Here is a 57,671-nt window from a genome sequence, read left to right on the forward strand (position 1 = left end):
TAGCCGCGCTGGGCCATGGATGGCCCTTCGCGGCGGCCCACGGAGCAATGCCTGCGTTCGGGCATGCCGAGCCCTAGCGAGGCACCGAGTGGTGGGGCAGAGCGTTTTTGGTTACTTTTGGCGCTCTTCCAAAAGTGACCCGCTGTAAGAGCGGAACCGTCAGTGGCCGTCACCGCAGCAACGGATATACACCCAAAACCCGAAAATCCCGCCCATAAAAAAACGGCGCCTTCCCACCCTGGAAGAAGCGCCGTTTTCTTAAATGATCAACATGACCAACAAGCTGCGTCTCACAAAGCCCGCAACCGAACCACCCCTTAGTCGATGTATTCAAACAACTTGACGATCTTCTGCACCCCAGACACACCCTGCACCAGGTTGGTCGCCTGGGCGGCCTCTTTCTTGGTCAGCAAACCCAGCAGATAAACGATGCCATTCTCGGTCACAACCTTGATGCGTGAGCCAGGAATGCTGGCGTCGGTGAGCATCTGGGTCTTGATCTTGGTGGTCAGCCACGCATCGTTCTGGCGCGCCAGCAGCGAGGAAGGCTGCAAGACCTGCAATTCGTTATGCACGGTCTTGACCCGCTGCACAGCGCTGGCTTCCTGTTCGGCCTTGGCCTTGAGGTCGGCGCGCGGGGTTTGGCCGGCGAGTAGCACGACACCGTTGAAGCTGGTGACGACGATGTGCGAGTTGTTGTCCAGGTCCGGGTCGGCCTTGGCGATGTTCACTCCCACTTTGGTTTCGATCAGGGAGTCGTCGATCTTGCTGCCGAAGGTGCGGGTGCCGCGGTCATCTTCAATCGGCTTTTCCCGGCTGGCGTTAACCACCGATGTGCAGCCGCTGATGCCGAGGCACAGGGTCAGGGCCAGAAGGCCTAGGCGATTAGGGGTCATTCTTCACTCCCGAACAGTTGGCTGTCGATCAAGTCGCAAAGGCAGTGGATCGCCAGCAGGTGGACTTCCTGGATACGTGCGGTGACATTGGCCGGTACGCGGATCTCGACGTCTTCTGGCAATAGCAGGGACGCCATGCCGCCGCCGTCACGACCGGTCAATGCTACGACAATCATTTCGCGATCATGTGCGGCCTGGATCGCTTGAATAATATTGGCCGAGTTGCCGCTGGTGGAAATCGCCAGCAGCACATCGCCGGGTTGGCCCAGGGCGCGGATCTGTTTGGAGAATACCTCGTTGTAGCTGTAGTCGTTGGCGATCGAGGTGATCGTCGAGCTGTCGGTGGTCAGGGCGATCGCCGGCAGGCTCGGGCGTTCGCGTTCGAAGCGGTTGAGCAGTTCCGAAGAGAAGTGCTGGGCGTCGCCGGCCGAGCCGCCATTGCCGCACGAAAGCATCTTGCCCTCGTTGAGCAGGGCGTTGACCATCACTTGGCTGGCTTGCTCGATGTGCGGTGCAAGTACGTCCATCGCCTGTTGCTTGGTGTCGATACTGGCCTGAAAAAGCTGGCGAATTCGCGATTGCATGTCCATCTGTGTGACCTTAAGTAGCGCGGCTTATCGGCACAAACATGTGCGGCGCGCAAAGCAAAGAGCAAAAAAGTTAGGTGAAGGTGTCCGGCTCGGCATGGGCGCTCAACTGTCGAAGGCGTTCTGCAGCCAGTTCAACTGGGCGGCGTTGCTGTCGATGGCAACCACGTCGAAGCGGCAGGGATGATCGGCCCAGCGAGGCTCGCTTTGCAGAAAATACTGTGCGGCCAAAACCAGCTTCTGGCGCTTGCGCTCGTCAATGCTGTCGAGCGCGCCACCCCATTGAGTATTTTTTCTGTAGCGGACTTCGACGAATACTACTGTATCGCCGTCAAGCATGACCAGATCAAGCTCGCCGCGTTTACACAACCAGTTCTGCGCCACCAGCCGCAGGCCTTGTTGCTGGAGATGCGCGAGGGCTTGGCCCTCGGCATCCCGTCCGCTTTGCTGGCGTGATCGGTCGGGCATCAGCGCTGGGTGTCCGGCAGGCGCTGCACCTGGCCGTTGACGAACTCGGCCCATGGCAGTTGACGCTGTACGCGCTGGGTAGCAGACACGGCCAGGCTGCCCGACAAGCCTTCGATGCGGCTGTCCGGCAACGTCTTGAGCTGGCCTAGGCGCGGTGCCAGGCGATAGGCGTCTACACCCATCGCGTACAGCCGGCCCAGGCTGCCGCCTGCCTGGGGCCACTGGGCGGTGACCTGCTTGCGCAGCGGGTCATTGGCGTCGAGCAGCCACGGGGTTTCGCAGAAGCGGATGCCGCTCATGTCGTTGTACTGGTTCTGGTCGCCGCTGGCGCTGAACACTGAAGAAGTGGCGTAGACCGGCACATCACCTGCGTACTGGAAGTTCAGGGTGGGCTTGATCTGCTGGGCCTGTTGCGGCGTCGAGGCCAGGAAGATGAACTCGATGTCCTGGCGACGGGACGGCTGGGCTGCGACCGTGGTGCCAACGGTGCTTTGCAGGCTCTTGGCGCGACCTTCGCTCTGGCGCAGCTGGAACATGTCGGCGATCTGCTGGGCCAGTTGGACTGGCTGGTCGACCCGTTCGATTGCGATGATGGTGCCGCCATTGGCCTGCCAGTCCTGGCTGAAGGCTCTCAGGACGCGATCGCCCCATTCACCCTTCGGTACCATGGCGGCGGCACGATGCAGGCCGTCGGCGCGGGCGCGACGGGAGACTTCGCGGGCTTCATCCTCGGGTGCCAGGCCGAACTGGAACAGTTGCGGCGGCCCTTGTTCACCTTCGCTGTAGTTCAGCGCCAGGGTGGTGATCGGCAGTTGCGGGCGGGTGCTGATCTGCTTGACCAGTGGTTTTTCCAGCGGTCCGACTACCAGTTGCACGCCGTCGGCCTGGGCCTTGCGATAGAACTCGTCCATGGAGGTCAGGCTGGAACTGTCATAGAACTGGATGCTTGGCGGCTTCTGGCCGGCCTGTTGGGCCTGGTAGTGCGCGGCCATGAAGCCCTCACGCAAGGCCTTGGCAACCGCAGCCAGCGGGCCATTTTGTGGCAGCAGCAGGGCAATCTTGCTCAACGGCTGGCTCGCCAGTTCCTTGAGCTTGACCAGTGGTGTCGGCAGTTGCAGGGCGGCGGGGTGTTTCGGGTTCTGTTCGCGCCAGTGGTCGATCGCCGCCTGCTGTTGTTCCAGGGTGCCGGCGGTCTTGACGGCCTGGGCCAGGCTCAGCCAGCCGCCAAGGTCGTCGTTGGAGCTTGGCTGCAACTGGTCGGTGGGCAGCGAGGCGATCAACGACCAGATGGATTCGTGGTTTTTTGCCGCAGCGTCGTTTTCCAGCAGGGGCGCGATGAAAATGCGCTCCTTGGCGGCGGCCAGGGTCTGGCCATCGGCCTCCAGGGCGCGGGCGCGGACGGTACCGGTACGGACCTGCTGCTCCACCGGCATTTCGCTCAGGTGTTGCAGGCTTGGGTGGGCCAGGGCGGTCAGTGCCGCCTTGGGCTGGTTGCGGGTCATCGCCAGTTCAGCCGACAGCGTGCTGGCGAAAATCTGCTGGCCGGGCTTGAGTTGTTCCATCGGCACTTGTTGCAGGATCTGTGCGGACTGGCCGGCATTGCCCTGGCGGTAGGCCAGGTCGGCAGCGCTCAGGCGCAGCAGGGCGGCTTTTTCCGGATTTTTGCTTTGGGTGGCCTGTTCGAGCAACTGCTCGATACTGGCATCCGGGGTGCGTGGAAGTTCGCCAAGGCTGGACGAGGGCGAGCTGGCGCAGGCCGCCAGGAGGGCAGCGAGGCAGAGGGCGGAGAGCAGCCGCAGGCAAGCGATCATGTAAGTGTTCCTGATACGAGATCAAATTAGCGTCGAATTGTACCCAAGCGCTGGCCGGGGCGCGATGTTAGTGGTGTGAATCGATCAATTTAGGTATTGCAGAGAGTGCGGCACAGCACAAAGGCACTGCCCTCCGTGGCGAGGGAGCTTGCTCCCGCTGGGCTGCGCAGCAGCCCCAAACCCATTCAACACGGTATATCCGGGGGGGCGGCTGGCAGATTTTACGGCTGCTGCGCAGCCGAGCGGGAGCAAGCTCCCTCGCCACAATGGCTGATGTGAACAGCCGAGACGGCCTGCACACGCTACAATGGCGGTTTTTACCGATCATGAGGTGTGTGTCTTGACTGCTCCAGGTGCTTTGAATTCCGCTGCCGGCGCGCTTTATGTGGTGGCGACGCCCATCGGCAACCTGGACGATATCAGTGCCCGTGCGCTGAAAATCCTGCAAGAGGTTGCCCTTATCGCAGCCGAAGACACCCGTCATTCCCAGCGCCTGCTGCAGCATTTCGGCATTTCCACGCCGTTGGCGGCCTGTCATGAACACAATGAGCGGGATGAGGGCAGTCGTTTCATTACCCGGCTGTTGGCGGGCGATAACGTCGCGCTGATTTCCGATGCCGGTACGCCGCTGATTTCCGACCCGGGCTATCATCTGGTGCGTCAGGCTCGGGCGGCGGGCATCAGCGTGGTGCCGGTGCCGGGCGCTTGTGCATTGATCGCGGCGCTGTCGGCGGCGGGCCTGCCCTCGGACCGTTTCATCTTCGAAGGTTTCCTGCCGGCCAAGGCGGTGGGGCGTCGGGCGCGCCTGGAGGCTATAAAGGAAGAACCGCGCACGCTGATCTTTTATGAGGCGCCGCACCGCATTCTGGAATGCCTGCAAGACATGGAACTGGTGTTCGGCGCCGAGCGCCCGGCACTGCTGGCTCGCGAGTTGACCAAGACCTTCGAAACCCTCAAGGGGTTGCCGTTGGCGCAGTTGCGAGCCTTCGTCGAAAGCGACAGCAACCAGCAGCGCGGCGAGTGTGTCGTGCTGGTGGCCGGGTGGACAGCCCCGGAAAGTGAAGACGCTGTCAGCAGCGAAGCGATGCGCGTCCTGAACCTGCTACTCGAGGAAATGCCGCTCAAGCGTGCCGCGGCCCTTGCGGCGCAAATCACTGGCGAGCGCAAGAATGTGCTGTACCAGGTCGCACTGGAAAAACAGAAAGGCCAGTGAAACCAAGGCGTGGGTCTGGCCCAAGGCTTTTAGCGCTTGTTCTTCAAGCGCTCTACCGTTAACCTTCGCGGCGGAGAGTCGATCGGACAGTCGCTGCCCTCTATGAGAATTAGGGGGGGGAGGAAAGTCCGGGCTCCATAGGGCGAAGTGCCAGGTAATGCCTGGGAGGCGTGAGCCTACGGAAAGTGCCACAGAAAATAACCGCCTAAGCGCTTCGGCGCCGGTAAGGGTGAAAAGGTGCGGTAAGAGCGCACCGCACGGCTGGCAACAGTTCGTGGCTAGGTAAACCCCACTTGGAGCAAGACCAAATAGGGTCCCAAGGCGTGGCCCGCGCTGGGACCGGGTAGGTTGCTAAAGATGTCCAGTGATGGCCATCGTAGACGAATGACTGTTCAAGACAGAACCCGGCTTACAGATCGACTCTCCACCTTTTCCCTTCCTGCTGGAATCACTGGCAGACGCAGTTCCTAATACCAAAAAAATCTTACTCTTAACAAATCACTTTAACTTGTGCGCGCAGCCTCCTGTGCTTCCTCGGGTTGAGGTGAAATTTCCTACGTCAGATTCTTGTTACCCCTCCTGAAACGCTCCTAAATCTCCGATCTATAAGGCTTTTCCTTCAATCCGCGCCTTGACGGTGCGGTGGGCGCATTCCTATAGTGTGCGCAAGTGGCGGAAAGTGGCATGAAGTGGGTTTTTTTGAAGGTAAAACGCCAAAAAGTGGAGAAACGCAGACGTGTTTCGCGGAGCTAACGCTATCAGTCTCGATGCAAAAGGCCGTCTCGCCATGCCGAGCCGGTATCGTGACGAGCTCGTTTCGCGAAGTTCGGGGCAGTTAATCGTCACGATCGACGCCGTTGATCCATGTTTGTGTGTTTACCCTCTTGATGAGTGGGAAATCATCGAAACCAAACTGCGCGCACTGCCTTCGTTGCGTGAAGAAAACCGCCGTTTGCAACGTTTGCTGATCGGCAATGCCGTCGACCTCGAACTCGATGGCAGCGGTCGTTTCCTGGTTCCGCCGCGCCTGCGCGAATACGCCAAGCTGGACAAGCGCGCGATGCTGGTAGGCCAACTGAACAAGTTCCAGCTGTGGGACGAAGATGCCTGGAATGCGGTTTCTGCCGCCGACCTCGCTGCTATTCAACAACCGGGCGCCATGCCTGATGAACTGCGTGATTTGATCCTGTGACTATTGATAGCGGCTTTAACCACATCACCGTACTGCTTGACGAAGCCGTCGAGGCTCTCGCCGTACGTCCTGATGGCTGCTATCTGGACGGCACATTCGGGCGTGGCGGACACAGCCGGTTGATTCTCAGCAAGCTCGGTCCGGGTGGCCGGTTGCTGGGGTTCGACAAGGATCCTCAAGCGATTGCCACCGGGCAAGCGCTGGCGGCCGAAGACGGCCGCTTTGTCATTGTGCAACGCAGTTTTGCCGAGCTGGCTTCGGAAGTCGCCGAGCGTGGCCTGGCCGGCAAGGTCAGTGGCGTGCTGCTCGACCTGGGCGTGTCTTCGCCCCAACTGGACGACCCGGAGCGCGGTTTCAGTTTCCTCAATGACGGCCCGCTGGACATGCGCATGGATCCGTCCCGTGGCATCAGTGCCGCCGAATTCGTCAATACCGCCCCGGTGGAAGAAATCGCCCGTGTCTTCAAGGAATACGGCGAAGAGCGTTTCTCCGGCCGCATGGCCCGCGCCGTGGTCGAACGCCGCGACATCAAGCCATTCGAGCGCACCGGCGACCTGGCCGAAGTGCTGAAAGTTGCCAATCCGGCCTGGGAAAAGGGCAAGAACCCGGCGACCCGTGCGTTCCAGGGCTTGCGCATCCACGTCAATAACGAGTTGGGCGATCTGGAAGTCGGTCTCGAAGCGGCGCTTGAAGCGCTGGAGATCGGCGGTCGGCTGGTGGTGATCAGCTTCCATTCCCTGGAAGACCGTATCGTCAAGCTGTTCATGCGCAAACTCACCAAGGGTGAAGCCGATAACCTGCCGCGCAACCTGCCGGTGCGTTTCGAAGCCTTCGTGCCAAAAATCAAGATCCATGGCAAAGCGCAGTTCGCCTCCGAGGCTGAACTCAAGGCCAACCCACGTGCCCGTAGCGCCGTCATGCGCGTCGCGGAGAAGTTGCGGTGAGCAAGCTCTTCGCCAAGCCCCTGCCCGGCGGCAGCTTTTTCATGCTGCTGCTGTTTATCGGCGTGCTCGTGTCGGCCATCGCCGTGTCCTATAGTGCGCACTGGAACCGCCAGCTTCTCAATTCCCTTTACAACGAGCTGAGCGTGCGTGACAAGGCGCAGGCCGAGTGGGGCCGGTTGATCCTGGAGCAGAGCACCTGGACTGCCCATAGCCGTATCGAAGTGTTGGCCACCGAACAGCTGAAAATGCGCATTCCCGGCGCTGCCGAAGTGCAGATGGTGGCGCCATGATGAAACTCGAAGGGGCGCTGTTCCCGTGGCGGTTTCGTCTGGTCCTGGGCTTGCTCGGGATCATGGTGGCGGCGATTTCGTGGCGCATCATCGACCTGCAAGTCGTCGACCGTGATTTCCTCAAGGGGCAGGGCGATGCGCGCAGCGTGCGGCATATTCCGATCCCGGCTCACCGTGGCTTGATCACCGACCGCAATGGCGAACCCCTGGCCGTGAGCACCCCGGTGACCACCTTGTGGGCCAACGCCAAGGAAATGCAGCTGGCCAAGGAAAAATGGCCGGCACTGGCCGCTGCCCTCGGGCAGGATCCCAAGGCCCTGGCCGAGCGCCTCGAAGCCCAGGCCAACAAGGAATTCATTTATCTGGTGCGCGGCTTGACCCCCGAACAGGGCCAGAGCGTGCTCGATCTGAAAGTACCTGGTGTCTACGGCATCGAAGAGTTCCGGCGTTTCTATCCGGCCGGTGAAGTCACGGCCCATATGGTCGGGTTTACCGACATTGATGACCGAGGGCGCGAAGGTGTCGAACTGGCCTATGACGAATGGCTCGCCGGGGTCGCCGGCAAGCGCCAAGTCATCAAGGATCGGCGCGGCAGGCTGATCAAGGATGTCCAAGTCACCAAAAACGCCAAGGCCGGCAAGCCCTTGGCGTTGTCCATTGACCTGCGCCTGCAATACCTGGCCAACCGTGAACTGCGCAATGCCATCGTCGAGAACGGTGCCAAGGCCGGCAGCCTGGTGATCATGGACGTGAAGACCGGCGAGATCCTGGCGATGGTCAACCAGCCGACCTACAACCCGAACAACCGTCGCAACCTGCAACCGGCGATGATGCGCAACCGCGCGATGATCGACGTGTTCGAGCCCGGTTCGACCATGAAAGCCGTGTCCATGGCCGCCGCCCTGGAAACCGGGCGCTGGAAACCAAGCGACACCGTCGAGGTGTACCCGGGCACCCTGCAGATCGGCAAGTACACCATTCGTGACGTGTCCAAGACCGAAGGCCCGGTGCTCGACCTGACCGGCATCCTGATCAACTCCAGTAACGTGGGTATGAGCAAGATCGCCTTCGATATCGGCGGCGAGACGATTTATCGCCTGGCCCAGAAAATCGGCCTCGGCCAGGACACCGGCCTGGGCTTCCCGGGCGAGCGTGTCGGCAACCTGCCGAACTACCGGGACTGGCGCAAGGCTGAAACCGCTACGTTGTCCTACGGCTACGGTGTTTCCGTGACCGCGATCCAACTGGTCCACGCGTTCTCCGCGTTGGCGAACAACGGGCGTATCGCCCCGCTGACCCTGATCAAGACCGACAAGGCGCCGCAGACCACCCAGGTGATCCCGGAGAACGTCGCCAAGACTATGCAGGGCATGCTGCAACAGGTGATCGAGGCCCCGCGCGGTGTCTATCGCGCCCAGGTGCCGGCCTATCACGTGGCAGGTAAGTCGGGTACCGCCCGTAAAACCTCCGTGGGCACTAAAGGCTACGCCGAGAATTCCTACCGTTCGCTGTTTGCCGGCTTCGGCCCGATGAGCGACCCGCGCTACGCCATCGTTGTGGTCATCGATGAGCCGAGCAAGGCGGGCTACTTCGGTGGCCTGGTCTCGGCACCGGTGTTCAGCAAAGTGATGTCCGGCACCCTGCGCCTGATGAACATTACCCCGGATAACCTGCCGCCGACCCAGCAAGCGAATACCGCACCGGTCGTGCCCTTGAAAGCCGAAGGAGGGCGTGGCTGATGTCCCTGAGCCTGAACAAGATTTTCGCCCACGCCGGTCACGATCTGCTGATTCGCGAACTGGCCCTGGACAGCCGCAATGTCCGCGCCGGGGACTTGTTCCTGGCGGTGCCGGGTGCCCGTTTCGATGGCCGTGCCCACATCGCCGATGCCTTGAAGCGTGGCGCGGCTGCCGTGGCGTATGAAGTGGCCGGGGCGACCGTGCTGCCGATCACCGACGTTCCGCTGATTCCGGTCAAGGGCCTGGCGGCCCAGCTGTCGGACATCGCTGGGCGTTTCTATGGCGACCCGAGCCGTCACCTGAACCTGGTGGGCGTGACCGGTACCAACGGCAAGACCAGCGTGACCCAACTGGTGGCCCAGGCCCTGGACCTGCTAGGCCAGCATTGCGGCATCGTCGGGACCCTGGGCAACGGCTTCCATGGCGCGCTGGAAAGTGGCCTGCACACCACGCCGAACCCGATTGCCGTGCAGGCGACCCTGGCGGACCTGAAGAAGGCCGGTGCCAAGGCCGTTGCGATGGAAGTCTCTTCCCATGGCTTGGACCAGGGCCGTGTGACCGCGCTGGCGTTCGATGTCGCGGTGTTGACCAACCTGTCCCGGGATCACCTGGATTACCACGGCACCATGCAGGCCTACGGTGAGGCCAAGGCCAAGCTGTTTGCCTGGAATGACCTGAAGTGCCGGGTCATCAACCTCGATGACGAATTCGGTCGGCAACTGGCTGCCGAAAAGCGCGAGTCGCGGTTGATCACCTACAGCCTGGAAGATGCCAGCGCCTACCTTTATGTACGCCAGGCGCAATTCAATGACGAAGGCGTGCGCGCCACGCTGGTCACGCCCCAGGGCGAGCACCACTTGCGCAGCACTTTGCTTGGCCGCTTCAACCTGAGCAACGTATTGGCGGCCATCGGCGCCTTGCTCGGCCTGGACTACGCGCTGGACGAAATTCTCAAGGTCTTGCCGAAGCTCGAGGGCCCGGCCGGTCGCATGCAGCGTTTGGGCGGTGGGACTCAACCACTGGTCGTGGTCGATTACGCCCATACCCCTGACGCGTTGGAAAAAGTTCTCACGGCCCTGCGTCCTCACGCCAAGGGCAGGTTGCTGTGCCTGTTCGGCTGCGGTGGCGATCGTGACCGCGGCAAACGCCCACTGATGGCTGAAGTCGTGGAGCGGTTGGCAGACGGCGTGCTGGTCACCGACGACAACCCTCGTACCGAAGATCCGCAGCGGATTTTCGACGACATCCGCGCCGGTTTTACGGCTGTGGATAACGTCACCTTCGTCGCCGGCCGCGGTCAGGCCATTGCCCAGTTGATCGCCAGCGCCTCGGCGGACGATGTCATCGTCCTGGCCGGCAAGGGCCATGAGGATTATCAGGAAATCAACGGCGAACGGCATGCGTTCTCCGACCTGGTGGAAGCCGATCATGCCCTGACCGCGTGGGAGGTGGCTCATGCTTAAGGCCCTGAAGCTCAGCGAACTGACCAACGCCCTGAACGGGCGCCTCATCGCGGCGGACGCCAGCTTCGACGGCGTCAGCATCGACAGCCGGGCCATTGCTCCGGGGCAGCTGTTCGTCGCCCTGGCCGGACCGCGTTTCGACGGCCACGATTACTTGAACGAAGTCGCCGCCAAAGGGGCGGTCGCGGCACTGGTCGAACGGGAAGTGACCAACAGTACGCTGCCGCAGTTGCTGGTCGCTGACACCCGTCAGGCCCTGGGCCAACTGGGCGCGTTGAACCGCGCCGGGTTTGACAAGCCGGTGGTGGCCATCACCGGCTCCAGCGGCAAGACCACCGTCAAGGAAATGCTCGCCAGCATCCTGCGCACGCGCGGTCTGGTGCTGGCGACCCGTGGCAACCTGAACAATGACCTCGGCGTGCCACTGACCTTGCTGGAGCTGGCGCCGGAACACAGCGCCGCTGTCATCGAGCTGGGGGCTTCGCGGCTCGGCGAGATTGCCTACACCGTGGCCATGACCAAGCCTCATGTGGCGGTGCTCAACAACGCCGGGACTGCTCACGTCGGCGAGTTCGGCGGCCCGGAAAAAATCGTCGAGGCCAAGGGCGAGATCATCGAAGGGCTGGATGCCGATGGCGTCGCTGTGCTGAATCTCGACGACAAGGCCTTCGAAATCTGGAAGACCCGGGCGGGCGAGCGCAAGGTGCTGACTTTTGCCCTGAGCAACCTCGCCGCGAATTTCTACGCCAGCGACCTGGACCGCGATGCCCGCGGTTGCCCGGCCTTCAACCTGCACAGTCCGGATGGCGCCGAGCGGGTGCAATTGAACCTGCTCGGCACGCATAACGTTGCCAACGCCCTGGCCGCGGCGGCTGCCGCCCATGCGCTGGGCGTATCGCTGCCGGGCATTGTCGCCGGGCTGAACGCCGTGCAGCCGGTCAAGGGGCGCTCTGTTGCGCAACTGGCCAGTAATGGCATGCGCGTGATCGACGACACCTATAACGCCAACCCGTCGTCCATGTGCGCAGCCGTGGATATCCTCGCCGGTTTCTCCGGCCGTACCGTATTGGTGCTGGGGGATATCGGTGAGCTGGGCGAGTGGGCGCAACAGGGGCATCACGATGTCGGTGCCTATGCGCGCGGCAAGGTCGACGCGCTGTATGCGGTCGGTCCGATGATGGCCCATGCGGTCGCCGCGTTTGGCGAGCACGCACGGCATTTCACCACTCAGGCCGAGCTGATCCAGGCCCTGGGCGCCGAGCAGGATCCGAACACCACCTTATTGATCAAGGGCTCACGCAGCGCAGCGATGGAAAACATCGTCGCGGCGCTGTGCGGCGCCTCCACGGAGAAACATTAATGCTGCTGCTGCTAGCGGAGTACCTGCAACAGTTCCACAAAGGCTTCGCGGTCTTCCAGTACCTGACCCTGCGCGGGATCCTGGGTGTGCTGACCGCGCTGTCGTTGTCGCTGTTCCTGGGCCCGTGGATGATCCGCACTCTGCAGAACCTGCAAATCGGCCAGTCGGTTCGTAACGATGGCCCGCAATCGCACCTGTCCAAATCCGGCACCCCGACCATGGGCGGCGCGCTGATCCTGTCGTCTATCGGCATCAGCACCCTGCTCTGGGCCGACCTGGCGAACCGGTATGTCTGGGTCGTGCTGTTGGTGACCTTGTTCTTCGGGGCCATCGGCTGGGTTGACGACTACCGCAAGGTCATCGAGAAGAACTCCCGTGGGCTGCCAAGCCGCTGGAAGTATTTCTGGCAGTCGGTGTTCGGCCTCGGCGCGGCGATCTTCCTTTATATGACCGCTGCTTCGCCGGTGGAGACCACCCTGATCCTGCCGATGCTCAAGGACTACAGCATTCCGCTGGGCGCAGGTTTCATCGTGCTGACCTACTTGGTGATCGTCGGTTCGAGCAACGCGGTCAACCTCACCGACGGCCTCGATGGCCTGGCGATCATGCCTACGGTCATGGTCGGCGGCGCCCTGGGGATCTTCTGCTACCTGTCGGGTAACGTGAAATTCGCTGAATACCTGCTGATCCCTTATGTACCGGGGGCGGGTGAACTGATCGTGTTCTGCGGCGCGCTGATCGGTGCCGGCCTGGGCTTCCTGTGGTTCAACACCTACCCGGCACAAGTCTTCATGGGAGACGTCGGCGCGCTGGCGCTGGGCGCGGCCCTGGGCACCATCGCGGTCATCGTTCGCCAGGAAATCGTCCTGTTCATCATGGGCGGTGTGTTCGTGATGGAGACCCTGTCAGTCGTCATTCAGGTTGCTTCCTTTAAATTGACCGGCCGCCGCGTATTCCGCATGGCGCCGATCCACCACCACTTTGAACTCAAGGGCTGGCCCGAGCCGCGTGTGATCGTCCGTTTCTGGATCATCACCGTGATTCTGGTACTGGTCGGCCTTGCCACCCTGAAGCTGAGGTAGAACGAGTGTCCCTGATCGCTTCTGACCACTTCCGCATCGTTGTCGGCCTCGGCAAGAGCGGCATGTCCCTGGTTCGCTTCCTGGCGAGCCGGGGCGTGTCGTTTGCCGTCGCCGATACGCGGGAAAATCCACCTGAGCTGGCCACGCTGCGCCGTGACTATCCCCAGGTGGACGTGCGTTGTGGCGAGCTGGACGTCGAGTTCCTGTGCCGCGCCGATGAGCTCTACGTGAGCCCCGGCCTGGCCCTGGCGACCCCGGCCCTGCAGGCGGCCGCTGCCCGTGGCGTGAAATTGTCCGGCGACATCGAGCTGTTCGCGCGCAACGCCAAGGCGCCGATCGTTGCCATCAGCGGCTCCAACGCCAAGAGCACCGTCACCACCCTGGTGGGCGAGATGGCTGCGGCGGCCGGCAAGCGCGTCGCCGTGGGCGGCAACCTGGGCACCCCGGCGCTGGACCTGCTCAGTGACGACGTCGAGCTGTACGTGATGGAGTTGTCGAGCTTCCAGCTGGAAACCACCGACCACCTGGGCGCCGAAGTGGCGACCGTGCTCAACATCAGCGAAGACCACATGGACCGCTACAGCGGCCTGCCGGCTTATCACCTGGCCAAGCACCGGATCTTCCGTGGTGCCCGGCAAGTGGTGTTCAACCGCCAGGATGCCCTGACTCGTCCATTGTTGGGCGAGGGCATGCCGTGCTGGTCCTTCGGCCTGGGTGTGCCGGACTTCAAAGGCTTCGGGCTGCGCGAAGAGAATGGCGAAAAATACCTGGCCTTCGAATTCCAGAACCTGATGCCGGTGCGCGAACTGAAGATTCGTGGCGCCCACAACCAGGCCAATGCCTTGGCCGCGTTGGCCCTGGGGCATGCGGTCGGCCTGCCGTTCGATGCCATGCTCTCGGCCCTGCGCACGTTTGCCGGTCTCGAACACCGCTGCCAGTGGGTGCGCGACCTCGATGGCGTGGCCTGGTACAACGACTCCAAGGCCACCAATGTCGGTGCCGCGCTGGCGGCCATCGAAGGGCTGGGGGCGGACATCGCAGGCAAGCTCGTGCTGATCGCCGGCGGCGACGGCAAGGGCGCCGACTTCAAGGACCTGCGCGACCCGGTGGCGGCCAACTGCCGTGCCGTGGTGCTGATGGGCCGCGACCGTGAATTGATCGCCCAGGCGCTCGGCGATGCCGTGCCGCTGGTTCGGGTCGGTTCGCTGGACGAGGCGGTGCAACAGTGCCGCGCCCTTGCGCAACCAGGCGATGCGGTGCTGTTGTCGCCGGCCTGCGCCAGTTTCGACATGTTCAAGAACTATGAAGAGCGCGGGCAGCTGTTCGCCCGGGCCGCGGAGGACTTGGCATGAGCCTGATGAACATCATCAAGCCGTACCCGTCGCCGCTGATCACCGGGCGCGGCATCGACCTGGATTTCCCGATGCTTGCCGGTTGCCTGGCCTTGCTGGGCCTGGGCCTGGTGATGATCACGTCCGCCTCGTCGGAAGTGGCCGCCGTGCAGTCGGGCAACACGCTTTATCACATGATCCGCCACCTGATTTACCTGGTGATCGGCCTGGGCGCATGCATCGTCACCATGATGGTGCCAATCGCTACCTGGCAACGCCTGGGCTGGATGATGCTGCTCGGTGCCTTCGGCCTGTTGGTGATGGTGCTGGTGCCGGGTATCGGCCGCGAGGTCAACGGCTCGATGCGCTGGATTGGCTTCAGTTTCTTCAACGTTCAGCCTTCGGAGATCGCCAAGGTCTTCGTGGTGATTTTCCTGGCCGGTTACCTGGTGCGTCGCCAGAAAGAAGTGCGCGAGAGCTGGATGGGGTTCTTCAAGCCGTTCATCGTCTTGCTGCCGATGGCGGGCCTGCTGCTGATGGAGCCGGACTTCGGCGCCACGGTGGTGATGATGGGCGCCGCGGCGGCGATGCTGTTCCTCGGTGGGGTCGGGCTGTTTCGTTTCATCCTGATGGTGGCGTTGGCGGTGGCGGCCGTGACCGTGCTGGTCCAGGCGCAACCGTACCGGATGGCGCGCCTGATCACCTTTACCGACCCGTGGGCCGACCAGTTCGGCTCCGGTTATCAATTGACCCAGGCGCTGATCGCCTTCGGTCGCGGCGAGTGGCTGGGCGTAGGCCTGGGCAACAGCGTGCAGAAGCAGTTCTACCTGCCGGAAGCCCACACCGACTTCGTGTTCTCGGTCCTGGCCGAAGAGCTGGGCGTGGTCGGCTCCCTGTGCACCGTCGCCCTGTTTGTGTTCGTCTGCGTACGCGGCATGTACATCGGCTTGTGGGCCGAAAAGGCCAAGCAGTTTTTTGCCGCTTACGTGGCGTATGGCTTGTCGTTCCTGTGGATCGGCCAGTTCCTGATCAACATCGGCGTGAACGTTGGCCTGTTGCCGACCAAGGGCCTGACGCTGCCGTTCCTCAGTTATGGCGGCAGTTCCCTGGTGATCTGCTGTGCCTGTCTCGGCCTGTTGCTGCGCATCGAATGGGAGAGCCGAACCCACCTGGGCAGCGAAGAGATGGAATTCCAGGAGAGCGACTTCGCCGAGGAGCCGATTCATGGGCGCTAACGTGCTGATCATGGCGGGTGGTACCGGCGGGCACGTATTCCCGGCGCTGGCCTGTGCCCGGGAGTTCCAGGCGCGCGGCTACACCGTGCACTGGCTGGGCACGCCACGGGGCATCGAGAACGAACTGGTGCCAGCTGCCGGCCTTGAGCTGCACCGGATCGACGCCAGCGGCCTGCGGGGCAAGGGCAAGTTGTCGTTGCTCAAGGCGCCGCTGATGCTGCTCAAGTCGATCAGGCAGGCGCGGGCGATCATCCGTCGGTTGCGCCCGGTGTGCGTGGTCGGGTTTGGCGGTTATGTGACCGGTCCTGGTGGTGTTGCGGCGAAATTGGCCGGTGTGCCGGTGATCGTTCACGAACAGAACGCCGTGGCCGGTACCGCCAATCGGTTACTGGTGCCGTTGGCCGCCCGGGTCTGTGAAGCCTTTCCCGACACCTTTACCCTGTCGGGCAGCCGCCGCACCACCGGTAATCCGGTGCGTACCGAGCTGTTTTTTGATGCGCCGCGCCCGGCCCTGGCTGGACGCAAGGCACGTCTGCTGGTCCTGGGCGGAAGCCTGGGGGCCGAACCGTTGAACAAATTGCTGCCCGAAGCCCTGTCGCAGGTTGCCCCCGAGCTGCGGCCGGAAGTGTTTCACCAGGCTGGCAAAAACCACGATGAAGTGACCGCCGAGCGCTATCGCGCGGCCGGCGTCGAGGCGCAAGTACAGCCTTTCATCAACGACATGGCCCAAGCCTATGGCTGGGCCGACCTGGTGGTCTGCCGCGCAGGCGCGCTGACCATCAGTGAACTGGCTGCCGCCGGTCTGCCCTCGATGCTGGTGCCTTTGCCCCACGCCATCGACGATCACCAGACCCGTAACGCCGATTATTTGGCCCGTGAAGGCGCTGCCTTCCTGATGCCGCAAAGAACGACTGGCGCCGCGGATCTTGCCGCCCGCCTGACAGAGGTTTTGATGCAGCCGCAACGACTTGAAGACATGGCCCGCGCCGCACGCCGCCTGGCCAAACCCGATGCCACGAGCCAAGTGGTCGATACCTGCCTGGAGGTGGCCCATGGTTGAGAATCGCAAAGCCATGCCGCAACCGGAAATGCGCCGTATCCGTCGCATCCACTTCGTCGGTATCGGCGGCGTGGGCATGTGCGGGATTGCCGAAGTGCTGCTGAACCTGGGTTATCAGGTTTCCGGTTCCGACCTGAAAGCCTCCCCGGTCACCGAGCGCCTGGAATCCTTCGGCGCCCAGATATTTATCGGCCACCGTGCCGAGAACGCCGCCAATGCCGACGTGCTGGTGGTTTCCAGTGCCGTGAACACGTCCAACCCGGAAGTCGCCACCGCCCTGGAGCGCCGTATCCCCGTGGTACCACGGGCCGAGATGCTGGCCGAGCTGATGCGCTATCGCCACGGCATCGCCGTCGCCGGTACCCACGGCAAGACCACCACTACCAGCCTGATCGCTTCGGTGTTCGCGGCCGGTGGCCTGGACCCGACCTTTGTGATCGGCGGTCGCCTGAACGCCGCGGGCACCAATGCCCAGCTGGGCACCAGCCGCTACCTGATCGCCGAAGCCGACGAGAGCGATGCGAGCTTCCTGCACCTGCAACCGCTGGTGGCCGTGGTCACCAACATTGACGCCGACCACATGGCGACCTACGACGGCGACTTCAACAAGCTGAAGAAAACCTTCGTCGAATTCCTGCACAACCTGCCGTTCTACGGTTTGGCGGTGGTGTGCCTGGACGATCCGGTGGTGCGCGAGATTTTGCCGCTGATCAAGCGTCCGACCGTGACCTACGGTTTCGGCGAAGACGTCGACGTGCGCGCCATCAACGTGCGCCAGCAGGGCATGCAGACGTTCTTCACCGTACTGCGCCCCGATCGCGAGCCGTTGGATGTGTCGGTGAACATGCCCGGCAACCACAACGTACTCAATGCCTTGGCCACCATCTGCATCGCCACCGACGAAGGCGTCAGCGATGAAGCCATCGTCCAGGGCCTGTCCGGGTTCCAGGGCGTGGGCCGACGTTTCCAGGTCTACGGCGAACTGCCGGTGGACGGCGGCAACGTGATGCTGGTGGACGACTACGGCCACCATCCGACCGAAGTCGCGGCGGTGATCAAGGCCGTGCGCGGTGGCTGGCCGGAGCGGCGCCTGGTGATGGTCTACCAGCCCCACCGCTACAGCCGCACCCGCGACCTGTACGACGATTTCGTCCAGGTGCTGGCCGACGCCAACGTGCTGCTGTTGATGGAAGTCTATCCGGCCGGTGAAGAGCCGATCCCGGGGGCCGACAGCCGCCAGCTGTGCCACAGCATTCGCCAGCGTGGTCAGTTGGACCCGATCTACATCGAGCGTGGCGTGGAGTTGGCGCCGCTGGTCAAGCCGCTGCTGCGCGCCGGCGACATCCTGCTGTGCCAGGGTGCCGGTGACATTGGTGGCCTGGCCCCGAAACTGTTGAAAAGTCCGTTATTCGCCGGAGCAATCGTGGCCTCCAGCGAGGGGAAACTGAAATGACTGCTGCCTACGCCAACCTGGTCTCGACCCTTGACCCGAAAGCCTTCGGCCGCGTTGCCGTGCTGTTCGGTGGCAAGAGCGCCGAGCGCGAGGTATCCCTCAAGTCCGGTAACGCCGTACTGCAAGCCCTGCAAAGCGCCGGTGTCGACGCATTCGGCATCGACGTGGGCGACGATTTCCTGCAGCGCCTGCTGAGCGAAAAAATCGACCGCGCGTTCATCATCCTGCACGGCCGTGGCGGCGAAGACGGCAGCATGCAAGGCCTGCTCGAGTGCCTGGGCATTCCCTACACCGGCAGCGGCATCCTGGCTTCCGCCCTGGCGATGGACAAGCTGCGCACCAAGCAGGTCTGGCACAGCCTTGGCATCCCGACACCGCGTCACGCCGTGCTGGCATCCGAGGCCGATTGTATTTCGGCGGCCACGGAACTGGGCTTCCCTTTGATCGTCAAACCGGCCCATGAAGGTTCAAGTATCGGCATGGCGAAAGTGAGTTCGCTGCCTGAGTTGACCGCGGCATGGAAAGACGCCAGTTCCTACGATTCGCAAGTGTTGGTCGAACAATGGATCTCCGGTCCCGAGTTCACCATCGCCACCCTGCGTGACCAGGTGTTGCCCCCGATTGCGCTGGGCACGCCCCACACGTTCTACGACTACGACGCCAAGTACATCGCCAACGATACCCAGTACCGCATTCCCTGTGGGCTGGACGCTGCCAAGGAAAAAGAACTGATGGACCTCACGGCCAAGGCCTGTGAGGCGCTGGGTATCGCCGGTTGGGGCAGGGCAGACGTGATGCAGGACGCCGATGGGCAGTTCTGGTTCCTGGAAGTCAACACCGCGCCTGGCATGACCGACCACAGCCTGGTGCCGATGGCGGCTCGCGCCGCCGGTCTGGATTTCCAGCAACTGGTGGTGTCGATCCTGGCCGCCAGTGTCGGCCATCAAGAGCCAAGAGGTTAAGCCATGCAAGGCGCATCGCTTCGTCATCAGCCATCCGCACCCGGTCGCAAGCCGGTGCCGCGGGGTGCCAGCCGAATGGTGGCCAAAGAGCCGATGTCGGCGCGCTTGCCGAAAGCCAATTTTGGTTTTCTCAAGAGCTTGTTCTGGCCGGTGCTGCTGGTGGCGTTGGGGTTCGGCACCTATGAAGGCGCGCAACGGTTGCTGCCTTATGCCGACCGACCGATCGCCCGGATCAACGTCCAGGGCGACCTGAGCTACATCAGTCAGCAGGCCGTGCAGCAGCGGATCGCTCCGTACGTCGCGTCGAGTTTCTTCACCATCGACCTGGCGGGCATGCGCAAAGAACTGGAGCAGATGCCTTGGATCGCCCACGCCGAAGTCCGCCGGGTGTGGCCCGACCAGGTGTCGATCCGCCTGGAAGAGCAATTGCCGGTGGCCCGTTGGGGCGACGAGTCGTTGTTGAACAACCAGGGCCAGGCGTTTACGCCGCGGGAACTGGCCAACTATGAACATTTGCCACAACTGTTCGGTCCACAGCGGGCCCAGCAGCAAGTGATGCAGCAGTACCAGGTGTTGAGCCAGATGTTGCGGCCATTGGGCTTCTCCATCGCGCGCCTGGAATTGCGTGAGCGCGGCAGTTGGTTCCTGACCACTGGCGCGGGTAGCTCGGGGCCGGGCATCGAGCTGTTGCTCGGACGCGGCAACCTGGTGGAAAAGATGCGCCGCTTCATCGCCATCTATGACAAGACGCTTAAAGAACAGATTACGAACATTGCGCGCATCGATCTGCGCTATGCCAACGGCCTGGCCGTTGGCTGGCGGGAACCTGTAGCGCCGACGACGGCCGAACCCGCCGTCGCGAAGAATTAAGAAGAGGCAGGACCCATGGCAAACGTGCAAAGCGGGAAAATGATCGTCGGTCTTGATATCGGCACTTCCAAGGTGGTGGCGCTGGTAGGCGAAGTCGCGGACGACGGCACGCTGGTCATCGTCGGGATCGGTACACACCCGTCCCGTGGCTTGAAAAAAGGCGTGGTGGTGAACATCGAGTCCACCGTGCAATCGATCCAGCGCGCCATCGAAGAGGCGCAGCTGATGGCCGGTTGCCGGATCCACTCGGCGTTCGTCGGCGTGGCGGGCAATCACATCCGCAGCCTGAACTCCCACGGCATCGTGGCGATTCGTGATCGCGAAGTCAGCTCCGCCGACCTTGAGCGCGTGCTCGACGCGGCCCAGGCCGTGGCGATCCCGGCGGACCAGCGTGTGTTGCACACCCTGCCGCAGGATTACGTGATCGATAACCAGGAAGGCGTGCGTGAGCCCCTGGGCATGTCCGGCGTGCGCCTGGAAGCCAAGGTCCACGTGGTGACCTGTGCAGTGAACGCGGCGCAGAACATCGAGAAATGCGTGCGCCGCTGCGGCCTGGAAATCGACGACATCATCCTCGAGCAACTGGCCTCGGCCTACTCGGTGCTGACCGACGACGAGAAAGAACTGGGCGTGTGCCTGGTGGACATCGGCGGCGGCACCACCGACATCGCGATCTTCACCGAAGGCGCCATTCGCCACACGGCGGTGATCCCGATTGCCGGTGACCAGGTGACCAACGACATCGCCATGGCGTTGCGTACCCCGACCCAGTACGCCGAGGAAATCAAGATCCGTTACGCCTGTGCCCTGGCGAAGCTGGCCGGTGCCGGCGAAACCATCAAGGTGCCAAGCGTCGGCGACCGTCCACCGCGCGAGCTGTCGCGCCAGGCCCTGGCCGAAGTGGTCGAGCCGCGTTACGACGAGCTGTTCACGCTGATCCAGGCCGAACTGCGCCGCAGTGGCTACGAAGACCTGATCCCGGCCGGCATCGTGCTGACCGGCGGTACGTCGAAGATGGAAGGCGCGGTCGAGCTGGCCGAAGAGATTTTCCACATGCCGGTGCGCCTGGGCGTGCCCCATGGCGTCAAGGGCCTGGATGACGTGGTCCGCAACCCGATCTATTCCACTGGCGTGGGCCTGTTGATGTACGGCCTGCAGAAGCAGTCCGACGGGATTTCGTTCTCAGGCATCGGCAGCCGCGACAGCTATAGCAGCGACGAGCCGAAGGCTCCCCTGTTCGAGCGGCTCCAGGCTTGGGTCAAAGGCAACTTTTAAACAGTTTCAAAGCTTCAAGCGGCAGGTTTCAGGCTTGGCGCTGGAAGACGCAGCAAACGCAGTAGGCGAAAAAACTAGAGAATGAAAGGAGAGGGAAAATGTTCGAACTCGTAGACAACATCCCCGCTAGCCCGGTTATCAAAGTAATCGGTGTCGGCGGTGGCGGCGGCAACGCTGTCAACCACATGGTCAAGAGCAACATTGAAGGCGTTGAATTCATCTGCGCCAACACTGATGCCCAGGCGCTGAAATCCATCGGCGCGCGGACCATCCTGCAACTGGGCACTGGCGTGACCAAAGGCCTGGGCGCCGGCGCCAACCCTGAAGTCGGTCGTCAGGCCGCTCTCGAAGACCGTGAGCGTATCGCTGAAGTCCTGCAAGGCACCAACATGGTGTTCATCACCACGGGCATGGGTGGCGGTACCGGTACCGGTGCGGCGCCAATCATTGCCGAAGTGGCCAAGGAAATGGGGATCCTCACCGTTGCGGTGGTGACTCGTCCGTTCCCGTTCGAAGGCCGCAAGCGCATGCAGATCGCCGACGAAGGTATCCGTCTGCTGTCTGAAAGCGTCGACTCGTTGATCACCATCCCCAACGAGAAGCTGCTGACCATCCTCGGTAAAGACGCCAGCCTGCTGTCGGCTTTCGCCAAGGCTGACGATGTACTGGCCGGTGCCGTTCGCGGTATCTCCGACATCATCAAGCGTCCGGGCATGATCAACGTCGACTTTGCCGACGTACGGACGGTCATGAGCGAAATGGGCATGGCGATGATGGGCACTGGCTGCGCCAGCGGTCCGAACCGTGCACGCGAGGCCACCGAAGCGGCCATTCGCAACCCGTTGCTCGAAGACGTGAACCTGCAAGGTGCGCGTGGCATCCTGGTGAACATCACCGCCGGTCCTGACCTGTCCCTGGGTGAGTACTCCGACGTGGGTAGCATCATCGAAGCCTTCGCTTCCGAGCACGCGATGGTCAAGGTCGGTACCGTTATCGATCCGGACATGCGCGACGAGCTGCACGTCACCGTGGTTGCCACCGGTCTGGGCGCCAAAATCGAGAAGCCTGTGAAGGTCATCGACAACACCGTTCACACTTCCATGGCTTCGCAACCGCAACAACAAGTGTCTGCCCGTCAGGAAGCGCCTGCGGTGAACTACCGTGACCTGGACCGTCCGACCGTCATGCGCAACCAGGCCCAGGCCGGTACTGCGACTGCCGCGAAGATGAATCCGCAAGACGATCTGGATTACCTGGACATCCCGGCTTTCCTGCGTCGTCAGGCCGATTGATGAAATGTATCAGGGGGATACGGGTGATTGGTGTTCAGCAAAGGTCTGGTCTGCTATCATCGCCAGCCTTTGTTGATACCAGTTCGCAATTTGCGCTGAAGCGGCCCATGCCATGATTAAACAACGCACCCTGAAGAATATTATCCGTGCCACAGGTGTCGGCTTGCACTCCGGCGAGAAGGTCTACCTGACCCTCAAGCCCGCGCCTGTCGATACCGGCATTGTGTTTTGTCGTGCCGACCTCGACCCTGTGGTGCAGATTCCTGCTCGCGCGGAAAACGTTGGTGAAACCACTATGTCGACCACTCTGGTCAACGGTGACACCAAAGTGGATACGGTGGAGCATTTGCTCTCGGCCATGGCTGGCCTGGGCATCGATAACGCCTACGTCGAGCTCTCCGCGTCCGAAGTCCCGATCATGGATGGCAGTGCCGGACCCTTCGTATTCCTGATTCAATCGGCTGGCCTGGAAGAGCAGGACGCAGCCAAGAAGTTCATCCGCATCCTGCGGGAAGTGACCGTGGAAGACGGCGACAAGCGCGCCACTTTCGTCCCTTTCGAAGGTTTCAAGGTGAGCTTCGAGATCGATTTCGATCACCCGGTTTTCCGTGACCGCACCCAGAGTGCAAGCGTGGATTTTTCCAGCACTTCGTTCGTAAAAGAAGTCAGCCGCGCCCGTACCTTCGGTTTCATGAGTGACATCGAGTACCTGCGCAAGCACAACCTCGCACTCGGCGGCAGTGTTGAAAACGCGATCGTGGTCGATTCCGATGGTGTATTGAACGAAGACGGCCTTCGTTATGAAGACGAATTCGTCAAGCACAAGATCCTCGATGCAATCGGCGACCTCTACCTGCTGGGCAATAGCCTGATTGGTGAGTTCAAGGGCTTCAAGTCCGGCCATGCACTGAACAACCAGCTGCTGCGCAAGTTGATTGAGCAGAAAGATGCTTGGGAAGTCGTGACGTTCGAAGACGCCAGCACCGCACCAATCTCTTACATGCGCCCTGTTGCGGCCGTGTAGGCAAAAAAACCTCTCTAGTTTTTGAAGGCTGCCTTTGGGTGGCCTTTTTTTATGGCTGTTTCCTGAGGATCAGATGAGCCCTGTGGCGAGGGGATTTATCCCCGTTGGACTGCGCAGCAGTCCCACCCACTGCAACTCGGTGCGCCAGGCTGATTGAGTCGTCTGCATTGGGGCTGCTTCGCAGCCCAGCGGGGATAAATCCCCTCGCCACAGAGAGCACCCTATCCTACCCAGAGGGCATCCTATCCATGCACAGAGGGTGTCATGCCCATCGCCTTTGGGTGCTCCGGTGTCACATCGCGCAAACCACACGATTACGCCCACTGGCCTTGGCCTGGTAAAGCGCCTTGTCCGCAGCGAACAAGAGTTGTTTGAGTTCGCTGTACGGTCCCTGAGTCCAAGTGGCGATGCCGATACTGACCGTCATGGGCGCTCCTCCCTCGGACACAGATGGCAGTTGTTCGACCGCGTTGCGAATATGCTGGGCCATGGTGAAGGCGCCAGCGGTGGTGGTCTCCGGCAGCACCACCGAGAACTCCTCACCGCCATAGCGCGCCGCCAGGTCGGCGGGGCGTCGGACATGCTGGCCGATCAATTGCGCCAAGGTGCGCAGGGCCTCGTCACCCTTTTGATGACCATGGCGATCATTGAACGCCTTGAAATGATCGGCATCGATCATCAGCACAGACAACGGTTGGCCCGAACGTTGGGCGCGCAGCCATTCCTGTCGCAACGTCTCGTCCAGTGTTCGTCGATTGGCCAGTCCTGTGAGAGCGTCGATGGACGCCAGTTGGGCCAATTCCCGTTCAGCTCTGTAGCGGCGTCGCAATTCGCGGCGTAGCAGCCAGGTAAGCCAGAGCAAACCGATGCACAGCGCGCCGGTGGCACCGCTGACCAACAACGCCGTGCGTTGCCATGAGGCGAAGACCTCTTGGTAGGAGAGCGCTACCACGACAATCAATGGCAGGTCGCCCACCTGGGAAAAGGTGTAGAGCCGCTGTGTCTGATCAACACTGGAGATGCCGGTAAAACTGCCGTTACCTTCTCGCAGGATGCGTACGAAGTTCGGTCGGTTGCTGAAGTCCTTGCCGATCATGTCGTCGGCCAGGGGCGGTTCCTGGGCCAACAGAATCCCATCGCGGCTGATCAGGTTGACCGTCCCGTGGCCGATGTTCAGGCTTTTGAACAACTGGCTGAAGTAGTTCAGGCGCATTGCGGCCTCGGCCACGCCCATGAACTCACCCCGCTCGTCGCTCAGTCGATAGCTGAAACTGATGCGCCAATCGTGGGCGGCACTCCTGGAGCGGAACGGGCGACTGATCATCATGCCCAGACTCGGGTCCTGGACATGGGACTGGAAATATTCCCGGTCGGCGTAATTGCCTTTGCGCGGTTCGAGCGAGGCGGAGTCGGCGATTACATCGCCACGCTTGTCGAGCAGCAGGATGTCGCCTTTGTAGGGGGCGGCGGTGGCGCGGTCGAACAGCGCCAGATGGCGAATCGCCGGCGAAACGTCTTTCAGGTCGTCGCGTTTGGCGGCGGCGGCCAAACCTTGCAGCGACAGATCGTAGAGCTCCACGTTACGCAGCACATCGGCGTCAATCAATTGCACGATATTGGTCGCCGCACGGGTCGCCGCCTCTTGTGCGGCGGCATGTTCGCGGATCAACAGAAACGTCACGATGCTCAGGATGGCAATGACAACCAGTGAGCTGGCCACTACGAATACCCGTTCCGAACGTCTCGAAAGCGGGGTGTTGCCGGGTGTCGCACTGCGCGCGCTCATGGTTCCGATGTCTGCATTGTCATGTGGCTGGGGTCCGTCCCAAAGGGTTGCAAACCGGCAATGAACCAGATGCTGGCCTTTTGCTGATTGTGCTTGGATCAATGAGAGCGGGCAATCAGTGTTTGCGCAATAACTGGGTAGGATCTGCCGAAGGCTGCGATCTGTCGATTTTGATCGAGTTGGCTTTCGCCCAGCATTCAATGCTGGAAAGATCGAACCTTGTGAAGGCCTCAGGCTGGCAAGCGGATCCCGAACGTGTTGGCACCCTGGTCGCTGCGCACGAACACATCGCCACCGTGCATCAGTGCAATGGCCTTGACGATGGCCAGCCCCAGTCCATGGTTGGCGCCACTGTTGCTGCGCGAGGCATCGACGCGATAGAAACGTTCGAACAGGCGTGGCAAGTGCTCGCCGGCGATCGGTTCGCCGGGGTTGGTGACCGCGAGGGTGATCTGGTCGCCAAGGGCTTCGATGTGCACGTCGATCACTTGCCCGGGCGCGGTGTGTTGTACGGCGTTGCTCAGCAGGTTGATCAGCGCCCGTCGCAAGTGGGCGATCTCGATGTTGGCCTGGGCATCGCCGCTGACCCGGACCTGGACCTGGGCATCTTCCAGTATGAAGTCCAGGTAATCGAGGGTGGTCGCCACTTCGCCGGCCAGGGATGCGCTGGTCAACTTGGTGGCCTTGCTGCCTTGGTCGGCGCTGGCCAGGAACAGCATGTCGTTGATGATCGAACGCAGCCGCTCCAACTCCTCGAGATTCGATTGCAGCACTTCGAAGTAGTGTTCGGCCGAGCGTCCACGGGTCAGCGCAACCTGGGTCTGGCCGATCAGGTTGGTCAGGGGCGAGCGCAATTCATGGGCGACGTCGGCGTTGAACGATTCCAGCCGCGAGTAAGCCTGTTCGACCCGGTCGAGGGTGGCGTTGAAGGAACTGACGAACTGGCCCAGCTCCGGCGGCAAGGGCGACAGTTGCAAGCGCCCGGACAGGCGGGGCGGGGCCAGGCGTCGGGCTTCATCGGACAGCTTGATCAGCGGTTTGAGGCCGATGCGCGCGACCCAGTAGCCCAGCAACGAAGCGAGGAGCACACCGACAATCGCCAGGCTCACCAGCGCCACCAGCAGGCGATGCTGGGTCTGGTAGAAGGTCTGGGTGTCGATGCCGATCATGAAGCGCAGCGGCGGGCGTTGGTCCTTGGCCGGGAATTGGCTCACCAATACTTTCATCGGGTAGTCCCGATGGGGCAAGGTCAGGTCGCGCTTCCCCAGGGCGCCTTGGGCAAAGGCACGGATCTGTGCATCGGGAGCGCCGTATTCAAAGCGCGGATCGTCGCTGACGATCCAGAAATGGATGCGTTTGTCTTCTTCACCGAGCAGTCGCAGCTTGTTGTTGATCTTCACCCAGTGTTCAGGCGTGCCGTAGCGGCCAACGGTGGACTCCAGGACACTGTAGCGGGCATCGAGCTCGGCTTCGGGCAACAGGCCCAGGCCCTTGCCGACCTGCTGGTATAAAGCGCCACCGATCAACAGGAACACCAGCGCCGCCACCAGCGTGAACATGCCGCTCAGGCGCAGGGCGATGCTGTCAGGGACGCTCATCGCTGCGACTCTCCAGCACATAACCCATGCCGCGAATGGTGTGCAGCAACTTCTGTTCGAATGGCCCGTCGAGCTTGGCCCGCAAGCGTTTGATCGCCACTTCCACCACGTTGGCGTCACTGTCGAAGTTGATGTCCCAGACCATTTCGGCAATGGCGGTTTTCGAGAGGATTTCACCCTGGCGGCGGGCCAGGACGCTGAGCAGGGAGAACTCCTTGGCCGTCAGGTCCAGGCGCTGGCCGGCCCGTGTGGCCTTGCGGCTGATCAGGTCGATCCACAGGTCGGCGATGCTCACCTGCACCGGTTCATGGCCGCCGCTGCGGCGGGTCAGGGCTTGCAGGCGGGCCACCAGTTCGAGGAAGGAGAAAGGTTTGCCCAGGTAGTCATCGGCGCCGTCGCGCAAGCCCTTGATGCGGTCCTCGACCCGTTCCCGGGCGGTGAGCATGATCACCGGTGTCTGCTTGCGGGCGCGTAGGGCCCGCAGTACGCCGAAGCCGTCCAGGCCCGGCAGCATCACGTCGAGCACGATCACCGCATAGTCGGTTTCCAGGGCCAGGTGCAGCCCCTCGATGCCGTCCGGCGCCACGTCCACGGTATAGCCCTGTTCGGTCAGGCCGCGGTGCAGGTAGTCCGCGGTTTTTTCTTCGTCTTCGATAATCAGAACGCGCATGGCCCTGCCTCAGTGGTCTGTGCTCGCCAGCGCCGCCGTCGGCGCCGACCCTGGCTGATGGGCGGGCCGATGGAACAGTCGCTCCAGCCACAAGTATATGACCGGTGTGGTGAACAGCGTCAGCGCCTGGCTCACCAGCAGGCCGCCCACCACCGCGATGCCCAGGGGCTGGCGCAGCTCCGCGCCGGGGCCATAGCCGAGCATCAGCGGCAAGGCGCCGAGCAGGGCGGCCAGGGTGGTCATCATGATCGGCCGGAAGCGTGTCAGGCACGCCTGGAAAATCGCCTCCTGGGGCGCCAACCCTTTGTTGCGCTGGGCGTCGAGGGCGAAGTCGATCATCAGGATGCCGTTCTTCTTGACGATCCCGATCAGCAGCACCAGCCCGATCAGCGCCATGATCGAAAAATCCTGGCCCAGCAGCCAGAGCATGATCAGCGCGCCGAGACCGGCCGAGGGCAGGGTGGAGATGATCGTCAACGGGTGCACGAAGCTCTCGTAGAGCACGCCGAGGATGATGTACACGGCCACCAGCGCGGCGAGGATCAGCCATGGCTGGCTCGCCAGCGAGCTCTGGAAGGCCTGGGCCGCGCCCTGGAAATTACCGGTGATGGCGGCGGGCATGCCGATTTCGTTCTTCGCCTGGTCGAGCAGGCGCACCGCGTCTCCCAGGGCGACGCCGGGCGCCAGGTTGAACGACAGGTTGGCGGCGGGGAACATGCCGTCGTGGGCAATCGACAGCGGGCCGTTGCTCGGCGCATCGAAGCGGGCCAGGGCCGAGAGCGGCACCATTTCCCCACTCAGGGGGGAACGCAGGTAGAAATACGCCAGGCTTTCGGCCTTGCCCCGCTGCGCGGTATCGAGTTCCAGGATCACGTTGTACTGGTTGGTCTCGGTCTGGAATTCATTGATCTGCCGTTGGCCGAAGGCGTCGTACAGGGCCTGGTCGACATCGGTGGCGGTGAGGCCGAAGCGCGCTGCCGCGCTGCGGTCGATGTTGATGTGGGTGATGCTGCCGCCCAGTTGCAGGTCGTTGGAGATGTCACGGAACGCCGGGTTGCCGCGCAGCTTGTCGGTGAGTTTTTGCGTCCAGGCGTTGAGGCTCGGCCCGTCGTTGCTCTTGAGCACGTATTGATATTGGGCGCGACTGGGGCCGGAGCTGAGGTTGATGTCCTGCCCGGCCCTGAGGTACAGCACTACACCGGGGATATTCAGCAATTGCGGGCGGATTCGGTCGATGAAGCCGCTGGCCGACACGTCACGCTCGCTCCGGGGCTTGAGGGCGATCCAGAAACGGCCGTTGGCGATGGTCTGGTTATTGCCCGAAACACCGACGGAATGGGAGAAGGTCTGCACCGCCGGGTCGGCGGCGACGATGTCGGCCAGGGCCTTGTGTTTGGCGACCATGTCCGGGAACGACACATCGGCGGCGGCTTCGCTGGTGCCCAGTACCAGGCCGGTGTCCTGTACCGGAAAGAACCCCTTGGGAATGAACACGTAGCCCACCACCGCCAGTGCCAGGGTCAGGCCGAACACGCCTATCATCAGTTTTTGATGGGCCAGGGCCCGACGCAGGCCGTGCTCGTACCAGCCCAGCAGACGCTCGCCGAATCCCATCTTGCTGTGGGCATGATGTACCGGGGCACGCATGAACAGCGCGGCCAGGGTCGGTGCCAGGGTGAGCGACACCACCACCGAAATCAGAATGGTCGAGGTGGCGGTCAGGGCAAATTCCTTGAACAGGCGCCCGACCACTCCGCCCATGAACAGCAGTGGAATGAATGCCGCTACCAGCGAGAAGCTGATGGAGACCACGGTGAAACCGATCTCACCCGCTCCCTTGATCGCCGCTTCGCGCATGCCGTCGCCGGCTTCCAGATGCCGGTGGATGTTCTCCACCACCACAATCGCGTCGTCCACCACGAACCCGACCGAGATGACGATTGCCACCAGGGTCAGGTTGTTCAGGCTGAAGCCCATCACGTACATCAGGGCGAAACTGGCGATCAGCGACACCCCCAGCACCGCCGAGACAATCAGGGTTGCCGAGAGCTGGCGCAGGAACAGCGCCATCACCGCGACGACCAGCAGCACCGCGATCAGCAAGGTGATCTCCACTTCGTGCAACGAGGCGCGGATAGTCTGGGTGCGGTCGATCAGTACCTTGACCTGTATGGCAGCGGGCAGCATGGCTTGCAGGGTGGGCAGGGCCGCCTGGATGCGGTCGACGGTCTCGACGATGTTCGCCCCCGGTTGCCGGAAGATCACCAGGTTGACCCCTGGTTCGCTGTCGGACCAGGCCTGGACGTAAGCGTTTTCCGAGCCGTTGACGACCTTGGCGATGTCCTTGAGGTGAACCGGTGCGCCGTCCTTGTAGGACACGATCAGCTCACCGTACTCCTCAGGCTGGAACAGCTGGTCGTTGGTGGACAGGGTGGAAATGCTCGAATCGCCGTACAGGGCGCCCTTGGCCAGGTTGAGGCTGGCCTGCTGGAGCGCCAGGCGGATGTCCGCCAGGGTCAGGCCGATGGCGGCGAGTCGATCAGCCGAGGCCTGGACCCGGATCGCCGGACGCTGCTGGCCGGTGATGTAGATTTGTCCTACGCCGTCGATCTGGCTGATCTGGCGCGAGAGCAGGGTTTCGACGTAGTCGCTCAGCTCGGTGCCGGGCATTAGGGAGGAGCTGATGCTGAGGATCAACACCGGGCTGTCGGCGGGGTTGACCTTGCGCCAGGTCGGCAGGTTCGGCATGTCGTTGGGCAGTTTGCCGGCGGCGGTGTTGATCGCCGCCTGCACTTCCTGGGCGGCGGTGTCGATGCTTTTATCGAGGCTGAATTGCAGGATCAGGTTGGTCGAGCCCAGGGCGCTGCTGGAGGTCATCTGGGTGATGCCGGGGATGGCACTGAATTGCACTTCCAGCGGCGTCGCCACTGACGAGGCCATGGTTTCGGGACTGGCTCCAGGCAACTGCGCGTTAACCTGGATGGTCGGGAATTCGGCCTCCGGCAACGGCGCGACGGGCAGGCGAGGAAACGCGATCACGCCCAGCAGTACCAGGGCAAACGTCAGCAGCACCGTGGCGATGGGGTGGTCGATGCACCACGCTGAAACCGAGCCGCGGCCCTTCACGGTTGCGGCTCCGCAGTCTTGGCCAGGGCGGGCGGGGCACTGAGCACCTGGATGTGGCTGCCTGGCTTGAGCCGTGACTGACCATCGCTCACTAGTTGATCGCCAGCGTTCACCCCTTTGATGATGTGTATGTCGCTGTCCTGGTAAACCATGACCACCGGCACGCTCTCGACCTTGTCGCCCTTGATCCGGTACACGAAGTGTTGCTCCAGCCCGCGCTGGACCACGGAGGGAGGCACCACCAGGGCGTCCTTGTCGAGGGCGGTCTGGATCTTCAGCGTCACCAGTTGCCCGGGCCACAGCCGTTGCGCGGCGTTGTCGAATTCAGCCTTGGCCCGCAGGGTTCCGGTGTTGGCGTTGATCTGGTTGTCGATGAGGCTCAGGCGCCCCTCGCCGAGCAGTTCCCCGCTAGCGCCATCGGCACCGAGATAGGCCTTGACCAAGGCTTGCTCGGGCGCCGCGATCAAGCGTTGCAAGGTGGGCAGCATTTGCTGGGGCAGGGAGAACTCCACGGCGATCGGGTCGATCTGGGTCACCGTGAACAGGCCATCGGCGTCGCTGGTGCGCAGGAAGTTGCCTTCATCCACATTGCGAATGCCGACGCGACCGCTCACTGGGGAGCGGATCTGGGTGTAGGACAGTTGCACCTGAGCCGAGTCGATGGCCGCCTGGTTACCCTGGGCGGTGGCCTTGAGCTGGTTGACCAGCGCCTGCTGCTGGTCGTAGGTCTGCTTCGAGACGCCGTCATCGACGCTCAGCAATTTGTAGCGCTTGAGATTGACCTGGGCCACCGCCAACTGCGCCTGGCTCTCGCCGAGCTGGGCCCGGGCCTGGTCGAGGCTGGCGCGGATCGAACGATCGTCGATGGTCGCCAGCAGGTCACCTTTCTTGACCAGTTGCCCTTCCTTGACCAGCAGCCGGGTGAGGATGCCGTCGATCTGCGGCCGGATGACCACGCTGTGCAGCGACAGGACCGTACCGATGCCGCTGGCAAAGCGCGGCACATCCTTTTGCACCACGCTGACGACCCGCACCGGAACGGCGGCGGGAGCGCTGGGCTTGGCGGTCACGGGCCTGAGCACAAACCAGAGGACAAGGGCCGCCAGGGCGACCAACAGCACGACGAGCAGGACGGTTTTCTTCTGGGTGTGCATGAATATGAAGGGCCGGTTCGGGACACAGGAGTTTGAGCTTTCTTATATAGCGTTACGAGCCGGTCAGGAAGGTGACGGCTAACTGACAGGCTTGTCAGTTTTGTCCTGGCTTGCAGTCAGATGAATGGTCGTGCCAGATGAAACTGCCCTGCGCGCGGTGATATCGGGCAGGTATACTGCCGCCTTTCGCGGCTCGCCCTTCGGGCCCGACTTGCATGCATGACCCGGAGCCTCACATGACTTCCCCGACACCTTCGCCTGCGGATGAACTCCCCGGCGGCGAACAGGCCGATTTGTCCGACAGCGATGTTTCCTGCACCGAGGACGCCAAAGCGGCGATCCCTGCCTTCAAATTCCCGTTCAAACCCGGTGAACTGGCTGCGGCCAAGGGCGCCGGCCAGCAGCCGTGGTACAAGAACGGCGCGAAGAATGGCCATACCAAGACCCCGGGCGCCGCGCCTCCCGGCACGCGTCGTTCGATGGGCAAGCGCTGACATCATCCTTCACGCACGGGGGCGACTTCAGTTCGCGACCCGTGCGCCTGCCAGGCTTCCACTCAATTCGTAAGCCGCCAGCTCAGACTGGTGCGCCGCGAGGATTTCCGGCAGCGAGCCTCGCAGGTACTCGACCCAGGTCTTGATCTTCGCATCCAGGTATTGGCGCGACGGGTAGATGGCATAGAGGTTCAGTTCCTGGGAGCGGTAGTTGGGCATGACCCGCACCAGCGTGCCGTTGCGCAGGCCTTCGATGGCGGCGTACACCGGCAACACCCCCACGCCCATGCCGCTGGTGATCGCGGTTTTCATCGCATCGGCGGAATTCACCAGGAACGGTGAGCTATTGATGGTGACCATCTCCTGGCCTTCCGGGCCGTCGAACACCCATTTTTCCAGCGGAATGACCGGGCTGACCAGGCGCAGGCAGGCGTGGTTGAGCAGGTCGCCGGGTTTTTGCGGGCAGCCGCTGGCTTTCACATAGGCGGGCGATGCGCAGACGATGCTGTAGGTGATCCCCAGGCGCTGGGAGACGAAGCCCGAATCCGGCAACTCGCTGGCGAGCACGATGGAGACGTCGTAGCCCTCGTCAAGGATGTCCGGCACGCGGTTGGCCAGGGTCAGGTCGAAGGTCACATCCGGATGGGTCTTGCGATAACGGGCGATGGCGTCGATCACGAAATGCTGGCCGATGCCGGTCATCGTGTGGACCTTCAACTGCCCGGCCGGTCGGGCATGGGCGTCGCTGGCCTCGGCTTCCGCTTCTTCGACATAAGCCAGGATCTGCTCGCAACGCAACAAGTAGCGTTTACCTGCCTCGGTCAGGGCAATGCGGCGAGTGGTGCGGTTGAGCAGGCGGGTTTGCAGATGGGCTTCCAGGTTGGAAACCGCGCGCGAGATGTTGGCCGTCGTGGTGTCCAGTTGCGCGGCGGCAGCGGTGAAACTGCCAGCTTCGGCAACACAACTGAACGCGCGCATGTTTTGCAAGGTGTCCATGGAGGGCTCTCTTGGGAGGTGGCAAATTGTGACACGAAGTTACAGAGCAGCGGGACCCGACTAATGGATTATCGCGTTAACGGTAACAAAGATTCACAGAAAGGTCGGCTTATCGGCGGGGAGGGCGATGCCTAGAATTGCCACCAATCCTGGGTCACTGATTCCTGTGGGAGCGAGCTTGCTCGCGATGAGACCATCACATTCAACACCTGAAGTGAATGTTCGGACGCCATCGCGAGCAAGCTCGCTCCCACAAGTTTTGCGTAACAGGCCGCCATCCTCGTCGTCATGCTCCATCTCAGGAATTTTGCACAAGTGCCGCGTTGCATCAGCAGAGAGCTGAAGACTCTCAGTGTTTGGGTTCTGACATTAACCATCAGCGGGTGCATCGGGACAGGCGGGATTGGGCCGCAAAGCCAGGTACTGCCGGCCAATCAACTGGTCACCGATGCCGCCATCCGCGAGGCGGCTCGCGACGCCCGCTGGCCCACCCGTCAGTGGTGGCAAGCCTATGGTGATCGGCAGTTGGATCGCTGGGTCGACCTGGCCATGCAGGACAGCCCGAGCCTGGCCATGGCCGTCGCGCGGGTGCGCCAGGCGAAGGCCATGGCCGGGGTTGCCGAGGCTGCCGAGTCGCTGCAGATCAATGGCGAGGTGACCCTCAAGCGCCATAACTGGCCCACCGATCAGTTCTATGGCCCGGGCGAGCTGGCCGACACCACGACCTGGGACAACAATGCCGCCCTGGGCTTGAGCTACGCCCTGGACCTGTGGGGCCGCGAGCGCAATGCCAGCGAACGGGCGGTTGACCTGGCCCATGTCAGTGTCGCTGAGGCGCGCCAGGCGCAACTGGAACTGCAAAGCAACATCGTGCGTGCCTACATCCAGTTTTCGCTGCACTACGCCCAGCGCGATATCGTCGCCGCGACTCTCCACCAACAAGAGCAGATTCTCGACCTTGCGCAGAAACGCCTGGACGGCGGCATCGGCACCCATTTCGAAGTCAGCCAGGCCCAGGCACCAGTGCCCGAGAGCCATCGCCAACTCGACGCGCTGGACGAAGCCATCGCCTTGAGCCGTAATCAGTTGGCGGCCCTGGCCGGCAAGGGGCCGGGAGAGGGCGCACAATTGCAACGTCCGACCCTGGCCCTCGGCGCGCCCTTGAAGCTGCCGTCGGCCTTGCCCGCCGAACTGCTCGGCCAGCGTCCGGATGTGGTTGCCGGGCGTTGGCAAGTAGCTGCCCAGGCCCGGGGTATCGATGTGGCCCGGGCCGGCTTCTATCCCAATGTCGACCTGGTGGGTAGCCTCGGCTACATGGCCACTGGCGGTGGGGCGCTGGAGTTTTTGACGGGCAAGAAGCTCACCTACAACGTCGGGCCGGCGATCACGTTGCCGATCTTCGACGGCGGACGCTTGCGTTCACAGCTGGGCGAGGCGGCGGCCGGTTATGACATCGCCGTGGCGCACTACAACCAGACACTGGTGAACGCCCTCAAGGGCATTTCCGACCAACTGATCCGCCGCCAATCGATGGACAAGCAGCAGGCTTTCGCTGCCGAATCGGTGGCCGCAGCCCAGCGCACCTACGACATCGCAATGGTGGCGTTCCAGCGCGGGCTCACCGACTACCTCAACGTGCTCAACGCCCAAAGCCTGTTGTTCAAGCAGCAACAGGTGCAACAGCAAGTGCAGGCGGCGCGCTTGAGCGCCCATGCCGACCTGGTGACGGCGCTGGGTGGCGGGCTTGAGGCCGGCAACGACAGCCCTGACTTGAGCCATGCCCTGTGGCAAGGGAGCTTGCTCCCGCTGGACTGCGCGGCGGCCCCCTCAAGTGGGTGCTGCGCGCCCAAGCGGGAGCAAGCTCCCTCGCCACGATGCTGAGTCCTTTTCCTGTGACGTCTTTACTTGCCCCCGCACGCTGGTTGTACCGTCTTGAATGGCGCCGGGGTTTCTTCGACTGGGCCCGCAGCGACGGGGTGACCTGGGTCTATATCTTCAAGGTCCTGTTTGCCGCGTTCCTGACCTTGTGGTTGGCGATGCGCCTGGAGTTGCCGCAACCGCGCACGGCCATGATCACCGTGTTCATTGTCATGCAGCCCCAGAGCGGGCAGGTGTTCGCCAAGAGTTTCTACCGCTTCCTTGGCACCCTGGCCGGCTCGGCGGTGATGGTGGCGCTGATCGCCTTGTTTGCCCAGAACACCGAGCCGTTCCTCGCTTGCCTGGCGGCCTGGGTTGGCCTCTGTTCGGCAGGGGCGGCGCGATATCGCAATTTCCGGGCCTATGGTTTTGTGCTGGCCGGCTACACCGCGGCGATGATCGGCCTGCCGGCCCTGGCCCATCCGGAAGGCGCGTTCATGGCCGCGGTCTGGCGGGTGCTGGAGATTTCCCTGGGCATTCTCTGCTCCACCCTGGTCAGCGCCGCGATCCTGCCGCAAACCGCCAGTGCCGCCATGCGCAATGCCTTGTACCAGCGCTTTGGGGTATTTGCCCTGTTTGTCACCGATGGCCTGCGTGGGCGCAGCAAGCGCGAGACCTTCGAAGCGCGCAACGTGGGCTTCATTGCCGAGGCGGTGGGCCTGGAAAGCCTGCGCAGCGTGACCGTGTTCGAAGACCCGCACATGCGTCGGCGCAACGGCCGGCTCAGTCGCTTGAACAGCGAATTCATGGGCATCACCACCCGCTTCAACGCCTTGCACCAATTGCTGGAGCGCTTGCGCGGCAGCGCCGCGGATCATGTGGTAGACGCCATCAAGCCGGGCTTGCAAACGTTGGCCGAACTGCTCGACGGTTTCAGTGGCCGCGCCCTGACCGATGCCGATGCGGCCCGTCTGGCCGCGGCGCTGGCCGAGTACAAGGCCGAGCTGCCGGCCCAGGTGCGAAGGCTGCGGGCGCTGTTCCAGGAAACGGCGCCCAGTGATGGGCAGCAACTGGATTTCCATACCGCCTACGAGCTGCTTTATCGCTTCGTCGACGACTTGCACGGCTATGCCCTGACCCACGCCTCGCTGGCCGATCATCGCCACGAACGTGAGCGCTGGGACGAACCGTTCGTGCCGCAGACCAACTGGCTGGCCGCCACGGCATCGGGTGTTCGCGCCGCCTTCATCCTGTTGGTGCTGGGCAGTTACTGGGTCGCCACGGCCTGGCCGAGCGGCGCGACCATGACGATGATCGCCGCCGCCACCGTGGGCTTGTCGGCCGCGACGCCGAACCCTAAGCGCATGGCTTTCCAGATGGCCTGCGGCACGTTGTTCGGGGCGTTGATCGGCTTTGTCGAGATGTTCTTCGTCTTCCCGCTGATCGACGGCTTCCCTTTGCTCTGCGTGATGCTGGCGCCAGTGATCATGCTCGGTTCGTTCCTCAGCTCGCGGCCGAAATACGCCGGGGTCGGGCTGGGGCTGCTGATCTTTTTCAGCACCGGTTCGGTGCCGGACAACCTGACGGTCTACAACCCCTACGCCTTCATCAACGATTACATCGCGATGATCCTCGGCATGCTGGTGTGTGCCGCGGCCGGGGCAATCATCCTGCCGCCCAACAGTCGCTGGTTGTGGCGCCGGCTCGAGCAGGATTTGCGCGAGCAAGTGGTGTTTGCCATCAGTGGCAAGCTCAAGGGCCTGGCATCGAGCTTCGAAAGTGGTACCCGCGACTTGCTGCATCAGGCCTACGGGCTGGCGGCGGGGCAGCCGCGGGTGCAACGGGACTTGCTGCGCTGGATGTTCGTGGTGCTGGAGGTCGGCCACGCGATTATCGAGTTGCGCAAGGAACAGGCGATTTTACCGGTGCATCCGGCGTATGCCGAAAGCCAACCGTGGCGCCAGGCGATTCGTGTGATGGGGCGGGCGCTGGTGCGGCTGTTCCGCCAACCGAGCCAGAGCAATCTGGAACGTGCCCTGGTGGCGGTGGACCATGCCATCGGCCGCGTGCAGGCCACCGACGAACCCTTCGCCCCGCATTTCGACACCTCGGCCCTGCGCCGCGTGAAAAGCTACCTGCATTTTATCCGCACCTCGTTGCTCGACCCGCAATCGCCCTTGGCCGGCTATGCCATGCCGCATGCCATGCCGCCTGCCACACCGCTTCCCCAGGAACCTGAACATGCCCCGTGAGATCGCCTTCCATGGTGTGTACATGCCCACCATGACCTTGATGTTTTTCATCGCCGCCGGCCTGGCCTGGGCCTTGGACCGCTTCCTGTCGGGGCTGGACCTGTACCGCTTCTTCTGGCACCCGGCGTTGTTGCGCCTGAGTCTGTTTACCTGTCTGTTCGGCGCGCTGGCGCTGACGGTCTACCGTTGAGATCGATGCGATGAGAAAGTTTTTCAGCCTGCTGGCGACGCTGTTGGTTCTGGCCCTGGCGCTGTGGATCGGCCGTACGTTATGGGTCCATTACATGAACGAACCCTGGACCCGCGATGGGCGGATTCGGGCCGACATCATCAATGTGGCCGCCGATGTCAGTGGCGAGGTGGTCGAAGTGCTGGTGCGCGACAACCAATCGGTGAAAAAGGGCGACCTGTTGATGCGCATCGATCCTGAGCATTACCGCATCGCCGTGAAGCAGGCTCGTTCCCTGGTGGCGTCGCGCAAGGCCACTTGGGAGATGCGCAAGGTCAACGCCCATCGGCGTGCCGACCTGGACAGCCTGGTGATCTCCCGGGAAAACCGCGACGACGCCAGCAACATCGCCGACTCGGCCCTGGCCGATTACCAGCAGGCCCAGGCGCAATTGGAAGCCGCCGAGCTGAACCTGTCGCGCACCGAAGTCCGCGCGGCGGTGGACGGCTACGTCACCAACCTCAATGTGCACCGTGGCGACTACGCCCGCATCGGCGAGGCGAAGATGGCCGTGGTGGACATGAATTCGTTCTGGGTCTATGGCTTCTTCGAAGAGACCAAGTTGCCCAAGGTGCGGGTCGGCGATTCAGCGCAGTTGCAGTTGATGAGCGGTGAGATGCTCAAGGGGCATGTGGAAAGCATCTCCCGCGGCATCTACGATCGGGACAACCCCGAAAGCCGCGAACTGATCGCCGACGTGAACCCGACCTTCAACTGGGTTCGCCTGGCCCAGCGGGTGCCGGTGCGCATTCATCTCGATGAAGTACCCGACGGGGTGTTACTGGCGGCGGGGATGACTTGCACGGTGGTGGTCGAGCCACAAACCGAGCGCTGAGGCGACGGTGGCAGGGTGACAAAGAGGCTTGTCACCCCTATTCCTGTGGAAGCTGTGGGCATGAGTTCCATGTGCACCCAAATCCCTGTGGCGAGGGGATTTATCCCCGTTCGGCTGCGCAGCAGTCGTCATCTGACTGATGCGGTTTCGACTCGTACACCGTGTTGCCTGGTTTGGGGCTGCTTCGCAGCCCAGCGGGGATAAATCCCCTCGCCACAGGTGTTAACCATGTCCTCGGGACAAAGGTTTAAGCCTGTTATCCCTCCATCCCTTACAACGATCCACCCAACCCAAACCGCTTCATCAACCCCTTCTCCAGCAACCCCTTGGGCAGCCAGCTCGCCATCAACGGCAATGCCCGGCTGCCATTGCCCAGGCGCAGCAGGCGGGGCGGCCGGGGTTGTTGCACGGCCTTGAGCAGCCCGGCGGCGAACTCGCTGGCCGGGGTTGGTTTGTCCTGGGACGCCTTGGCCCGGGCGCGGATGCTGTCGCGCAGCGGCCACCAGGGCGATTGTTCGCTGATCAGCTGTTCGGCTTCGTGGCCGGCATTCTTGGCGAAGCTGGAGGCGATGGCGCCGGGTTGGACTTCCATCACGCGGATGCCGAACGGCGCCAGTTCCATGCGCAAGGCATCGCTCAAGGCATGCACCGCGGCCTTCGAGGCGCAGTAGGCCCCGGCAAACGGCGTGACCAGCACCCCGGAAACGCTGCCGATGTTCACCACCAGCCCCTTGGCCCGACGCAACACCGGGAACAGCGCGCGGGTGACCCCGACGATGGCGAACACGTTGGTTTCGAACTGACGCTGCATGGCCGGCACGCCACCGTCCAGGAGAGGGCCCATGGCGCCGTAGCCGGCATTGTTGACCAGCACATCCAGGCCGCCATGCTGCTGGTTGATCCGTTCGTTGAGTTGTTCCAGGGCCTGGCCGTCGTTGACGTCCAGTTGCACCGCGGTGAACCCGGCAGCGCTGAGCGTCGCTACGTCTTCAACCTTGCGCGCCGTGGCCCAGACTTGATAACCCGCAGTCTTGAAGGCGTCGGCGAGGGCGCGGCCAATGCCGCTGGAACATCCGGTAATCAGCGCAACAGGCATGGCGCATTCCTTGTGCAAAAAGTGGGGGGAGCAATCAGTTGGAAAAGCTGCCGTGCAATCGCTCGGCGCGAAACTCCAGGGTCTGCGGGCGATAACCCGGACGCAGGGGCGGCAGGGGCAGGCAGTCTTGCCAGTCAGCGCCGGCCTGCAATTGGCCGGGGCCCCGGTAGCGCGGTGCGTCGTAGGGGGTGTCGGCCAGGTTGATGGTGTCGCCAGGCGCATAGGCCGCGACCTGCCAGCGCAGTTCGATCAGCGGCACGTCATTGGTGTTTTTCAGGTTCAGCGACAGTGGACGGTCGGCGGGGCATTGTCCGGGGGTATAGGTAATGCGCATTTCCAGGCGCTCCAACTGCCGGGTCTCGCGGTTTTCCTGCCAGAGCACCCACGCAGCGACCAGCCCGAGACCGATGAACGCCGCCAGGGAGACCGGCAAGGCCTTGGCCGGGTAGCGCAACAGCAGGATGAGCCAGGTGATGACCAGCAAGACGCCGATAAGCATGGTGGAAGCCTCCGTTACCGTAGGCACATCCTACCGAAGGGGGCGGGCAATGTTGAAGCAATGATGCCTGCCCATCACCGACTGCAAAAAAAAGCCCCCACCCAACTCACTGCGGATAGGGACGCAGTGGGCTGGATGGGGGCTTCTTGTACAGCTGATCGTTGTTGCTGGTTACTGTGCGATGGTCTTCACCGAGACGCCACGTTCGATCGGGGTGGAGCGACCGTAGATGTCTTCGAAACGCTCGATGTCGTCTTCGCCCAGGTAGCTGCCGGACTGCACTTCGATGATTTCCAGTGGGATCTTGCCCGGGTTGCGCAGGCGGTGGACCGACGCGATCGGGATGTAGGTCGACTGGTTTTCGCAGAGCAGGAACACGTTCTCGTCGCAGGTCACTTCGGCGGTGCCGCTGACCACGATCCAGTGTTCGGCACGGTGGTGGTGCATCTGCAGGGACAGGCACGCGCCCGGCTTGACCGAGATGTGCTTGACCTGGAAGCGACCGCCCATGTCCACCGAGTCATAGGAACCCCACGGACGATAGACCTCGCAGTGGTTCTGGGTCTCGGTGCGGCCCTGGGCGTTGAGGGTGTTGACCATCTGCTTGACGCCTTGGACCTTGTCCTTGTGGGCAATCATCATGGCGTCCTTGGTTTCGACCACCACGATGTTTTCCAGGCCGATCACCGACACCAGCTTGCCGTTGCCGTGGATCATGCAGTTGCGGCTGTCCTGGATCACCACGTCGCCCTTGGTGACGTTGCCGTTGGTGTCCTTTTCGTTGACTTCCCACAGCGACGCCCAGCAACCGACATCACTCCAACCGGCGGCCAGGGGAACCACGCAGGCGCGCTGGGTTTTTTCCATCACGGCGTAGTCGATGGAGTTGTCCGGGCAGCAGGCGAAGGTGGCTTCGTCGAAGGTAATGGTGTCGGCCGTCTGCTCACTGCGCTCCAGGGTCAGCAGGCAGGTGTCGTAGATGTCCGGATCGTGTTTTTTCAGCTCTTCGAGGAAGCGGCTGGCGCGGAACAGGAACATGCCGCTGTTCCAGAAATAACCGCCGGCCTCAAGGAACTCGGTGGCGCGCTTGGCGTCGGGTTTTTCGACGAAGTGCGAAACCCGGCTCACACCTTCAGGCAGCAGCGCATCGTTGGTCGACTTGATGTAGCCATAGCCGGTTTCCGGCTTGGTTGGCGGAACGCCGAACAGCACCATCTCGCCACGCTCGGCAGCCACGGTAGCGAGGGCCAGGGCGCGTTGCAGGGCCTTCTGGTCTTCGATCACGTGGTCGGCCGGCAGCACCAGCATCAGCTCGTCGCGACCTTCGTTGACCAGCATCATCGCGGTCAGCGCCACGGCCGGTGCGGTGTTACGCCCGAACGGTTCCATCAGGATGCGCTGGGCTTCAAGCTTACGGTTGCTCAACTGTTCGTTGACGATGAAGCGGTGGTCTTTGTTGCAGACCACGATCGGCGTGTCCATGCCTTCGAACACCAGGCGCTCGAGGGTCTGCTGGAACAGGGTGTGTTCACCGGTCAGGGCCAGGAACTGTTTAGGGAATTGCTTGCGCGAAAGCGGCCAAAGACGTGAGCCACTACCACCTGACAAGATCACCGGAATCATGTTTGTTACTCCTTGAAGCGAAATGGTTGTTAGAGCTACTGCGTTCTGTCGTTTCACTCTCTTGTTGTTGTTCCTGCGGCAGTGGCGAGCCTCAAGCTGCAAGTAAAAGCTTGCCGCTTGAAGCTAGAAGCTCGCCGCTGCTCTTATCGTGTCGACACCGGGCGTTTCACCCACACTGGCGACAGGCTGCTGCCTGAGCCTGTGACGTACAGCACGGCCGCTTCGCCGCGCTCCAGGGCCACGGGCTTGAGGTCGCCGACTTTCTTGTCGCCTTCGAACAGTGCCAGGGTCACTTTCACCGGGTTGATTTCACGCTCGCCACGGCCTTTGGCCGCGACGTTCGGCACCACTTCGGTCTTGCCATCGGCGGTCTTGAGGGTCAGGGCCTTGTCGGTGAGGTTCTGCACGCGGACCAGGGACTTCTGCTTGTTCTTGAACGGCGGTTCTTCGATCAACTGAGGCTGGCCGGTGGCGTTGTTGACCAGGGTGTAGTAGTGATCGGGGGCCAGTTTGACCGGGACGGTCTGGCTGCCGACCTTGGCGTTGTAGTCACCGCCCGGCATGAAGCTGAAGTCGCTGCTGGCCAGTGGGGCCACTTCGTTGAGGTTGGTGCTGCCGACGGTGGCGCTGACTTCGGCGTTGCTGGCGTTGTAGATACGTACGAAGCTCGAGCCTTTTGGCGCGACCGGACCGTACAGGGCCGAGTCACCGGCAAAGGCGGACAATGAGAGGGCGCTCATGCTGGCGACGAGGGCAACGGCCTTGAAGGAGCGAGCAGCGAGACGGCGAGGAGTAGTGTTGAAAGTCATGGTGGACCTCTCTTTCAGTTTTGCGCCCGGTCGGGCGTCTCGGATGGGGTGTTGGCGGCTACGTTCTGTTGGCGCGCGCCGGCTTGCTTGAGCTCTGCGACCCACTGTGGGTCGGCGTCGCCGATTTCGTTGTTCACGGGCAGATAACGTTCAGGGAACTCCCAGATCAGCACCTGTGGCGGGCTGTTCTTGAAGGCATCACTCTTGAGGTAGCTGAGCATCGGCAGGATCGGGCCATGGCCGTCCTCGGCGTAGTTGATGACGTCGCTGTGCAGGGCTTGCTTGAGTGCACCGACGAAGTTCCAGTTGGGGTTGGCGCTGTAGCTCGTGCCGATCAGGGCCACGGGCACCTGGGCGTCGGCGAACAGCGCGTCGTCGCCGGCTGGCTGGTCGTCGGCTTCGCGGGTGTTGCGCTTGACCAGCGGCTCCTGGGCGGGCATCAGGTTTTCGAACAGCGGGTCCAGGGGCAGGAACTGGCGCAGGTCGCCCTTGTGGGTGATTTTTTCCGCAGGCTCAGTGACGAAGCGCTGTGGTTCGCCATTGAGCGGCGCCTTCTCCGCGATGGCCTTGGCCAGGTTCTCGGCAGCGACCTGGGCACCTTCCGGGGTCCAGTGGGTGTCGGTGCGCAGGAACACTTGCTGGCCGCCTTGCTTGGCCTGTTGCAGCGGGCCGAGCAGGTCAGGCGCGAGGATCTTGTCGGCCGCCACGCGAGCATGGAAATCCTGGTAGAGATTGGCGTGAATGCTCGATGGCTTCACGTCACCCAGGTGCTCGGGGTACAGCCGCGCCTTGGCCGGCAGGATCGCCATGACCAGGGTGATGCCTTGTTCCTTGAGCTTCTGGCGCACGCCTTCGACCAGCGCGTAGTTGCCTTGCAGGTTCAGCTCTTCGTTGACGATCGGGTTGAACTCTTCGTCGCTGTACAGCCACTGGTCACGGCCCAGGACCACGCCCTTGCGGCCTTCATTGAACAGCTTGTAGTCCAGCGCCGCCCAGATGTTGGTGCCCAGGCGCTTGATCGGGAACTCGTCGTCGTAGTGCGTTTCCACGGCCTTGGCCCAGCGCCCGTTGAGCACGGTGGCGTCGGGGTTGGTGCTGAAGCCGAAGAAGCTGCGCATCGACCACAGGCCCAGCGCTGTCAGGATCAGCATGAACAGTGCGATGTAAAAGATGCGTAATGAGCGGGTCATGTTCAGATCCCTCAGAACTGGAAGTAAAGGAACGGCGAGAAGCTTTGCGCCGAGAGTTTGAGAATCGAAGCGATGAACAGCAGCAGCACCAGGGCGCGCATCACGTAGCGCGACCAGTCCACGGTCCAGTAGGCCGGTTGCACTTGGGCTTCGACACCCACGGTGTAGCCCGGCTCATGGATCGTCGATGGGTTGTCACCCGGTACGGCCTTGATCATCCCCGGTTGTGCGGTGGCCGGGCCGTTGGCCTCGGTATTGACCTCAGGCTTGGTCTTGACCGGCGGACGGTTGGTGTAGAAGTCCCGCAGGCCGAAGAAGGCGAGGGTGATGTAGGCCACCACCAGCGTGGCGATCTGCAGGCCGGTGAGGTTGGCGCGGGTCAGTTCCGACAGCGACCAGTCGCCGAAGCTGAACATGGCAGCGTACATGCGACCGGCCACGTGCAGGTTCTCGGCCCGGAAGATCACCCAGCCCATCACCACCAGCAGGAAGGTCAGCGCCCAGCGGATCGGGTTGATGCTGCGTGGCGTGGTGTTGATGCCCACCGCTTTCTCGATGGCCAGCCACATGCCGTGCCAGGCACCCCAGATCACGTAGGTGATGTTCGCGCCGTGCCACAGACCACCGAGCAGCATGGTCAGGAACAGGTTGCGATAGGTCATCAGCGTGCCTTTGCGGTTACCGCCCAAGGTGATGTAGAGGTAGTCGCGCAGCCAGGTGGACAGGCTGATGTGCCAGCGGCGCCAGAACTCGGTGATCGACTGGCTGATGTAGGGCTGCTTGAAGTTTTCCATGAAACGGAAACCCATCATCAGGCCCAGGCCGATGGCCATGTCGCTGTAGCCGGAGAAGTCGAAGTACAGCTGCGCGGTGTAGGCCAGGGCGCCGAGCCAGGCATCGCCCGTGGTCGGGTTCTGCAAGGCGAAGCAATGGTCGGCCACCACCGCCAGGGTGTCGGCGATGAACACTTTCTTGATGAAGCCTTGCATGAAGCGGGTGCAGCCTTCGGAGAACTTGTCCAGCGTGTGGGTACGGTTGTTGAACTGGTCGGCCAGGTCGCGGAAACGCAACACAGGGCCGGCGATCAGGTGCGGGAAAATCGCCACGAACGCTGCGAAGTCGATCAGGTTGCGGGTCGCCGGCGTGTCACCGCGATAGACGTCGATGATGTAGCTGATGGACTCGAAGATGTAGAACGAGATCCCGATCGGCAACAGCACATGGGTCAGGATGAACGGGTTGAGGCCAAAGCTGGTGATGATTGCGTTGAGGCTGTCCACGCCGAAGTTGGCGTACTTGAAGTAGCCCAGGATGGCCAAATCCACGCCCACGCCGAGCAACAGCCAGCGTTGGGCCGGTTTGGTCCGCACACCGGCGGCACCGACTTTCAGGCCGATCCAGTAGTTCCACAAGGTGACGCCGGCGAACAGCGCCAGGAAGTCCACCCGCCACCAGGCATAGAACACGTAGCTGGCGATCAGCAGCAGCAGGTTGCGATAGCGTTGCCCGCTCAAGTAGTACAAGCCGAGAAAGATCGGCAAGAACAGAAACAGGAACACATTGGATGAAAATACCATCCCGATCTCTCCATGTTGAATCAACAGTCAAGGGCCAGAGCCCCCCCAAACCCCCCCATGAAAACCGGGTGGTTGATTACATTTCCGACACTTACCTGTGGCGAGGGAGCTTGCTCCCGCTCGGCTGCGAAGCAGTCGCATCGTCAGGCTTGGGGCGCTACGCACCCCAGCGGGAGCAAGCTCCCTCGCCACAGGAAATGTGTTGTGAATCAGCTTCCTTTTTCACCTTTCTCCCGCGAAGGGTCGTACACCCGGGTCAAGTCACCGCCGAGGCGGAAGGTCTTGAACGGTTGCATCTCATGCTTGCGTTCCAGCACATCCTCGCTGCAGGTGTAGAGGCTGCAGAACGGTTCGAGCCAGGCGAATTTCGAATCGACCTTCAGGTCCTTCATGTCCTGTTTGTCGCCGTTCTTCTCTTCGAAGATGTCCGGGTCTTCCACCCCGGCCAGCACCCGGTCACCCAGTCGCTTGAGGGCGCCGTTGTTTTCCTGGCGCAGGTCCACACCGTTGACCTGGGCGAAACTGGCGATCATCGCCAACGGCGGCAGGGCATAGTTGTGGTAGGACAGGGCGCGTTGCTTGCGCTTGAGTTCGTTGGGCAGGAAACCGTCGGCATCGATCTGGTTGACGCCGACCTTGTATTCCTTGACGGCCCAATCGAACAGGTCGCGGCGGTTGGTTGCCACGGAGGTGGCCATCACCGACCAGGCGGCCCAGTAGGAGTGGTTGTTGGTCTTGTCCAGCGGCAGGTTGTCCCAGTCGCTGACGACCTGGTCGGCCATCCGGCTGAACCAGCTTTCGATCAGTTGCGCCTGCTCCTGGTGATTGGCCAGTGGGCGGGACTCGGAGAACTTCAGGCGCACATAGGCCGAAGCCATGCTGCCCAGCGCCCATTTGCGCATGGACTTGCCAGTGTGGTTGAAGTCCTTGGACATCAGCGCATCGGCCTGGGCCCACGCGGTCAGCCAGTTGAGGGTGCATTCCAATTGTTCGGGACGGCCGTCACGCATGAATTGCATCACTTGTTTGCTGACGCCACGCTCGATCTTGGTGATGTCGGCGGTGCTGTCGCGGAAGGCTTTTTCCGACTGCACGTTCAGGGTCGCACGGGCCTTGTCGGAGCCCTCGTACTTGCTGCGAAATTGCAGGGAGCCAGTGTAGGGCGTCGGCGTGGCGTCGCAGCCTTGGGCCGCTTCGCCGGCCTTGACCTTTTCGATCGGCGCGAAGTAACCCTGTGGCGGGCGCAGCGGGGCCGCGGCCTGCGTGGCCCCGGCGAACATTGCCAGGGTCAGCAGGGAGGGCGCCAGCAGCGTTTTCAACGTTCGGGTGCGCGTGGTACTGGTCATGAGACGAGACCTCATTGTCCGATTTGAGCCGTTTGTTCGGCTTGCGGAGATGCGTTGCGTTTACAGATTTTCGCTTCGATCTGCTGCGGCTCTTTACCGGCTTCAGGTCCCTGGACTTCGACAGCCAGAAGGTTTTGCGAAGCCCAGTCCTCGTCGGTGCGCAGCTGGAAGGCGAAACGTCCGTCGGTTTCGGAGGTATCCGGTTTTTCGATCTTGATATCCTCGTGGCGCCCATTCATGTACCAGAGGGTGGCTTGCAAGGTTTTCACCGAGGTGTCGGCGAAGCGGATGTCGACCTGGTGGCTGCCGTTACGCAGATCCATGTTCTTGCTATTGACCATCAATTCGTTCTTGCCCGGCTTGAGCGCGGTCTTGCTGCTCATCAATGCCGGCTTGCCTTCGCAACCGTTGTTGTCCAGCAGCGCCATCATCTGGCGATAGATGGTTTCCTGGTCCAGGCGATACAGCGGCGAGAATTCCCAGATGAGGATTTTCGGCGGGTTCTTCTGGAACTCTTCGCTGCCCAGGTACTGGATCATCGCGCCCTCGAAACCGCCGCCGGGGAAGGCTACGTTGAGGATGTCGGCGCCGATGGCTTCTTCAAGGAAGCCGGCGAAGTTGTAGTTCTTGCCGCTGTGACTGGTGCCCACCAGGGTGATCTGCGGGTTCCCGGAATCGCCGAACAGATCGCCGTCACCCGCCTCGCCCTTGGGCTCGGTGGTGAATTGGTCCATGTACTGGATCGCATAGCTGGTGCCGCACAGCTGCCCGGCCATGTTGTGCAGGGTGCCGGTCTTGCCCATGCGGCCGGACTTCTTGGTCTCGAACTCACGCTTGGGGATGTCGGCGAAGGCCGGGAGCTGCTTGACCTTCTCGGCGACGATCTTGGCGGTGCGCTGGGCGCCGTAAGGTGTCCAGTGCTGGTCGCCACGGAAATAGAAATCGTGGGCCGGCAGGGTTTCGGGCAGGTTTTCGTTGGTCAGCGGCGACAGGTCCGGCACCACGTAACCCATCTGGGCGAAACGCCCGAGCATGGATTTGTAGTTGGTCAGGGCTTTCTCATAGTCGAAAGCGGCCTTTTCCTGTGGGTTGAGCTTGTTGCGGTTCACCAGGCCCCGGGTCGGCTGGTAGACGAGCACCAACTCGACGCCTTTTGCCTTGAACGCATCGTGCAACTGCTGCAGGCGCTTGTAGCCGGCCGGGGTGGTGTTGAATTCGGTACGCAGGTCTTCCTGGGTCCGGAACAGCCAGTCACCCTGGGCTTGTACCAGCGTGGTGAAGTTCTGCTGGTAGCGCGTGGTGTAGTTCTTCGCATCATGGGCCGCCGGGCACAGGTTGCAGCAGGGCTCGGCAGTGAAGCTCGGGGCCTTGATTTCATCGGCGCGGGCGCCGCTTGCAGCGGCGAGAATGCCGGCAGTCAGGGCAGACAGGCCCAGGAGTTTGATCATCTGTGGGTTCATAAAGGTCATCCTCAGTCCCGCATTTCGGTCTGGCGTTCGACAGGGTCGATCAGCACGGCTTTCTGCTGGCGCACCAGCAGGTCGAGAATTTCATCCTGGCGCTCGCCAAGGATTCCCGTGAAGCTGATGCCGCTGGATTTGGTCGGCGCGAGCATGGACACGCGGTACAGCTCGACGCTCAACGGCGAGTCGATGGACAGCGGACCGCTGCCGTTGGCAGCCAGTTCGCCGCCGACCACGATCAGCGAGACCTCGGCGTCGAACGGGTCGAGCTTGATGTCCCGGTCGGTGTCGGACAGGTCCTTGATGTGACCGTAGAGACCGGTCAGGCCGTTGGCCATGGATACGTTTTCGTAGAGGCGAATGTTCACGCTGTTACGAACCCGGATGCCGTGGCGGCGGTTGCTGATCACTTTGTTGCCCCACAGCAGGTTGTCACCACTCTCGTAAAGCGTGATGCCGTCTGTGTGGTTCTTGTAGATCTCGTTGTAGGCGATCAGGTTGTTGACGCTGTTACGGTCGATCACCAGGCCCGAGAGTTTGTTGTCGTAGCTGCGATTGTTGAAAATGAAGCTGTCGTTGACCTCACGGGAAATAATGATCCCGTGCTTCTTCTTGGTCCCGTAGACGGTGTTGTCGGCGATGATCAGCCGATGAGAACGGTCGTGGGGGTCGATGCCGTAGACGATGTTGTCTTTGTAGGTATTGCCCTTGATGACAAAGTCGCGGGTCTCGTAGCAGTAGAAGCCGTACCACATGTCCGAGAACTCGGAACCGATGATCCAGCCGGTCGGTTCCGGGCGCTTGAGGACCTTGGCCATGTTCGGCGTGTACTGGGAAATACTCACCCCGTACGACTTACTGTTGGCGTAGCCGAAGCTGGCCATCTTGGTGTTGACGATGTAGGTCTCGGTACCGCCCCACGACAGCAGGAACGGACGGAATTCCTTGGGCGAGCGAAACGTGGCGGGGCCATTGTCCTTTTCGCGCCAGCCGGTGACCTTGGTGTCGCGGATGAACATCTGGCCATCGTTGACCAGGAATGAGCCGCCCTCTTGGGACAGGCGCAGTTCCTGGGTCTGTTTGTCGATTTCCAGGATGCCTTTCTGGCCAACCACGATCGGAATCTTCGCCAGGTAGACACCTGGCGAAGTTTCGATGAGGTACTTGGGCTGTTTCTTGGCCAGGTCCTTGAGGTTCATGTAGCCATCGTCGAGGAAGATGGCCTGTGGGATACCGTGCTGACGCACGACCCACTCGGCCATCTTGTTGTCGCCGCCGATGAAGTCCTTCAAGGCGTTTTCCTGCATCATCCGGCGCACGCTGACCTTGCCGGGCTTGGTGCGCACGATCTTGGCCGCGACCGCTTCGGCGGTATAGCCTTTGAGGTCGGGCAAGGTCGGCTTGGCCAGTTCCAGCGGTGCGGTCGGCGCGCTGCTGACGGTATAGGTCTTGGCTCGTTGCAGTTCCTTGGCCACGTTGCCCGGCTTGACCACCGGTTCAACGTTGGCGAACGCCGGCGAGCCGGCCAGCAGCATCGCTGCGACCAACAGGCTGATCGAACCTTTCATCGCCTGGCTGTTCCTGAGGTAGCGGTTCATTTCGGGCACTCCCATGGCCATTCGCATCAGAAGCGCCAGATCACGTCGACAAAGGCGCGATGCATGTACGAATCGACCTCTTTGCCGTAGGCGTCGCCTGGCTTGAACACGCCGCCACGAAAGCGCACCAGCGCCGACGGCTCATCAATTGACTGACTCAGCGCGGCCGGCAGCAGGCCTTGCTTGAAGTACTTGGTGACGACCAGATCGACTTCCTGGCCCAGGTCCTTGTCGCCATCACGCAGCGGCAGGGTCGAGGTGGACAGGATTGCGCCGGTCACGTCGTCGGTGTTGTTTTCCACGGCATTGATACCGTTGCTGCCCACTGGCTTGTTGCCGTCCACGCGCCAGAACTTGTGATACACAAGGCTGGCGTCGTATTCGTCACGCAGTTGCCAGGAACCGAACAGGCTGGCGCTCTGGGTGTTGGCCATTTCGCCACGGAATGCTTCGCCGAAACGGTGGACGCGCGAACGGGTGCCGGTGAAGTTCGAACGGTTGCTTTGCAGGCCGTTCTGTTCGTAGTCCTCGCTGGCGCGAGCATAGGCCGCACCGACTTGCCATTGCGGGTCAAGGCGCAGGCGGATACCCAGGTCAGTGGCCCAGCCGTCCACATCATCGCTGTGCTTGGCTTCTGTCGGGCGGGTGCCGTCGGCATTGAGCGGGTTGACGGTGTCGCGGTCACCGGTCATGCCCGTGAGGCTCGCCCAGTAGTTGACGGTGTTGGTGTTGCGCCAGTTGTAGGCGTCGCTGTTGGCTTCCAGGCCGAGCCAGGTCAAGTCACCGTTCTCGGTCTTGTCCAGGGTATCGGTGGGCTCGCCCGGGGTCGGGTAGTCGAGGCTGCCGTTGTCATGGGAGTGGTGGGCACGGATACCGGCCCATTGGCCTGGCATCCACTGGTAACCCACGTCGCCGTAGACGTGCATGCGGTCCTTGTCCTTGGGGGACAATTCCTTGAGGTCGGTGCGGTATTCGCTGAACCGTTCGGCCACGCCGAGGTTGGCCCGCAGTAAGGTGGTGTCGAAGGTCCAGTTCAGGGCTTCGATGTTGGTGTCGCGCCATTGGCCGTCGTCGTTGCGCAGGCGCTGGCGACCGAACTTCAACTGCTCGCCCGGGTAGGGGGTCAGGCCACGGTAGCCAATCCAGAACTCGCGCATGGCCAGGTAGCTTTTCTTGGCTTCGCGGTCACCGCTGTCGGTTTGCTGGGTGCTGCCATCGGACTGTTGCAGGGTGTCGGTCTCGATGATGTCGCTGGACGTCACGGCCTGGGCCATGGCGTAGGCGCTCCAGGCGCCGCTTTCACTTTCACCGTAGACCCATGGACGCAGGTCCAGGCCGACACCGTTGACGTCGCCACCGCTCTGGGTGCCGAGATCACGGTCATCTTCGGACTGCCCGGTGATCTTCACTTCCAGGCCGAAATTCTTGCTATCGGTCAGTGCCGCCAGGGTCGGACAGGACCACAGCAGGGCAAACGACAGGCCAATACCAGCCTGCACAAAAGGGTTGAGCTTCAAAAGCTTCATAGAGGTTCCTCGCCGTCATCTTCTTTTAGGGCTTGCAGTTCCAGCGTATCGGGGCTCATTGCGCCGCGAATGGCCTGCTCTTGTTGTAGCAGGCGTTGGGCTTGTGCAAGTTGTTCCGGCGGTAATTGTGCTTCGAGGGTTTGGGCAAGCTCGATGGCTTGCGGGGTGTTCTGCGCCTTGGCCAACTGGCTGAACACATACGCGTTGACCGGGTTGGGCTTGGTGCCCTTGCCCTGGGAGAACAGCTGGGCAATGGCGAAGTCGGCGCTGTTCTGGCCGTTGCGGGCGGCCTTGAGCAGGTGGTCCAGGGCTTTTTGCGAGTACACCTGGCCCAGATAACCGCGGCGATAGATCTGGCCGAGGTAGTAATCGGCAGCCACTTCGCGGCCAACGGCGTTCTGGAAATGCGCCTCGGCGGCCTTGGCATCGGCCGGAACCCACTTGCCTTCGTAGTACAGCTTGCCCAGCAACAGCTCGGCACGAGGCTGGTCGGCGGCGCGGCCGTTTTCCAGGTATTGCATCATCTTGTCGACGTCACCCAGTTCCGGGAAGTCGTAGAGCAGTTGCGCCAGGCTGACCCAGGCAGCGGGGTAGCCAGGAGCGATGCCTTCGAGCAACGACTGGGCGGTCTTTTCATCGGTCTTGCCCAGGCTGGCGTCGGCCAGGACACGGGCGACGCTGTCCACGCGCTGGGCGGATACGACGCCACGGGCGTGACCGTCCTGCATCTGCTTGAGCAATGCGGCCTGCTGTTCCGGCTGGCCGCGTTTCTGATAGACCGTGGCGAGTTCGACGTAGCAGATGTCCGTGGTCGCCAGCGCGGCCTTGCAGACCTTCTCGACTTCATCCAGGTGCTGGTCGTAGGTGCCCTGGGTGCGGTAGAGCAGAATCTGCGCCAGGCCCGCTTCCGGGTAGCCGGCGCTGCGCCATTGGCTGATCTGCTGCTGGGCGTTGACGTTCGGGAAGCTGTGGGGATATTGCAGGTACAGCATCGCCAGCGGGATCAGGGTGTTGCCTTCCCCGTTGGCGAAAGCTTTCTTCAACAGGCCTTCGGCTTCGTGTTTTTCCGCTTCAGTGGAACCGGGCTTGGCCACCAGCAGGCGACCCAGGCGAGCCTGGGCCCGTGGCGAGATATCGGCGGCGGCGCGGTAAGTCGCCTCGGCTTTTCTCATCTGCTCGGGGTCGCGGCTGTCCACCTGGATATCGGCCAGGCCGACCTGGGCTTCGCTGTAGCCCAGGTCTGCCAGTTGCTGATAGTTCTGCTGCGCCAGCGCCGTGTCGCCGCGCTTGAGGGCTTCGTTGGCCAGGCGCTGGTCGGGCAGGCCGGCACAACCGGCCAGGCTGACGGCCAGTGCCAGGGCACACAGTGTTCCCATGTGGGAACGAGTTTGCGGCATAGCATCCTGACCGCGTTGATCCTTTCGCGAGCAAGCTCGCTCCCACAGAGCCTGTGGGGTGTTCAGGATTTTTATAATGGTCACGGGCATATCCTCGACTTAAATACCGACGGCCATGGCTTTGTCGATCAGCCAGTTCAGGTTCGGACCACGGTCGCTGGTGACTTCTACCGGCCGGCCGGCCAGCGAGCTGTCCAGGGGTTCGTCAGGTTGGATCAGCACACGGATATCGGAGGACAGGTCGGCACTTTTCAGGCTGGTGCTGCTGACGATCTTGCCGGTACGGGTGGTGTCTTCTCCGGCGACCTGGAAGTTGACTGGCGTACCTGGGCGCACGTCGCCGAACTGGCGATAGGAGAAACGGGCTTCGACGTTGGCTTCGGTGCCCCGTGGGACCAGTTGGAAGATCACGTCACCCTTGCTGGCGTACTGGCCGTTGGCGACCAGTTGCTGGGACACGATGCAGTCGCACGGCGACGTCAGGGTGCCAGTCATTTGCTTGCCGAACAGCTCCTCGACCTTGGCCGGCTGCAACTGGTTGTCGTCCAGGTGACCTTTGAGCACGTCGAGCATGCTGGTGCTGAAGGTCGCCAGCGGGGCGCCTTTGGCAGCCACGCCGTCGGCCTTGACCAGGCTCTGCACGGTGCCGTCGCGCGGCATGGTAATGGCCATGCCCGGCACGTTCACCAGGCCGGCCTGGGCGTGGCTGACAAAGTACATGCCGTACACCGACTTGAAGATGAAACCGAACGCCGCCAGGCCAACGGCGAAGACCCCCAGGCTGAAGGTCACGGCGCGTAGGCGCCCCATGGCACTCATGCCGCCGTTTTCGTCTTTCTGCTTGCGGGCCTTGGTGAAGTTGTCGCGCTGCAGGGTCGCCAGCACGTCACCGACACCGACGATGTCGCCGGCCAGGTGCGAGGTGATGATGTGACGCAGTGTTGAGATGTCCCGCGGCTCCAGGTTCTGGAACTGGCAACCGGTGCGGCCGGTCTGGCGGTCGTAGGAACGGATCTGCAACTCCACGTCCATGGCCAGGCCAAGGTTGTCGATGACGAACTGCAGGCGACCTTTGTAGGACTCCCCGGTCTTGAGGGGCATCTGGCCGGCGTTGAAGCTCAGGCCGCCGGCGGACAAGTCCAGGACCTTGACTTCCATCGGCGTACGGTCAGGGCCGAAGAAGCGCAGCTTGGCCGGGATTTTGACCCGGGCGTGTTGGCGCTGGGCTTCGGATTCATGCACTACGTTGACATTCACGGCGGTGTTCATAGGGGCGATTTCCTAGTTAATTCATTCAAGTCCGGTCAGACCATCGTCAGCAGCACGGCGACAAAGATGCTGCCGGCGGAGAAGGTCATGGTCCGAGACGACCAAGTGTTGAACCAACGTTGAAAGCTGGCGAGATCACGGGTCAGTGAGGTGGGCTGGCGGGTCCAGGACTGCTGGTCGAGGCGGAAGAACACATAGATCTTCACCAGGGCACCGACGATCTGGTTGTAATAGAGAATCGCCGGGTAGGCAGGGCCGATCTTGTGTCCGGAGCACGACAGCAACAGGGTCAGCAGCAACCGGGTGATGCCGATCCACAGCAGGTACACCAGGATGAACGCGGTGCCGTACTTGAAGCTGGCGATCAGTGCCACGGTCAGGCCCAGCAGCGACGTCCACATCGACACACGCTGGTCGAGCAGCACCACCGAGGTGAACAGGCCCAGACGGCGCAGACCCAGGCCCAGTGCCCGGGAGTTCTGCCGCAGGTTGTTGCCGTACCAGCGGAACATCAATTTGCGGCTGGCCTTGATGAAGCTCTTCTCCGGCGGGTGTTCAACGGTGTTGATCGCCGCATCGGGCACATAGAACGTGTCGTAGCCCAGGCGCATCAGGCTGAACCAGCTCGACTTGTCATCGCCGGTCAGGAACTTGAAGCGACCCAGGCGCCAGTGTTGCAGCGAGTCGCTTTCCACGTCGGCGATGAAGTCCGGGTTGGTGACCACGGTGGCGCGGAACACCGACATGCGGCCGGTCATGGTCAGCACGCGCTTGGACAAGGCCATGGAACACATGTTGATGTGCCGCTGGGCGAAACGCAGCTTGTGCCATTCGCTCATGATGTAGCCGCCGCGCACTTCGCAGAACTCGTTGGTGGTCAGGCCGCCGACGTTGCCGAACAGCTGGAACCACGGCACGGTCTTGCGCACGACGCCTTCGGCGAGCACGGTGTCGCCATCGATCACCGCTACGACGGCGCGGTCATCCGGCAAGTGGCGGGAGATGGCGCGGAAACCGTAGGCCAGGCCGTCGCGCTTGCCGGTGCCAGGGATACGCACGAAGTCCAGCTTGACCCGCGCTGGCGGGTTCATGCGGGCCCAGAGGCTCTTGACCAGCAGTTCGTCGGACATTTCCACGATGGAGCAGACCACGGTGGTGGGCAGCCCGCATTCGATGGCCTCGCGAATCACCGAGCCGTACACCTGGGCGGTGGTCAGCGCATCGATCCGGAAGCTGGTGACCATCAGGTACACATGGGACGGATCCGCCGCCTTGCCCAGCTTGCGTACCTTGCGGCGCAGGTGCGGGTAGACGATGTACAGGAAGATCATGCCGCGCACGAAATGCGTTGCTCCCATGGAGTAACGCCAGATGCCCACGGCGCCGATCAGGAAGATGAAGTCCTTGGATTCGGAGTCGAACGTGGACGTGGGCAGCGCCATGGCGATGCCCATCAATAAACTCAAGTAAAACAGCCAACCGGCGGCCTGAAGCAGGCCGTGCTTTAGCCTGTGCATAATCTGCATCCGTCTCTATCTCGGGCGGGCCTTGTGGGCGGCCCGATGGGTTAAGGCAGGCGAAAGGCCGGCCGGAGCATGCCCCGGCCGGCAAACAGACTTACCAGCAGATGCCTTCGGTCCGGCCACTCGGGTTGGTGGCCTTGGACATGAAGCCGACCAGGTCGATGACCTGCTTGCCTTCCGGTACGTTCTCGGTCAGCGCGCGGAACTTCTCGTCGCGGTTGCCCAGGATGATGATGTCGGAGCTGTCGATCACCGAGTCGAAGTCGGAGTTGAGCAAGGACGAGACGTGAGGGATCTTCGACTCGATGTAATCCTTGTTCGCACCGTGGACGCGGGCGTATTCGACGTTGCTGTCGTAGATCTTCAGGTCGAAGCCCTTGCCGATCAGCATTTCCGCCAGTTCTACCAGTGGGCTTTCTCGCAGGTCGTCGGTACCGGCCTTGAAGCTCAGGCCCAGCAGGGCGACTTTGCGCTTGTCGTGGCTGGAAACGATGTCGAAGGCGTTCTGCACCTGGGATTCGTTGCTGCGCATCAGCGAGTTGAGCAGCGGCGCTTCCACGTCCAGGGAACCGGCACGGTAGGTCAGGGCGCGAACGTCCTTGGGCAGGCAGGAGCCGCCGAAGGCGAAGCCTGGGCGCATGTAGTACTGGGACAGGTTCAGGGTCTTGTCCTGGCAGACCACATCCATCACTTCACGGCCATCGACGCCGACAGCCTTGGCGATGTTGCCGATCTCGTTGGCGAAGGTCACCTTGGTGGCGTGCCACACGTTGCAGGTGTACTTGATCATCTCGGCGACGGCGATGTCCTTGCGGATGATCGGCGCATCGAGCTCTTCGTACAGCGACTGCAGAACGTCACCGGAGGCGGTGTCGAACTCACCGATAACGGTCATCGGCGGCTGGTCGTAGTCCTTGATCGCGGTGCTTTCACGCAGGAATTCAGGGTTGACCGCGACACCGAAATCGACGCCGGCTTTCTTGCCGGAGCAGTCTTCCAGGATTGGGATCACAACGTTTGCCACTGTGCCCGGCAATACGGTGCTGCGAACTACGATAGTGTGGCGGGTGGTCTTGTCACGCAGGACAAAACCAATCTCGCGGCACACCGCTTCGATGTAGTTCAGTTCCAGGTCGCCGTTCTTTTTGCTCGGTGTACCGACGCAGATCATCGACAGGTCAGTATCGCGAATCGCTTCGGCGAAGTTGGTCGTGCCGCGCAGTCGACCAGTTTGAATGCCTTGCGCCAATAGCTCACCAAGACCAGGTTCAACGATCGGCGATTTACCGGCGTTGATCATGTCGATTTTGTCTTTGGCGACATCCACGCCAACTACATCATGGCCCCGTGCAGACAGGCAACCGGCACATACTGCACCGACGTAACCCAAACCAAATATGCTAATGCGCATCGCATTTCCCTCTGTTTTTCACGCCATTAAATGGCCGGAGTTAATAGTGTTCAGCGGTCATAGTGCACTCGGAAGTGTGGAATGCAGGCGCCACAATGCCGTGTGCAGGCATACTAAGTTCCGAGTGTCTAAATAAATGCACTCAAGTTGTGCGCAATGTGGCCTAGTTGTTATGACCTGCCCTGTTATGCAGCCAGTCCTCGTTATCGGGAACGCTCGTGCAAAGGTCCTTCACTTCCGATCCCTGGCAAAAAGCCCACAAAATCAAAAGTTTGTGTGCTCGGGTGAGCACGTTATAGGGGCGCAGCCTTGGCCTTGTAGGGGATAGTAATGGTGCTTTATCTCCCATCCTTTAAGGGTGGATCCAATTAGACGACCGTTTCGCTAAGTTGTCGTGACAACTTGGTTAATCCGTTCGACGTCCTTTGTAAGTTATCTCGTACACGCTCGCCGAGAATCGTTACGGATGGTATGAGCCATGCAATTTGACATAGTTCCGATCCGCTCATCGCGATTTTCGAAATTTTTCGAAATATTATCGAAGATGGCACTGGCCTCAATATGATGGCACTTGCCGTTTTGCCCTTTATTAATGGGGAGTTAGGAGGGGTAGATAGTTTTGTGCCACTACCGATGAAAAAAATCGGTGCCACTACGCAAAAAACTGACGAGTGTCGAGTGAAAGAAAAGTTAGCGCAGGAGTGGGGCGATTTATTGGCGCCATGAAACTGGCGAAGTGGGCGATGAACTAAGATGACAAATAGGCAGATGATCGAAGCCCCCGATCAGGGGGCGGTATA

The 57,671-nt window shown here is 62.0% G+C and carries 46 protein-coding genes and 1 other RNA gene; 23 read left to right on the forward strand and 24 right to left on the reverse strand.

Translation table 11 applies throughout. From position 1 onward, the window contains the following. Window positions 1-317: 317 nt before the first annotated feature. From BM300_RS22685 to BM300_RS22700, 4 genes are all read right to left on the reverse strand, one after another. Complete coding sequence (locus tag BM300_RS22685; protein WP_003178201.1) at window positions 318-896, reverse strand: BON domain-containing protein; 579 nt, start codon at window positions 894-896, stop codon at window positions 318-320. Further along, window positions 893-1,486, reverse strand: coding sequence for a phosphoheptose isomerase (locus tag BM300_RS22690; RefSeq protein WP_007928463.1), 594 nt, complete (start codon window positions 1,484-1,486; stop codon window positions 893-895). Before BM300_RS22690 ends, BM300_RS22685 begins: the two co-directional genes overlap by 4 nt. A 102-nt stretch (window positions 1,487-1,588) precedes the next feature. Continuing rightward, window positions 1,589-1,951: a YraN family protein gene (locus tag BM300_RS22695; protein WP_092345998.1), complete on the reverse strand. Its 363-nt coding sequence runs from the start codon at window positions 1,949-1,951 to the stop codon at window positions 1,589-1,591. Next, window positions 1,951-3,762 (reverse strand): penicillin-binding protein activator, encoded by a 1,812-nt coding sequence (locus tag BM300_RS22700; RefSeq protein WP_092345996.1) that lies wholly within the window; start codon window positions 3,760-3,762, stop codon window positions 1,951-1,953. Before BM300_RS22700 ends, BM300_RS22695 begins: the two co-directional genes overlap by 1 nt. 307 nt (window positions 3,763-4,069) lie before the next feature. Here BM300_RS22700 and rsmI point away from each other — a divergent pair, with 307 nt between their 5' ends. The 18 genes from rsmI (at window position 4,070) to lpxC (ending at window position 23,547) form a co-directional block, all read left to right on the forward strand. Further along, window positions 4,070-4,975, forward strand: coding sequence for a 16S rRNA (cytidine(1402)-2'-O)-methyltransferase (gene rsmI / locus BM300_RS22705; RefSeq protein WP_072348523.1), 906 nt, complete (start codon window positions 4,070-4,072; stop codon window positions 4,973-4,975). A 74-nt stretch (window positions 4,976-5,049) separates the two neighbouring features. Next, window positions 5,050-5,403, forward strand: an RNA gene (gene rnpB, locus BM300_RS22710) — RNase P RNA component class A. Window positions 5,404-5,711: 308 nt separating this feature from the next. Then, complete coding sequence (gene mraZ, locus BM300_RS22715) at window positions 5,712-6,167, forward strand: division/cell wall cluster transcriptional repressor MraZ (RefSeq protein ID WP_003205355.1); 456 nt, start codon at window positions 5,712-5,714, stop codon at window positions 6,165-6,167. Next, complete coding sequence (gene rsmH, locus BM300_RS22720; RefSeq protein ID WP_003205354.1) at window positions 6,164-7,111, forward strand: 16S rRNA (cytosine(1402)-N(4))-methyltransferase RsmH; 948 nt, start codon at window positions 6,164-6,166, stop codon at window positions 7,109-7,111. The genes mraZ and rsmH overlap by 4 nt, the downstream gene beginning before the upstream one ends. Beyond that, complete coding sequence (gene ftsL, locus BM300_RS22725) at window positions 7,108-7,401, forward strand: cell division protein FtsL (protein ID WP_072348519.1); 294 nt, start codon at window positions 7,108-7,110, stop codon at window positions 7,399-7,401. Before rsmH ends, ftsL begins: the two co-directional genes overlap by 4 nt. Further along, window positions 7,401-9,140: a peptidoglycan D,D-transpeptidase FtsI family protein gene (locus BM300_RS22730; protein WP_162893922.1), complete on the forward strand. Its 1,740-nt coding sequence runs from the start codon at window positions 7,401-7,403 to the stop codon at window positions 9,138-9,140. Before ftsL ends, BM300_RS22730 begins: the two co-directional genes overlap by 1 nt. Continuing rightward, entirely contained in the window at window positions 9,140-10,603 is a 1,464-nt protein-coding gene (locus BM300_RS22735; RefSeq protein ID WP_092146821.1) for a UDP-N-acetylmuramoyl-L-alanyl-D-glutamate--2,6-diaminopimelate ligase, read from the forward strand. Before BM300_RS22730 ends, BM300_RS22735 begins: the two co-directional genes overlap by 1 nt. Next, on the forward strand, window positions 10,596-11,963 hold the full coding sequence (murF, locus tag BM300_RS22740; RefSeq protein WP_092345994.1) for a UDP-N-acetylmuramoyl-tripeptide--D-alanyl-D-alanine ligase: 1,368 nt from the start codon (window positions 10,596-10,598) through the stop codon (window positions 11,961-11,963). The genes BM300_RS22735 and murF overlap by 8 nt, the downstream gene beginning before the upstream one ends. Next, entirely contained in the window at window positions 11,963-13,045 is a 1,083-nt protein-coding gene (gene mraY / locus BM300_RS22745; RefSeq protein WP_063324484.1) for a phospho-N-acetylmuramoyl-pentapeptide-transferase, read from the forward strand. Before murF ends, mraY begins: the two co-directional genes overlap by 1 nt. Before the next feature lie 5 nt (window positions 13,046-13,050). After that, window positions 13,051-14,397 carry a UDP-N-acetylmuramoyl-L-alanine--D-glutamate ligase gene (gene murD / locus BM300_RS22750; RefSeq protein ID WP_092223688.1) on the forward strand — a complete coding sequence of 449 codons (1,347 nt, stop codon included), beginning with the start codon at window positions 13,051-13,053 and terminating at the stop codon, window positions 14,395-14,397. After that, window positions 14,394-15,611 (forward strand): putative lipid II flippase FtsW, encoded by a 1,218-nt coding sequence (gene ftsW, locus BM300_RS22755; RefSeq protein ID WP_063324486.1) that lies wholly within the window; start codon window positions 14,394-14,396, stop codon window positions 15,609-15,611. The genes murD and ftsW overlap by 4 nt, the downstream gene beginning before the upstream one ends. Further along, complete coding sequence (gene murG, locus BM300_RS22760) at window positions 15,601-16,671, forward strand: undecaprenyldiphospho-muramoylpentapeptide beta-N-acetylglucosaminyltransferase (RefSeq protein WP_063324487.1); 1,071 nt, start codon at window positions 15,601-15,603, stop codon at window positions 16,669-16,671. The genes ftsW and murG overlap by 11 nt, the downstream gene beginning before the upstream one ends. Next, window positions 16,664-18,124, forward strand: coding sequence for a UDP-N-acetylmuramate--L-alanine ligase (gene murC / locus BM300_RS22765; RefSeq protein WP_063324488.1), 1,461 nt, complete (start codon window positions 16,664-16,666; stop codon window positions 18,122-18,124). The genes murG and murC overlap by 8 nt, the downstream gene beginning before the upstream one ends. Further along, a complete protein-coding gene (locus tag BM300_RS22770; protein WP_092345992.1) occupies window positions 18,121-19,086 on the forward strand; it encodes a D-alanine--D-alanine ligase in 966 nt (321 codons plus the stop codon). The genes murC and BM300_RS22770 overlap by 4 nt, the downstream gene beginning before the upstream one ends. 3 nt (window positions 19,087-19,089) lie before the next feature. After that, window positions 19,090-19,956 carry a cell division protein FtsQ/DivIB gene (locus BM300_RS22775; RefSeq protein ID WP_092223686.1) on the forward strand — a complete coding sequence of 289 codons (867 nt, stop codon included), beginning with the start codon at window positions 19,090-19,092 and terminating at the stop codon, window positions 19,954-19,956. Between the two features lie 15 nt (window positions 19,957-19,971). Continuing rightward, complete coding sequence (ftsA, locus tag BM300_RS22780; RefSeq protein ID WP_003205342.1) at window positions 19,972-21,231, forward strand: cell division protein FtsA; 1,260 nt, start codon at window positions 19,972-19,974, stop codon at window positions 21,229-21,231. Between the two features lie 98 nt (window positions 21,232-21,329). Next, entirely contained in the window at window positions 21,330-22,523 is a 1,194-nt protein-coding gene (gene ftsZ / locus BM300_RS22785; protein WP_063324491.1) for a cell division protein FtsZ, read from the forward strand. A gap of 112 nt (window positions 22,524-22,635) precedes the next feature. After that, a complete protein-coding gene (gene lpxC, locus BM300_RS22790; protein WP_030139673.1) occupies window positions 22,636-23,547 on the forward strand; it encodes a UDP-3-O-acyl-N-acetylglucosamine deacetylase in 912 nt (303 codons plus the stop codon). A gap of 292 nt (window positions 23,548-23,839) precedes the next feature. Here the strand turns inward: lpxC and BM300_RS22795 are convergent, their stop codons facing one another. The 5 genes from BM300_RS22795 to BM300_RS22815 form a co-directional block, all read right to left on the reverse strand. Then, complete coding sequence (locus tag BM300_RS22795) at window positions 23,840-25,333, reverse strand: sensor domain-containing diguanylate cyclase (protein WP_092464117.1); 1,494 nt, start codon at window positions 25,331-25,333, stop codon at window positions 23,840-23,842. Between the two features lie 230 nt (window positions 25,334-25,563). Further along, window positions 25,564-26,931 carry a heavy metal sensor histidine kinase gene (locus tag BM300_RS22800; RefSeq protein WP_092345987.1) on the reverse strand — a complete coding sequence of 456 codons (1,368 nt, stop codon included), beginning with the start codon at window positions 26,929-26,931 and terminating at the stop codon, window positions 25,564-25,566. Further along, window positions 26,918-27,601 (reverse strand): heavy metal response regulator transcription factor, encoded by a 684-nt coding sequence (locus BM300_RS22805; RefSeq protein WP_060740762.1) that lies wholly within the window; start codon window positions 27,599-27,601, stop codon window positions 26,918-26,920. Before BM300_RS22805 ends, BM300_RS22800 begins: the two co-directional genes overlap by 14 nt. 9 nt (window positions 27,602-27,610) lie before the next feature. Then, a complete protein-coding gene (locus BM300_RS22810) occupies window positions 27,611-30,727 on the reverse strand; it encodes a multidrug efflux RND transporter permease subunit (RefSeq protein ID WP_092464120.1) in 3,117 nt (1,038 codons plus the stop codon). Next, a complete protein-coding gene (locus tag BM300_RS22815) occupies window positions 30,724-31,881 on the reverse strand; it encodes an efflux RND transporter periplasmic adaptor subunit (RefSeq protein WP_092146837.1) in 1,158 nt (385 codons plus the stop codon). Before BM300_RS22815 ends, BM300_RS22810 begins: the two co-directional genes overlap by 4 nt. Before the next feature lie 236 nt (window positions 31,882-32,117). Between BM300_RS22815 and BM300_RS22820 the strand changes: the two genes are divergently transcribed. Next, the gene (locus tag BM300_RS22820; protein WP_063324496.1) at window positions 32,118-32,375 is read left to right on the forward strand and encodes a hypothetical protein; all 258 of its coding nucleotides are present in this window, start codon (window positions 32,118-32,120) and stop codon (window positions 32,373-32,375) included. Window positions 32,376-32,402: 27 nt separating this feature from the next. On the opposite strand, the gene BM300_RS22825 is transcribed toward BM300_RS22820, so the two are convergent. After that, window positions 32,403-33,371 carry a LysR family transcriptional regulator gene (locus BM300_RS22825; protein WP_003205334.1) on the reverse strand — a complete coding sequence of 323 codons (969 nt, stop codon included), beginning with the start codon at window positions 33,369-33,371 and terminating at the stop codon, window positions 32,403-32,405. 315 nt (window positions 33,372-33,686) lie between these two features. Between BM300_RS22825 and BM300_RS22830 the strand changes: the two genes are divergently transcribed. From BM300_RS22830 to BM300_RS22845, 4 genes are read left to right on the forward strand one after another with little or no spacing between them, the layout of a single operon-like run. Beyond that, window positions 33,687-35,252, forward strand: coding sequence for an efflux transporter outer membrane subunit (locus tag BM300_RS22830; RefSeq protein ID WP_170862095.1), 1,566 nt, complete (start codon window positions 33,687-33,689; stop codon window positions 35,250-35,252). Window positions 35,253-35,263: 11 nt separating this feature from the next. Next, a complete protein-coding gene (locus BM300_RS22835) occupies window positions 35,264-37,480 on the forward strand; it encodes an FUSC family protein (protein ID WP_092464134.1) in 2,217 nt (738 codons plus the stop codon). Beyond that, the gene (locus tag BM300_RS22840) at window positions 37,470-37,670 is read left to right on the forward strand and encodes a DUF1656 domain-containing protein (protein ID WP_003205331.1); all 201 of its coding nucleotides are present in this window, start codon (window positions 37,470-37,472) and stop codon (window positions 37,668-37,670) included. The genes BM300_RS22835 and BM300_RS22840 overlap by 11 nt, the downstream gene beginning before the upstream one ends. Window positions 37,671-37,680: 10 nt before the next feature. After that, window positions 37,681-38,544 carry an efflux RND transporter periplasmic adaptor subunit gene (locus BM300_RS22845; RefSeq protein ID WP_092464123.1) on the forward strand — a complete coding sequence of 288 codons (864 nt, stop codon included), beginning with the start codon at window positions 37,681-37,683 and terminating at the stop codon, window positions 38,542-38,544. Between the two features lie 271 nt (window positions 38,545-38,815). Here BM300_RS22845 and BM300_RS22850 read toward each other — a convergent pair whose 3' ends face one another. From BM300_RS22850 to BM300_RS22915, 14 genes are all read right to left on the reverse strand, one after another. Continuing rightward, on the reverse strand, window positions 38,816-39,640 hold the full coding sequence (locus BM300_RS22850) for an SDR family oxidoreductase (RefSeq protein ID WP_092345981.1): 825 nt from the start codon (window positions 39,638-39,640) through the stop codon (window positions 38,816-38,818). 34 nt (window positions 39,641-39,674) lie between these two features. Continuing rightward, a complete protein-coding gene (locus BM300_RS22855) occupies window positions 39,675-40,139 on the reverse strand; it encodes a hypothetical protein (protein ID WP_063324499.1) in 465 nt (154 codons plus the stop codon). 171 nt (window positions 40,140-40,310) lie between these two features. Then, window positions 40,311-41,762 carry a mannose-1-phosphate guanylyltransferase/mannose-6-phosphate isomerase gene (locus BM300_RS22860; protein WP_092146842.1) on the reverse strand — a complete coding sequence of 484 codons (1,452 nt, stop codon included), beginning with the start codon at window positions 41,760-41,762 and terminating at the stop codon, window positions 40,311-40,313. A gap of 143 nt (window positions 41,763-41,905) precedes the next feature. Beyond that, entirely contained in the window at window positions 41,906-42,571 is a 666-nt protein-coding gene (locus tag BM300_RS22865; protein WP_092146844.1) for an alginate O-acetyltransferase AlgF, read from the reverse strand. Window positions 42,572-42,585: 14 nt separating this feature from the next. Then, window positions 42,586-43,761 (reverse strand): alginate O-acetyltransferase, encoded by a 1,176-nt coding sequence (locus BM300_RS22870; RefSeq protein ID WP_092223674.1) that lies wholly within the window; start codon window positions 43,759-43,761, stop codon window positions 42,586-42,588. A gap of 11 nt (window positions 43,762-43,772) precedes the next feature. Next, on the reverse strand, window positions 43,773-45,338 hold the full coding sequence (locus tag BM300_RS22875) for an MBOAT family O-acyltransferase (protein ID WP_063324503.1): 1,566 nt from the start codon (window positions 45,336-45,338) through the stop codon (window positions 43,773-43,775). Between the two features lie 209 nt (window positions 45,339-45,547). After that, window positions 45,548-46,684, reverse strand: coding sequence for a mannuronate-specific alginate lyase (locus tag BM300_RS22880; protein WP_092464125.1), 1,137 nt, complete (start codon window positions 46,682-46,684; stop codon window positions 45,548-45,550). An 11-nt stretch (window positions 46,685-46,695) separates the two neighbouring features. Next, the gene (locus BM300_RS22885) at window positions 46,696-48,144 is read right to left on the reverse strand and encodes an alginate O-acetyltransferase (RefSeq protein WP_092146850.1); all 1,449 of its coding nucleotides are present in this window, start codon (window positions 48,142-48,144) and stop codon (window positions 46,696-46,698) included. A gap of 11 nt (window positions 48,145-48,155) precedes the next feature. Then, window positions 48,156-49,745 carry a mannuronan 5-epimerase AlgG gene (gene algG, locus BM300_RS22890; protein ID WP_092146964.1) on the reverse strand — a complete coding sequence of 530 codons (1,590 nt, stop codon included), beginning with the start codon at window positions 49,743-49,745 and terminating at the stop codon, window positions 48,156-48,158. A gap of 26 nt (window positions 49,746-49,771) precedes the next feature. Next, window positions 49,772-51,262 carry an alginate export family protein gene (locus BM300_RS22895; RefSeq protein ID WP_063325227.1) on the reverse strand — a complete coding sequence of 497 codons (1,491 nt, stop codon included), beginning with the start codon at window positions 51,260-51,262 and terminating at the stop codon, window positions 49,772-49,774. Between the two features lie 5 nt (window positions 51,263-51,267). After that, window positions 51,268-52,752 (reverse strand): alginate biosynthesis TPR repeat lipoprotein AlgK, encoded by a 1,485-nt coding sequence (gene algK, locus BM300_RS22900; RefSeq protein ID WP_092146852.1) that lies wholly within the window; start codon window positions 52,750-52,752, stop codon window positions 51,268-51,270. Between the two features lie 15 nt (window positions 52,753-52,767). Further along, window positions 52,768-53,937 (reverse strand): alginate biosynthesis protein Alg44, encoded by a 1,170-nt coding sequence (locus BM300_RS22905; RefSeq protein ID WP_063324507.1) that lies wholly within the window; start codon window positions 53,935-53,937, stop codon window positions 52,768-52,770. A 35-nt stretch (window positions 53,938-53,972) separates the two neighbouring features. Next, a complete protein-coding gene (gene alg8, locus BM300_RS22910; protein WP_371856190.1) occupies window positions 53,973-55,454 on the reverse strand; it encodes a mannuronan synthase in 1,482 nt (493 codons plus the stop codon). 100 nt (window positions 55,455-55,554) lie between these two features. Beyond that, window positions 55,555-56,871 carry a nucleotide sugar dehydrogenase gene (locus BM300_RS22915; protein WP_063324509.1) on the reverse strand — a complete coding sequence of 439 codons (1,317 nt, stop codon included), beginning with the start codon at window positions 56,869-56,871 and terminating at the stop codon, window positions 55,555-55,557. Window positions 56,872-57,671 lie beyond the last annotated feature (800 nt).

The organism is Pseudomonas sp. NFACC46-3, assembly GCF_900114515.1.
In the GTDB taxonomy this organism is placed as follows: Bacteria; Pseudomonadota; Gammaproteobacteria; order Pseudomonadales; family Pseudomonadaceae; genus Aquipseudomonas; species Aquipseudomonas fluorescens_Q.

Coding starts and splice junctions, on each gene's coding strand:
- BM300_RS22685 (WP_003178201.1), bottom strand. CDS start 896: ATGACCCCTAATCGCCTAGGCCTTCTGGCCCTGACCCTGTGCCTCGGC.
- BM300_RS22690 (WP_007928463.1), bottom strand. CDS start 1,486: ATGGACATGCAATCGCGAATTCGCCAGCTTTTTCAGGCCAGTATCGAC.
- BM300_RS22695 (WP_092345998.1), bottom strand. CDS start 1,951: ATGCCCGACCGATCACGCCAGCAAAGCGGACGGGATGCCGAGGGCCAA.
- BM300_RS22700 (WP_092345996.1), bottom strand. CDS start 3,762: ATGATCGCTTGCCTGCGGCTGCTCTCCGCCCTCTGCCTCGCTGCCCTC.
- rsmI (WP_072348523.1), top strand. CDS start 4,070: ATGGCGGTTTTTACCGATCATGAGGTGTGTGTCTTGACTGCTCCAGGT.
- BM300_RS22730 (WP_162893922.1), top strand. CDS start 7,401: ATGAAACTCGAAGGGGCGCTGTTCCCGTGGCGGTTTCGTCTGGTCCTG.
- BM300_RS22735 (WP_092146821.1), top strand. CDS start 9,140: ATGTCCCTGAGCCTGAACAAGATTTTCGCCCACGCCGGTCACGATCTG.
- murF (WP_092345994.1), top strand. CDS start 10,596: ATGCTTAAGGCCCTGAAGCTCAGCGAACTGACCAACGCCCTGAACGGG.
- mraY (WP_063324484.1), top strand. CDS start 11,963: ATGCTGCTGCTGCTAGCGGAGTACCTGCAACAGTTCCACAAAGGCTTC.
- ftsW (WP_063324486.1), top strand. CDS start 14,394: ATGAGCCTGATGAACATCATCAAGCCGTACCCGTCGCCGCTGATCACC.
- murG (WP_063324487.1), top strand. CDS start 15,601: ATGGGCGCTAACGTGCTGATCATGGCGGGTGGTACCGGCGGGCACGTA.
- murC (WP_063324488.1), top strand. CDS start 16,664: ATGGTTGAGAATCGCAAAGCCATGCCGCAACCGGAAATGCGCCGTATC.
- BM300_RS22770 (WP_092345992.1), top strand. CDS start 18,121: ATGACTGCTGCCTACGCCAACCTGGTCTCGACCCTTGACCCGAAAGCC.
- BM300_RS22775 (WP_092223686.1), top strand. CDS start 19,090: ATGCAAGGCGCATCGCTTCGTCATCAGCCATCCGCACCCGGTCGCAAG.
- ftsA (WP_003205342.1), top strand. CDS start 19,972: ATGGCAAACGTGCAAAGCGGGAAAATGATCGTCGGTCTTGATATCGGC.
- ftsZ (WP_063324491.1), top strand. CDS start 21,330: ATGTTCGAACTCGTAGACAACATCCCCGCTAGCCCGGTTATCAAAGTA.
- lpxC (WP_030139673.1), top strand. CDS start 22,636: ATGATTAAACAACGCACCCTGAAGAATATTATCCGTGCCACAGGTGTC.
- BM300_RS22795 (WP_092464117.1), bottom strand. CDS start 25,333: ATGAGCGCGCGCAGTGCGACACCCGGCAACACCCCGCTTTCGAGACGT.
- BM300_RS22800 (WP_092345987.1), bottom strand. CDS start 26,931: ATGAGCGTCCCTGACAGCATCGCCCTGCGCCTGAGCGGCATGTTCACG.
- BM300_RS22805 (WP_060740762.1), bottom strand. CDS start 27,601: ATGCGCGTTCTGATTATCGAAGACGAAGAAAAAACCGCGGACTACCTG.
- BM300_RS22815 (WP_092146837.1), bottom strand. CDS start 31,881: ATGCACACCCAGAAGAAAACCGTCCTGCTCGTCGTGCTGTTGGTCGCC.
- BM300_RS22820 (WP_063324496.1), top strand. CDS start 32,118: ATGACTTCCCCGACACCTTCGCCTGCGGATGAACTCCCCGGCGGCGAA.
- BM300_RS22825 (WP_003205334.1), bottom strand. CDS start 33,371: ATGGACACCTTGCAAAACATGCGCGCGTTCAGTTGTGTTGCCGAAGCT.
- BM300_RS22840 (WP_003205331.1), top strand. CDS start 37,470: ATGCCCCGTGAGATCGCCTTCCATGGTGTGTACATGCCCACCATGACC.
- BM300_RS22845 (WP_092464123.1), top strand. CDS start 37,681: ATGAGAAAGTTTTTCAGCCTGCTGGCGACGCTGTTGGTTCTGGCCCTG.
- BM300_RS22850 (WP_092345981.1), bottom strand. CDS start 39,640: ATGCCTGTTGCGCTGATTACCGGATGTTCCAGCGGCATTGGCCGCGCC.
- BM300_RS22855 (WP_063324499.1), bottom strand. CDS start 40,139: ATGCTTATCGGCGTCTTGCTGGTCATCACCTGGCTCATCCTGCTGTTG.
- BM300_RS22860 (WP_092146842.1), bottom strand. CDS start 41,762: ATGATTCCGGTGATCTTGTCAGGTGGTAGTGGCTCACGTCTTTGGCCG.
- BM300_RS22865 (WP_092146844.1), bottom strand. CDS start 42,571: ATGACTTTCAACACTACTCCTCGCCGTCTCGCTGCTCGCTCCTTCAAG.
- BM300_RS22870 (WP_092223674.1), bottom strand. CDS start 43,761: ATGACCCGCTCATTACGCATCTTTTACATCGCACTGTTCATGCTGATC.
- BM300_RS22875 (WP_063324503.1), bottom strand. CDS start 45,338: ATGGTATTTTCATCCAATGTGTTCCTGTTTCTGTTCTTGCCGATCTTT.
- BM300_RS22880 (WP_092464125.1), bottom strand. CDS start 46,684: ATGACCAGTACCACGCGCACCCGAACGTTGAAAACGCTGCTGGCGCCC.
- BM300_RS22885 (WP_092146850.1), bottom strand. CDS start 48,144: ATGAACCCACAGATGATCAAACTCCTGGGCCTGTCTGCCCTGACTGCC.
- algG (WP_092146964.1), bottom strand. CDS start 49,745: ATGAACCGCTACCTCAGGAACAGCCAGGCGATGAAAGGTTCGATCAGC.
- BM300_RS22905 (WP_063324507.1), bottom strand. CDS start 53,937: ATGAACACCGCCGTGAATGTCAACGTAGTGCATGAATCCGAAGCCCAG.
- alg8 (WP_371856190.1), bottom strand. CDS start 55,454: ATGCACAGGCTAAAGCACGGCCTGCTTCAGGCCGCCGGTTGGCTGTTT.
- BM300_RS22915 (WP_063324509.1), bottom strand. CDS start 56,871: ATGCGCATTAGCATATTTGGTTTGGGTTACGTCGGTGCAGTATGTGCC.